The following is a 54,636-nucleotide window of genomic DNA, read 5'->3' on the forward strand; positions in this document are numbered from 1 at the left end:
CCGCGCAACGCCTCCAGGGTTTCCTGGTTTTCCACCCACTCGGCGATGGTCTTGATGCCCATGACGTGGCCGATGTTGTTGATGGCTTCGACCATCGCCGCATCGATGCGGTCATGCGCCATGTCGCGCACGAAAGTGCCGTCGATCTTCAGATAATCGACCGGCAGGCTTTTCAGGTAGCCAAAGGAAGACAGGCCGCTGCCGAAATCGTCCAGCGAGAAGCGGCAGCCCATGCTCTTGAGTTCGACCATCAGGGCATTGGCTTGTTCAAGGTTGGCGATCGCCGCAGTCTCGGTGACCTCGAAACAGATATTGCGCGGATCTATGCCATAGTCGGCGAATTGCATTTTCAGGAATGCGAGCAGCAAGGGATCGCTCAGCGAGTCGCCCGACAGGTTGATCGAAATCATTGGCGCTGGCGTCGCACCCTGGCCGCGCTGGCGGCATTCCTCGAACGCCATGCAGACGACCCGGCGGTCGAGCGCGCGCATCAGGTTGTAGCGCTCGGCGGCGGGGATGAAGCTCATTGGCGGCACCACGTTGCCGTCCTGGTCGAGCATGCGCAGCAAGGCTTCATAGTGCGCGCCGCCTGCATCGTCTTCCTGTATCGGCACGATGCGCTGGTAGTGCAGGCGGAAGCGGTTTTCCTCGAGGGCGCTGTTGATGCGGGCAACCCACAGCATTTCGCCGCGGCGCTGGTTCAGTTCGCGCGTGTTCGGGCTCGCCTGCACCTGGTTGCGGCCCTTGTCCTTGGCCGCATAGCAGGCGGCATCGGCCACGCCCATGATGTCGGCATTGCCTTCGCGCCGGCCGGCGATTGCCACCACGCCAATCGACACGCCGATGGCGAAGGACTTGTCTTGCCAGAGGAAACGAAACTCCGCCACCGTCAGACGCAGGGTCTCGGCAACTTCCATCGCCCGGTCCAGCGGACAGTCGGCCAGCAATACGCCAAATTCGTCGCCGCCCAGGCGCGCCAGCGTATCCGCGCCACGAATGCGGCCATTGAGCAGCGCGCCCAGCTGACGCAGCAACTCGTCGCCGGCGTTGTGGCCGCTGGTGTCGTTGACGACCTTGAACTGGTCCAGGTCCATGTAGAGCAGGGCGTGCTGGCGGCCGAACTCGTCGGCGCTGCCGATCAGGGACTCCAGCCGGCGTTCGAATTCGCGGCGGTTGACCAGCGCGGTCAGGGCGTCATGGCTGGCTTGCCAGGAGAGCTGCCGCGCCAAGTTGCGCGAAGCGCTGACGTCGCGAAACACCAGCACCGCACCGATACTCTGGCCCTCGTGGCTGCAAATCGGCGCCGCCGAGTGCTCGATCGGAAAACGCACACCATGGCGCGACACCAGCACGGCATCGCCGCGCACTTCCGCCTGCAGGTGTTGTTGCAACACCAGGTCAACCGGGTTATCGATTGGCTCGCCGCTGACCTCGTCGATGCCCTGGAAAATTTTGCTCAAGGCATGGCCAAAGGCTTCATCCAAACGCCAGCCGAGCAGCTTTTCCGCGACTGGGTTCAGGTAATCGACGTTGCCGGACGTATCGGTGGTGACCACCGCATCGGCGATCGAGGCCAGGGTCACTTGGGCACGCTCCTTTTCTTTGGCTAACGCCGCTTCGGCGCGCTTTTGCCGGGTGATGTTGCGTGAGATACCGATTTCGCCGATATGGCGGCTATCTTCGTCGTACAAGGGGGATACGCTGGTCAGTACATCGAGCACCAGGCCATTCCGGGCGATGCGCTGCGCTTCGAAGCTGCTCGGCTGCGCGGCTCTGGTGCGCGCCAGGGTTTCCTCGAATTCGCCGGTCGCCCCCGGCAGGTGCAGCACGCTGGATGGCTGGCCAGTCACTTCCTCTGCCGTGTAGCCATACAGGGCCGCCGCTGCCGGGTTCCAGCTGGTAATGTTGCCTTGCAAATCCGTGGTGATGATCGGCACATTCGATTGTTCGACGATCACCGCCAGCAAACGGTTGCGCGCGCCACTGGCGCGCAGCGAGCCGAACAGGTGCTCGATATTGGCAGCCATGTTGTTGAATGCGTGTATGCATGCCTGCATTTCCGGCGGGCCGCTGGGCGTGATGCGTAGCGCGTGGTCGCCCTGGCCGAATTGTTGCGCGGCTTTCTTCAGTGCGTACAGCGGCCGCAGTCCGTTCGAGACCAGCGCGCCGAGCAGGGTAAACAGGGTGGCAATGCTTAGAAGCAGGTTCCCCAGTTTGCTGAGCATTTGCTGCCAGATCTGGTTGACGGCCGTCGTGGCGGCCATTACGACCTGGATGCGGCCATAGGTCTCGCCGCCGACACTGATTTCCTTGGCTCGCGCAAAGCCAGGAAAGTCCAGCCAGCGCGCAAACCAGCTGGGGGCCGCCAGCCTTGTATCGTCGGTGGCGACGGCCGCATTGTGCAGGCGGTGGCCGCCGCTATCGACCCAGACGATGCTCTGTATCGCTGGTTGCCGCACGCGCTGATCCAGCAATTGCTGGATCAGCGCATAATCGCCAGTCAGCGCCGGTTCGGCCAGCGCCGGCGCCAGGAAATCCAGTTCATATTGCAAGCCCTGTTCCAGGTTGCTGCGCTGGAAATCGATTGCATTGTGCAGATCAAGTGAAAAATAGGCGCTGCCGACGATGGCAAGCAAGGCCCCGGACGCCAGCTTGATGCGGACGGACAGGCTGAGATTGCGCCAGGGGCGAACGCGGGTCATGGTCATGGCTTGTCCTGCGGCGCCAGCCGCTGCTGGTAAAAGCGGCGCATTTGATTATATTCACTGTCGCTGGCGGCAGCAAAACCGTAGGGGGGCGGGCGTCCGAACAGTGGCGCGCTGGCAGCCAGAATTTCCCGACCTTGCGGATCGTCGGCCATCTTCAGCAGCGCAGCACGCACTGCGTTTACTTTTTCCGGCGGTACTGCCGGATGCGCGGCAATCGGAATGTCGGGATATTCTTCGGAACTCCATAACACGCGATAAGCAAGATTCCTGCGCAACGCATACTCCTTGGCGATCTCGGAGCTGACCGCCGCCGCCTGTGCCCGTCCTGACAGCACCTGTCCCAGGACGCTTTCCATGGTCCCGGCAAATTGCGGACGCACCGCGATGGCAGCGCGTTGCAGTGCATCCATCGGTACCTGGTAGCCGGCAAAGGCAACTTGCGAGGTGAAGACGACGTCACGGCCGTGTAATGCGTCCAGCGAATGGATCGGTGAATTTGCCGGGACGATGATCTGGCTGCGCATCGTCCCGGTCAGGGGGCGCACCATCACGCGATAGCCGACAGTGTCATTGTCCGGCGCGAATTGATAGTTGGAATAGATGAAATCGAGTTCGCCACGGCGGATCATCGCCGCATGTTCCGGCCCGGATTTGGCAAGCTTGATCCTGAGCGGTACGCCGCTGCGCTGGCTGACATAGCGCAGGATCGGGTTCCAGTGCTGTGCGGTCAAGACTGCGCTGCGCGACCGGATCACGCCAAACGTCAAGGCTGCCTCGGCAGGCGTTGCCAGCGCTGGCGCAGCAACCGGCAAGATCAGGCAGGCAGTAAGGATAAATGCCAGTGAACATGGCAACTTCAATCGTGCTTCCTTTGCAGGTGGGCGCCATGCGAGAATGTTGAACGATTTGCTAATGTAACATTTATCTTTTTCGATTTGGTAACATTGGTGTGGTTTTTTTATTCATGTAATCCCGTATTGGAATGCCGATGACAACCCAAAAACTAGATGGCCTGGCAACGCTGTTTCGCAATAACAGTGAATGGGCAGCGTCGATGGTGAAGACGGATGCCGATTTTTTCAAGAAACTGCTGGGGCAGCAGTCGCCCGAATATCTGTGGATCGGCTGTTCCGACAGCCGCGTGCCCGCCAATGAAATCGTCGGACTGGCGCCAGGGGAACTGTTCGTTCATCGCAATATCGCCAATGTCGTGGCACATACCGACCTGAACTGCCTGTCGGTGCTGCAATTCGCCATCGAGGTGTTAGGCGTCAGGCATGTGATCGTTTGCGGTCACTATGGCTGCTCCGGCGTACATACGGCGCTGGCCAAACGCCGCATCGGCCTGGCCGACAACTGGCTGCGCCATGTGCAGGATGTGCACCAGAAGCACGAACGTTACCTGGGCGAGCTATTGCCCACGCGCGAAAAGCAGAACCGCCTGTGCGAGCTGAACGTGATCGAACAGGTGGCCAACGTCTGCCAGACCACCATCGTGCAGGATGCCTGGGAGCGCGGCCAGATGCTGACGGTGCATAGCTGGATCTACGGTTTGCAGGATGGCCTGTTGCGCGATCTGGGCGTGACCGTCAGCGGCCCCGGCGAACTGGACGAGATGCTGCAGGCCAGTTATGCGCGCTACGAGGATTACTGCGCGGACTGAACCGGCATCAGAAACAATGTTCGGGCGCCGGGAAGGATTTGTCCCTGACCGCGCCGACATAGGCGCGGAAAGCGGCATCGATGCTGGTCTGACCCTGCATGAAATTGCGCACGAAGCGCGCCTTTTTGCCGGGGAAGACATCCAGCATGTCATGCATGACCAGCACCTGGCCCGAGCAATCCGGACCGGCGCCGATGCCGATGGTGGGGATCGTCAGCAGGTCGGTGACTTCCTTGCCCAGTAACGAGGGGATGGCTTCCAGCACGATGAGCGACGCGCCAGCGGCCTGCAAGGCGAGGGCGTCGGCTTTCAGTTTTTCCGCACCGGCAGCAGTCTTGCCCTGTACCTTGTTGCCGCCCAGGACATGCACCGATTGCGGTGTCAGGCCGATGTGGGCACATACAGGGATGCTGCGCTCCGTCAGAAATTGTACTGTGTCTGCCAGCCAGACACCGCCTTCGAGTTTCACCATGTGTGCGCCAGCCTGCATCAGCCTGGCGGCATTGTCGAAGGCCGTTTCCTTGGTCGCGTAGGTGGCAAAGGGCAGGTCCGCTGCCACCAGCGCGGTTTTGTTGCCGCGTGCCACGCAGGCGGTATGGTAAGCCATGTCGGCAATCGTCACCGGCAGGGTCGAGGATTGGCCCTGGCAGACATTGCCGAGCGAATCGCCGATCAGCAGCACATCCACGCCGCAGTGATCCATCAGTGTCGCAAAGCTGGCATCGTAGCAGGTCAGCATGGCGATTTTCTCGCCAGCGGCGCGCATGGCTTGCAGCGCCGGTATGGTGACTGTTTTCCTGCGTGCTTCGGTCTGGTTGTCTTGGGCGTATCCGGCCATGTCGGTTCCTCTGAATTGAAAGATTGCTGTCTGCGGCGTCGTAATGATAAAAGAAACTGCGCCAAGTTTCAGGCAAGGCGCATACGGGTCATGCGCGGAAGATGAAATACACTGCGCCGATCAGGCACAGGCCCGCCCAGACATAGTCGAGTTTGAACGGCTGGTCCATGTACAGCATGGCAAACGGCGCGAACACGGTCAATTAGATTTTCCGGATGGCCTGGCCTGCCACCCCGGCCGCGAACTGGTGCGCCGGACCGGCGCCGGGAATGGCGATGAACGGATCGATCTGCAATAGCGGGATCAGCGCGAAGGCGCGTTCGGTCAGGCGCGGATGAGGGACGCGGAGGCTGGAAGTGGCGATGATCTGCTCGCCGTACAGCAGGATGTCCAGGTCCAGCGTGCGCGGCGCATTGCGAAAAGGGCGTTCGCGCCCGGCCGCCAGTTCCAGCGCCTGCAATTGTTCGAGCAAGTCCTGCGCCGGCAGTGCGGTGTCGAGGCGGGCGACTGCGTTGATGAAATCGTCGCCGCCGGCATCGATCGGGGCGGTCCGGAACAGGCTCGATTGCGCGGCCAGCCGGCACTGCGGCAGCCGCCCCAGTGCAGCCAGCGCCTGTTCAACCTGGGTGCGCGCATCGCCCAGATTGGCGCCGATGCCGATGTAGGCGCTGACCGTGGCGGTCATTATGCGCCGCCGCTAATGTCGCCATTGCCGCCATCGGCGCTGGCGCCGCTGCTGAGGTTCGCGCCGCCTTCGGCCGCCTTGCTGCGTTTGCTGCCGCCGCGCCGCCGGCGTTTTTTTGCCGCCCCGGTTTCGCCTTCGGCACGCGATTTTTGCTGCAGCAGGGTTTCGCGGCCGGAGCCGTCGGCTTCCATGAAGTCGGTCCACCATTGCCCGAGGTCGGCATCGAGCTCGCCCGATTCGCAGCGCAGCAGCAGGAAGTCATAGCCGGCGCGCAGGCGCGGATGCTCCAGCAGCTTGTAGGGCGATTTGCCGATGCGGCGCTCGAAGCGCGGCTGCATCGCCCACAGGTCGCGCATGTCGGAAGTGGTCTTGCGCTGCAGCGCCAGTTTTTCGCCTTGCGATTCCAGCACGTCATCGGCTGCCTGGTGCAGGGCGGGAATGGGATATTCGCCAGCGGCCTGGTAAGCCTGCCACTTTTCCAGCACCTGGTGCCACAGCAGGGCGGCGAACAGGAAGCCGGGCGAGACCGGCTTGCCCTGGCGGACTCGGGTGTCGGTATTGTTGAGCGCCAGGGTGACGAATTTTTTGCCCATGGGTTGCTCCAGCACCACGTCCAGCAGCGGCAGCAAGCCGTGATGCAGGCCTTCCTTGCGCAACTGTTTGAGGCAAGCCAGCGCATGGCCGCTCATCAGCAGCTTGAGCATTTCATCGTACAGGCGCGCCGCCGGCACGTTGTTGATCAGCGGCGCCATCACCGCCATCGGCGCGCTGGTGTCGGGGTCGATGGTGAAACCAAGCTTGGCGGCGAAGCGCACCACGCGCAGCATGCGCACCGGGTCTTCACGGAAGCGTGCTTCCGGCACGCCGATCATGCGCAGTGTCTTGCTGCGGATGTCGACCATGCCCTCGTGGTAATCCAGCACGCTCTGGCTGGCCGGATCGTAGTACATGGCGTTGATGGTGAAGTCGCGCCGTACTGCATCTTCGTGTTGTTCGCCGAAGGTGTTGTCGCGTAATACGCGGCCATGCTCGTCCTTGGACGCCGACTCCATCGTCGTGCCGCGGAAGGTGGTCACTTCGATCAATTCCTGGCCAAACATCACATGCACGATCTGGAAGCGGCGGCCGATGATGAAAGCGCGCCGGAACAGGCGCTTGACCTGGTCCGGGGTGGCATTGGTGGCGACGTCGAAATCCTTGGGCTTGACCCCCAGCAGCAGGTCGCGCACCGCACCGCCCACCAGGAAGGCCTTGAAGCCGGCTTCCTGCAGGGTTTGCGTGACCCTGACGGCGTTCGGCGACACCAGTTTGGGGTCGATGCCGTGTTCCTTGACGTCGAATACGACCGGCTGGGTCGGGTCGATTACCTTGTTCTTGACGCCGAGGATGCGGCGGATGAATTTTTTAATCATGGAACAATTGTAATACGGGCCAGCCATGCGCTTGCGCATGAGCGGCGAGTCGGGCATTCGGATTGGTCGCGACGGGATCGGTGACCAGGGATAGCAGAGGGATATCGTTTTGCGAGTCGCTGTAGAAATGGCTGCGCTCGAAACCCTCCAGGGTGTGGCCCAGCCCGGCCAGCCAGGCTTGCGCATTGACGACCTTGCCGGCGCCGTAAGGCGGGGTGCCGAGCAGGCGGCCGGTCAGGTCGCCGTTGGCCGCCAGCTCCGGTTCGGCGGCGATCAGGTGCTCGACGCCGAATTCGCGGGCGATCGGCCCGGTGATGAAACGGTTGGTGGCGGTGATGATGGCCACCAGGTCGCCGGCATCCTGGTGCTTTTGCACCAGGCCGCGCGCCGCCGGCCGGATTGCCGGCGCGATCACTTCGGCCATGAATTCGCGGTGCCAGGCATCGAGCTGCGTGCGCGGGAATTGCGCCAGCAGGCCGAAGACGAATTCCAGGTACAGCACCGGATCCAGCGTGCCGGCCTGGTATTGCCGGTAAAAGTCGGCGTTGCGCTTTTCCAGTTCGTTGGCGTCTACGGCGCCGGTGCGGGCGAGGAATTGTCCCCACTCGAAATCCGAATCGAGCGGCAGCAGGGTGTGGTCGAGGTCAAACAGGGCCAGGTTCGTCATGGAGCATCAGTTCTTTCAACAACGGCAGCGTGATCGGGCGCTTGGTTTCCAGTGAATAGGAGTCCAGCGCATCGAGCATCGCCATCAGGGAAGGCATGTCGCGCTTGAAATGCGTCATGAGGTAGGGCAGCACGCCGGCCGACAGCACCAGGCCGCGCGCGGCAGCGGCGTGTTCGAGGGCAGCGATCTTTTCGGCATCGCTCAAGCCTTGCACCTGGTAGATCAGGCCCCAGCCGAGGCGGGTGCGCAAATCCTCGCGCACGGCCAGCGCTGCTGGCGGCTGCGGGCCGGCAGCCACCAGCACGCCGCCTTGTTCGCGCACCTGGTTGAACAGGCTGAAGGCAGCGATCTGCGACGCCGGCGACAGGCTGGCGACATCGTCGAGCAGGTACAGGCGCAGTGGCGGCCGGTAGGCCAATGCCGCTTCATCGGCGTTGCCATCGATGTAAGCCGCGCCCTCAACGCTGGCCAGCGCGCGCAGCAGATGGGATTTGCCGGCGCCGGCTTCACCCCAGAGATAAATGAAGCGCTCGCCCAGGCCACTCACCGCGCCTTGCGCCACGCGCGTCAATAAAGCCAGCAATTCCCCGTTCTGCCCGGTTACGAAGGTATCCAGGGCAGGGGAATTGTGGGCATTCAGGTCCAGCAATAACTGTTTCATCAACAAAAGATAGTTTGCAAGCGCCCGCTAGGATAATCGGTCTGCCAAGCTTTTGCCAGCATGGCAAGCTATGCTTCCCCTACGGAAAGAGTAAATGCCATTCACAAGCCGGAAAACGGGGGCAATTTTGTTAAAATAGCGCTTTGCCGCAGGTTTTGTGCGGCTATCACCTGCTATTTTACCGCCTCTGCCGCCAATCACATCATGAGTTTCCCTTCTTCTGTCTCCCTGTCCTACCGCGATGCTGGTGTCGATATCGATGCCGGCGATGCCCTGGTCGAAGCCATCAAGCCATTTGCCAAACGCACCATGCGCGAAGGCGTCATGGGCGGCATTGGCGGATTCGGCGCCTTGTTCGAGGTTAGCAAGAAATTCAAGGAGCCGGTGCTGGTCTCCGGCACCGATGGCGTCGGCACCAAGTTGAAGCTGGCTTTTCATCTGAACAAGCACGACACGGTCGGCATCGACCTGGTCGCCATGAGCGTCAACGATATCCTGGTGCAGGGCGCCGAGCCGCTGTTTTTCCTGGATTATTTCGCCTGCGGAAAACTGGACGTGGCCACCGCCACCGATGTCATCAAGGGCATCGCCCAGGGCTGCGAGCAGGCCGGTTGCGCCCTGATCGGCGGCGAAACCGCCGAGATGCCTTCCATGTATCCGGATGGCGAATACGACCTGGCCGGCTTCGCAGTCGGCGCGGTGGAAAAATCGAAACTCATCGACGGCCGCAAGATCACCCCCGGCGACGTCGTACTCGGCCTGGCTTCGTCCGGCGCGCACTCCAACGGCTATTCGCTGGTGCGCAAGATCATTTCGGTGGCCAAGCCGGACCTGAACGCCGACTTCCATGGCCGCCGCCTGGCCGACGTTTTGCTGGCGCCGACCCGCATCTATGTGAAGCCGCTGCTGGCGCTGATGGAAACCATGGAAGTCCGTGGCATGGTGCACATTACCGGTGGCGGGCTGGTCGAAAACATCCCGCGCGTGTTGCAGGACAACCTGACTGCGGTGCTGCATCGCGATGCCTGGACCATGCCGCCCCTGTTCTCCTGGCTGCAGCAGCATGGCGGTGTGGCCGACGCCGAAATGCATCGCGTGTTCAACTGCGGCATCGGCATGACGGTGATCGTCGCGAAAGAAAACGCCGATGCGGCGCAGGCGCAATTGCAGGCCGCCGGCGAAACCGTGTTCCGTATCGGCGAGATTCGCGAACGGGCCGAAGGCGAGGCACAGACCATCGTGGTCTGATCCTGGCGGGATGTTTCCGGAAAAGGCTGCAAGGCGAAGGTCTTGCAGCCTTTTTTATTAGTGCTGCCGGTTATTGCCGGTCTGTTGCGCCAGTGTCTGCAGCGGCGCGGCATGGCTGCTGGACGTGCGTCCCGCTTGCGCCGGCGGCGCCACCCGTACCGGCTGGCTGAAGGCGTTTGCCGCAGACAGCACATTGGCGGTCATCTCGGGGCTGGCATTCCACACCGGGTCGTCGATCCCCTCGAACACCGATTTCAATTGCCGCCCCCAGGTAGTGCGGATCATCTGGAAATACTGGTTGCGTTCATCGATGGTGACGAAGCGGCTCGCTGCCAGCCTGTCGGCTTCATATACCAGCAAGTCCAGCGGCAGCCCCACCGAGATGTTCGAGCGCAGGGTCGAATCCATTGAAATCAGCGCGCATTTGGCCGCTTCGTCGAGTGACGTTGCCGGCGTGACCACGCGGTCGATGATCGGCTTGCCGTATTTGGCTTCGCCGATCTGGAAATACGGGTTTTCATTATGGGACTCGATGAAATTGCCGGCAGAGTACATCTGGAACAGGCGGCAGCGCTCGCCGCCGATCTGGCCGCCGAAAATCATGCTGACATTGAACTCGATGCCGAATTTTTCCAGTGCGGCGGCGTCGCGCTCGTGGACCATCCGGATGGCGTCGCCGACAATCTGCGCGGCGTCGTGCATGGAGTTCACGGTCCAGATGCTCTCGCCATCGGCATTGACATGATCGGCGATGAGCTGGCGGATCGATTGGGAAATCGACAGGTTCCCTGCCGTCATCAGCACCATCATGCGTTCGCCCGGCTGCTCGAATACGCTCATCTTGCGGAAGGTGCCGACCTGGTCAACGCCGGCATTGGTGCGCGAATCGGACAGGAAGACCAGTCCAGCATCCAGGCGCATGGCAACACAATAAGTCATGATCCGATCGCGGAAGGAAAAAAACTGATTCTACCGCAAGGATTGCGGCAATTTGCTTTTCTTTAATTCGTCATGAAGGCTGCCAGCCAGCGCCATCAGGTGCTGCTCACGTCCACCTGCACTGTCATGGTCTCGGTGCCGCCACCGCGCCGTACCCCGCGCACCGGCGCGGCCGAGTCGTAATCGCGGCCGACCGCAAGCCGGCAATGCATGGCGCTGGTGAATTGTGCATGGGTGACATCGATGCTGATCCAGCCGGAAAAGTCGATGTCGTCGACCCAGACATCGACCCAGGCATGGCTTTCCGCATGGTCGGTGTCGCCGGCGTGGATATATCCCGAGACGTAGCGAGCGGGTATGTCCTGTGTATGGCAGCAGGCCAGGAAAAGATGTGCATGGTCCTGGCACACGCCCTGTTGCAGTTGCAGGGCGTCGGTGGCGGTGGTGGTGACCACGGTCGCACCACTTTGGTACGCGACCGTGCCGCGGATCGCTTCGGCCAGCGCCAGCATGGCATGGCTGCGGGCGCCGGCAGCCAGGTGTTGCGCGGCAAAGCTGCGGATCGCGGCGGTCGGTTCGGTCAGCCGGCTCGGCACCGTAAATACCAGCGGCGACAGGACATCCCTGCCCGGCAGGCGGCCGCGGTAGAGCGGCGCGATATCGACCGCGCCCGCGGCGACGATGCGCACTTCATCGTGGCGATCGCTGATGGTCAGGGTATGGCAGGTATTGCCGAAGGCGTCGACGAAGGCATGGCAGCGCCCGCCGGTGGCGATGTTCCAGGACTTTATCTGCTGGTGCGTGTCGTGGCGCGGCGTCAACCGCAGTTGCTGGATGGTGTATGCCAGCGGCGCGGTGTAGCGGTAGATGGTTTCATGGCGAATGGCAAGCATGCGGATTCCCGTTGCGGTGGTGGCGGATGTGGCCGTCGTCAAGCCGCAAGCGGCATCATGAAATCACGGCTGACCCGGTTGCCCAGTTCGAACACGTCTTCGAGGAAAGCCGTCAGGTAGTCGTGCAAGCCGTCCGCCAGGATATCGTCGAGGCGCGCAAAGCGCAGTTGCGCATGCAGCTTGCCCGCCAGCCTTTCGGTATCGGCGGACATGTCGTTGCTGACTGCCTGCAGGTTTGCCACCACTTCATCCATGCAGGCCAGCAGCGAGCGTGGCATGTCGGCGCGCAGCATCAGCAATGCCGCCACCCGCGCCGGCGTGATGACGTCGCGATAGACCTTGCGGTAGATTTCAAAGCCCGACACCGAACGCAGCAGCGCCGCCCAGTAATAGAAATCGAGCGGCTGTTCGGCGCCGTCGCCGGTCCCGTTCGCCGCCATGCCGTCCTGCGCGCCATGGAACTTTACATCGAGCAGGCGCGCGGTATTGTCGGCGCGTTCGAGGAAGGTGCCCAGGCGTATGAAATAAAAAGCCTCGTCCTTAAGCATGGTACCGATGGTGACGCCGCGCGACAGGTGCGAGCGGTGCTTGACCCATTCGAAGAACTGGCTGGGATCGCGTTCCAGCGCCTGGCCTTGCAATAGCGGCTGCATCTCCAGCCAGCTGGCATTGAGGGTTTCCCAGACTTCGGTGGTGAGGCTGCCGCGCACGGCGCGGGCGTTTTCCCGTGCCTGCGTCAGGCAGGACGCGATTGACGACGGGTTGGCGGGATCGCGCACCATGAAATCCAGCACATCCCGTGGCGTCAGCACGGCGTACTTGTGGTCGAACATGTGTTGCAGCTCCGAGATGCTGAGCGTGGCGCGCCAGCCTTGTTCGGCCGACTGCGCCGATTGCGGCAGCAGCGAGGTTTGCATGTTGACGTCGAGCATACGGGCAGTGTTCTCCGCCCGCTCAGTGTAGCGGGCCATCCAGAACAGGTGGTCGGCGGTGCGGCTCAGCATATTAATTCTCCAGTATCCAGGTATCCTTGGTGCCGCCGCCTTGCGAGGAATTGACCACCAGCGAGCCTTCCGTCAGTGCCACCCGCGTCAGGCCGCCCGGCACCATGGTCATCGACTTGCCGGACAGGACGAACGGACGCAGGTCGATGTGGCGTGGGGCGATGCCGGATTCGACGTAGGTCGGGCAAGCCGACAGCGCCAGGGTCGGCTGGGCGATGTAGCCCTCGGGGTGGGCCAGCACGCGCTGGCGGAAATCCTCGATCTGCTGCTTCGTGGCAGCGGGGCCGACCAGCATGCCGTAGCCGCCGGCGCCATGCACTTCCTTGACCACCAGTTGCGCCAGATTGGCCAGGGTGTATTCCAGCTCTTCCTTCTTGCGGCACTGGTAGGTCGGCACGTTGTTCAGGATCGGTTCTTCCGACAGGTAAAAGCGGATCATGTCCGGCACATACGGGTAGATCGACTTGTCGTCGGCCACGCCGGTGCCGATCGCGTTGGCCAGCGTGACCCGCCCGGCGCGGTACACCGACAACAGGCCCGGCACGCCCAGCGAGGAGCCGGCGCGGAAGGCCAGCGGATCGAGGAAATCGTCATCGATGCGGCGGTAGATCACATCGACCCGCTTAGGCCCCTGGGTGGTGCGCATGAACACCGCATTGTCATTGACGAACAGGTCCTTGCCTTCGACCAGTTCGACGCCCATCTGTTGCGCCAGGAAGGCATGCTCGAAATAGGCCGAGTTGTACATCCCCGGCGTCATCACCACCACGGTCGGGTCGGCGATGCCCAGCGGCGCCACCGAGCGCAGGTTCTCCAGCAGCAGGTCGGGATAGTGATCGATCGGCGCCACCTTGTGGCGGGCGAACAGTTCCGGAAAGAGGCGCATCATCATCTTGCGGTCTTCCAGCATGTACGAGACGCCCGAGGGCACGCGCAGGTTATCTTCGAGCACGTAGAATTCGCCGGCGCCGGCGCGCACGATATCCACCCCGGCGATATGCGCGTAGATATCGGAGGCCACGGTGATACCCTGCATCTCCGGGCGATACTGGGCATTACGGAAAATCTGCTCAGGCGGAATCACCCCGGCCTGCACGATGTGCTGCTCGTGGTAGATGTCGTGGATGAACATGTTCAGCGCCAGCACCCGTTGCTTCAGCCCTTTTTCCAGTTTCGCCCATTCGGCGGCCGGAATGATGCGCGGGATGATGTCGAAGGGGATCAGGCGTTCGGTGCCGGCATCGTTGCCATACACGGCAAAAGTGATGCCGACCCGGCGAAACACCAGGTCGGCTTCGGCGCGCTTCTGGGCGATGGCCTCGCAGGCCTGTTCGGCCAGCCAGGCTTCGAACTCCTGGTAATGCGGGCGCACCGATCCGGCATGGTCGCGGTACATTTCATCGAAAAATTTTGGCATGGTCGTCTTGCGAAGGAGTTTCCTCTTGATTAACAAGAAGCATGCCAAGCAAAAACAGCTGTTTCGCCGGAAATGTGCACCAGAAAAGAGCAAATAAGCGCAAACCGACCTCGGCGTGCCCGGCCAAAGAATTATTTACGCCACCTGCAAATTCCGCTTGCATAAATCACTGTTTGTTTATACAGTACCGACTCAGCAGCAGAAAGCACGAATTCCAAGTTGTTTTTGCATCCGCTGTTTTAGATATCAGCAAGCAAGCCGTCAATTCGCTACATTTTTGACAAACGATTATTGCCAGCCATTTTCGAAAGAGACCTATGGACGACAAAAAGTACGCACCCAATCTGGACAAGAGCAAGGCCTTGGCCGCTGCCCTGGCGCAGATCGAGAAGCAATTCGGCAAGGGTTCCGTGATGCGCATGGAAGACGGCGCGGTGGTCGAGGAAGTGCAAGTGGTGTCGACCGGTTCGCTTGGCCTGGATATCGCGCTGGGCGTCGGCGGCCTGCCGCGCGGCCGCGTGGTCGAAATTTACGGACCTGAATCTTCCGGCAAGACCACATTGACCCTGCAAGTTATTGCTGAGATGCAAAAGCTGGGCGGTACCTGCGCCTTCATCGACGCCGAACATGCGCTCGACGTCACTTATGCCCAAAAGCTGGGCGTCAACCTGCCGGATTTGCTGATATCGCAGCCGGATACCGGTGAGCAAGCCCTGGAAATTACCGATGCGCTGGTGCGTTCAGGCAGCGTTGACCTGATCGTGGTGGACTCGGTGGCGGCGCTGACGCCGCGCGCCGAAATCGAGGGCGAGATGGGCGATTCACTGCCTGGCCTGCAGGCGCGCCTGATGTCGCAAGCCTTGCGCAAGCTGACCGGTTCGATCAATCGCACCAATACCCTGGTTATTTTCATTAATCAGATCCGCATGAAGATTGGTGTCATGTTCGGCAACCCGGAAACTACCACCGGTGGCAATGCCCTGAAATTCTATGCCTCGGTGCGCCTGGATATCCGCCGTACCGGCTCGATCAAGTCGGGCGATGAAGTGATCGGCAACGAAACCAAGGTCAAGGTCGTCAAGAACAAGGTGGCCCCGCCGTTCAAGGAAGCGCATTTCGACATCCTGTATGGCGAAGGCACCTCGCGCGAAGGTGAAGTCATCGACCTTGGCGTGGAAGCCAAGATCGTCGAGAAGTCCGGCGCATGGTATAGCTACAATGGCGAAAAGATTGGCCAGGGCAAGGACAATGCGCGTAATTTCCTGAAAGAGCGTCCCGAAATCTCACGCGAAATCGAAAACAAGGTACGTGCTGCCCTCGGCGTGCCATTGCTGGCGCCGCTGAAGGGTGCTGAACCTGCGTCCAAGAAGGCCGGCGGCAAGGAAAGTAAGGAAAGCAAGGAAGGTAAGGAAAGCAAGGAAGTGGAATAAGGCCGGCGGCCTGTTCCACCGAGGGAGCACCCCAAAGCCATGGCACTGTCCATGGCTTTTCTATTTAGTTCTTATGGCAAAATTGCAACTAAGCCTGAAGGGACGCGCCTTGCGTTACCTTTCCATGCGCGAGCACAGCCGGCTGGAATTAGGCCGCAAGCTGGCGCGCCATGCCCAGGAAGGCGAGGATGTCGAAGCCGTGCTCGATGCGCTGGAAGCGGCAACGCTGCTGTCCGAGGCGCGCTTCGCCGAATCGCTGGTGCACCGCCGTGCGGCCCGCTTCGGCAACCAGCGCATCCTGACGGAATTGCAGAGCCACCGGATCGACGATGAATCAATGGCGGGCATCCGTGAACAGCTGGCCGGCGACGAGGCTGCCCGTGCCCGTGCCGTGTGGGAGCGCAAGTACGGCCAGCCGCCAGCGGACGCCGCCGAACGTGCCAGGCAGATGCGTTTCCTGCAGCAGCGCGGTTTTTCGCATGGCGCCATCAAGGCCGCCATGCGTGGCGCCGACGTCGACGATGATGCCTGACGGGCAGGTCGCCGGCCCGCGCGCCGCGAATCTCTCGCCGACGGTATTACAGTAGTATTACAGGAGTGGCGGCGGGTAAGTCACTGTGCTACACTTTTCCAGCTTTTTTCGGCCGTATGCCGGATGGTCGTCGCAGCGAATGTGGCGCCGTCATGCATGCGGCATTAATTTTGGCCACATTCTGCCGGCGTCGCTGCCTTCGATACCCTTGAGCTCCTATTGCCTCCTGAATGCCGCCCTGTCCCACCAGGACGAGGTGCGCGTCGCGATGGCTGGTGGCTTCCGGCGCACCAAGCGTTTGCCTGCCAAGTCTACGCAAGCATCAAGTCCACTTTTACACCAAGCGTCTGAAGGGAAGTTCGCATGAAAATCCATGAGTATCAGGGCAAAGAAATCCTCCGCAAGTTCGGCGTAACCGTGCCGCGCGGTATTCCCTGCCTGTCCGTCGATGAGGCCGTCAAGGCCGCCGAGCAACTGGGTGGTCCGGTCTGGGTCGTCAAGGCACAGATCCACGCCGGCGGCCGCGGCAAGGGCGGCGGCGTGAAAGTCGCCAAGTCGCTCGAACAAGTCAGGGAATATGCGAACGCCATTCTCGGCATGCAGCTGGTCACCCACCAGACCGGCCCGGAAGGCCAGAAAGTGCGCCGTCTGCTGATCGAAGAGGGTGCCGACATCAAGAAGGAACTGTACATTTCCATGGTGACTGACCGCTTGAGCCAGCGCGTGGTACTGATGGCATCCAGCGAAGGCGGCATGGACATCGAGGAAGTCGCGGAAACTCATCCGGAACTGATTCACAAGGCTGAAATCGACCCCGAACTCGGCCTGACCAATGCCCAGGCCGACGACATCGCCGCCAAGATCGGCGTGCCGGCCGCCTCCATCGCCGACGCCCGCGCCCAATTGCAAGGCCTGTACAAAGCCTACTGGGAAACCGATTCCTCGCTGGCCGAGATCAATCCGCTGATCCTGACCGGCGACGGCAAGGTCATCGCGCTGGACGCTAAGTTCAACTTCGACTCCAATGCCCTGTACCGTCATCCCGAGATCGTCGCCTACCGCGATCTCGACGAGGAAGATCCGGCTGAAGTGGAAGCATCCAAGTTCGATCTCGCTTACATTTCCCTCGACGGCAACATCGGCTGCCTGGTCAACGGCGCCGGCCTGGCGATGGCAACCATGGATACCATCAAGCTGTTCGGCGGCGAACCGGCCAACTTCCTCGACGTCGGCGGTGGCGCCACGGCCGAGAAAGTCACCGAAGCCTTCAAGATCATGCTGAAGAACCCCGGTCTGAAAGCCATCCTGGTCAACATTTTCGGCGGCATCATGCGCTGCGACGTGATCGCCGAAGGTGTCATCACCGCTTCTCGCGCCGTCCAGCTGGGCGTGCCGCTGGTGGTGCGCATGAAGGGTACCAACGAAGAAATCGGCAAGAAAATGCTGGCCGACTCGGGCCTGCCGATCATCGCCGCCGACACCATGGAAGAAGCCGCGCAAAAAGTTGTCGCTGCGGCCAAGTAAAAGGAAAATTACATGTCGATCCTGATCAATAAAGACACCAAAGTCATCACGCAAGGCATTACTGGCAAGACCGGCCAGTTCCACACCCGCGGTTCGCGCGACTATGCCAACGGCAAGAACGCCTTCGTTGCCGGCGTCAACCCGAAAAAAGCCGGCGAAGATTTCGAAGGCATCCCTATCTACGCCAGCGTCCAGGACGCCAAGGCCCAGACCGGCGCCACCGTTTCCGTCATCTACGTGCCGCCCGCCGGCGCCGCTGATGCAATCTGGGAAGCCGTGCAAGCTGAACTCGACCTGGTCATCTGCATCACCGAAGGCATCCCCGTGCGCGACATGCTGATGTTGAAGGACAAGATGAAGAAAGCCGGCAGCAAGACTCTGCTGCTGGGCCCGAACTGCCCTGGCCTCATCACTCCGGATGAACTCAAAATCGGCATCATGCCCGGCCACATCACCAAGAAGGGCCGCATCGGCGTGGTCTCGCGTTCCGGCACCCTGACCTATGAAGCGGTCGGTCAGCTGAGCGCGCTCGGCCTGGGCCAGTCGTCGGCAGTCGGTATCGGCGGCGACCCGATCAACGGCTTGAAGCACATTGACATCATGAAGATGTTTAATGACGACCCGGATACCGACGCCGTCATCATGATCGGCGAAATCGGCGGCCCGGACGAGGCGAATGCTTCGTACTGGATCAAGGACAACATGAAGAAACCGGTGGTTGGCTTCATCGCCGGCGTCACCGCGCCCCCGGGCAAGCGCATGGGTCACGCCGGCGCGCTGATCTCCGGTGGTGCCGATACGGCACAGGCCAAGCTCGAGATCATGGAAGAATGCGGCATCAAGGTCACCCGCAATCCTTCCGAAATGGGCCGTCTGCTGAAATCGGTACTGTAAAAAATCGTGCGGCAAGCCTGTGGGCTTGCCAAGCCGGAAGACGGGGAGCGCGGGCTCCCCGTTGTCGTTTAATTTAATTGAAGTTAATTTTTGCTCAAGACTGACAGCTTCCATGATTTTTAGGTATGATTTTCCATTAGACAATATTGAAAGCATTTTTGTGATCTTCCTCATCCCTTCGCGGGGGCCATTCGCCTGAGCTGCCCATGGCCTACCACGTATCGCTAGAATGTGTTGCCAAGACCGATACCGGCATGGTGCGATCGCACAATGAAGATTTCATTGCGGTCAGCGCGGAGCATGGTTTTGTCATTCTGGCCGACGGCATGGGCGGCTACAGCGCCGGCGAAGTCGCCAGCAGCATCGCCGCCACCGTGGTGCAGGAGACGCTGGAAGAGCGCTTGCCATTGCAATTCAAGGAAGGCGGGCGGCAGAGCGACAGGCAACTGCAGCAACTGGTGCAACAGGCGGTCGCCCGCGCCAATGCATCGATCATCGACGCTGCCGAAAACGAGCCGCAATTCCATGGCATGGGCACCACCGTGGTGGTTGGCCTGTTCCAGCAGGACCGGCTGATCCTGGCGCACGTCGGCGATTCACGCGCCTATCGCCTGCGCGACGGCGAACTGGTGCAAATCACCCGCGATCACTCGCTGCTGCAGGAACAGATCGATGCCGGCCTGATTACTCCCGAAGCGGCGCTGCTTTCGCCGAACCGCAATTTGATCACCCGCGCCGTCGGTGTTGATCATGAAGTCGATATCGAAGTCCACGAACACATTACAAAGCCGGGCGATATTTATCTGCTGTGCTCCGACGGCTTGTCGGACATGCTCTCCCATGAAGAGATCACTGCCACCTTGAAGGACTTTGGTGCCGATCTCGAATCGGCCTGCGGCACACTGATCCAGCGCGCCAATATGCATGGCGGCAAGGATAATATTTCCGTCATCCTGGCAAAGGTTGTGGCGGTGGATGTCAAAAGTGAAAGCTTGCTGGACCGGGTGTTGAAATGGGTGCGGTAGTAATACCAAGCTGGATGACGATTTGACCAATATTGTCATTCATCAAGTTTTTTATACTTCTGGCTGACGAAAATTGTCATTATGTAGTGCGATAACGACAAGTTTTTGCAAGTACTTGGCATTTTTCATGGTTATTTTGGCATCTTTCCTGCTGGCACGGCCATTGCTCATATAAAGCACAACACATTTTGTGTTTGTTCAACCTTTCTCCAGGGAGATGGAAATGAAATCGATGAAAATGATGCAACGCGCGCAAAGCGGCTTTACCCTGATCGAATTGATGATCGTCGTGGCGATCATTGGTATTTTGGCCGCAGTGGCTTTGCCTGCTTATCAGGACTACACCGTTCGGGCCAAGATGTCTGAAGTGGTTTTGGCAGCATCGTCTTGCCGCACCAGCGTGACTGAGACGCGCCAAACTACTACTAATATCGCTTCAATTCCAGCGGCCGGCGCTTGGGGCTGCGAAAGCTCTGTGCCAACAACCAAGTATGTAGCGAGTATTGCCACCAATACTACTGGCGCTATCGAGGTTAGGGTCAATAGCACCGCGCTGACACAGGTAAGCGGCTCGGTTCGGCTGGAACCGGTACTTGATGGCAGTGGACAGGTTACTAGCTGGTTGTGCGGCCCAAGCGTGAGCACGATCGCGAAATATCTGCCGGGTTCTTGCCGCGACACTACCGTGACGAACCTGAACGGTTTCGCAACGAACTAATCTTCTTGTCAAGATATGGAAGGGGGCACGTGTGGCCCCCTTTTTTTTTTTATGCTCATTTATATTTCTGCCGTCGCATTATTTCTTTCTTGGCTATTGCCACTGCATTTCCCGCCATGGGTTAGTTGGCACTTAGAGTTGCTTGCATTTGTGGCAGTTTACTTGCTGGCGTGGTCAGTCATACTCATTCCAAAACTGAAAGCAGGTTTGGGGGCATTTCGCATCCCTGCAGTCGGTTTGCCTTTCATAACGCTTGGGCTTGTGGCAGTGGTGCAATTCTCGACCGGGGTTGTTACGTACGGGGGGGATGCGTTGGTGTTCGTGCTTTACATGGTGTTGTGTGTTATGTGTTTAACGCTCGGATTTGACTGTGGTGCTCAGACCATCAGTTTTGCTGGCACTGACCATGCAAAGAAGATCGATTCAGCGTTGGTATTGCTTGCGGGAGTCGTGCTGGTTGGCGCATTTGCGTCTGCCGTACTTGCATTTGCCCAGGTTCTTGACGTATGGGAAGCTACATGGATTAATCGGACGCATCAACTGCGTCGGCCCGGAGCGAATTTGGGACAGCCCAATCACTTGGCAACCTTGCTCCTTATGGGGGTTGCGAGTCTTTTATTTCTCTATGAATTGGGAAGGCTCAAGGCACTGTCATCGATATTGATTTTTATTGTTCTCGGTATGGCATTGGCTTTTACAGAGTCTCGGACCGGCGTATTGAGCTTTTTGCTGTTAGCGGGGTGGTGGTTTGTCAAGAACAAGCGAGTAGGTTTTAAATCTTCGCATTGGACAATTTCTTTGGCGTTTATCGTCTTTTTAGCAATTTTCTGGACATGGCCATCAATTTTCGCATTCATCCAGAAAATCGGCACCAGTGCAGAAGTTAATGTCAAAGCAGGCAGCCGGTTGATGGTGTGGCCGCAGCTATTTGAAGCGGTGACTCAACGCCCATGGTTAGGCTGGGGGCTGGGCAATGTACCTGAAGCGCATAATGCCGTGGTGCATGCCTACCTCGTAAGCGAGCCTTTCTCATATAGCCACAATATTTTGCTTGATCTGGCATTGGGAATAGGTGTGCCAATCACTGTAATTCTCGTGCTGCTAACGGGGTGGTGGTTATGGACGCGCTTGATGCAGGCAAATCAGTTAAGGTCGTGGTATTGCCTCGCGGTGTCCTTGCCATTGGCAGTCCACTCCTTGTTTGAGTTTCCATTTGCCTATGCTTACTTTCTGGTGCCCGTGATGTTTGCGCTGGGCATTCTGGAAGGAATGTCGAAAGGTAAAGTGGCGTTTCAAATTGGCCTGCGTCTCGCAATAGCAATTTTTTTTGGTGTGAATATCATTGCGGCCTGGTCGGCGATCGAGTATTTCAGAATCGAAGAAGATTTTCGCATTGCACGTTTCGAAGGGCTCAAGCTAGGACAAACGCCGACTGATTATGAAAGACCTAAGGTTGTTATTTTGACGCAATTAGGCGCTTTGCTTGACGGTGCCCGAATCGCTCCGAAGCCAGATATGACGGCGAATGAGCTGGAGCTCGCCAAGAAAGTTGCGATGCGCTACCCTTGGACTGCAACGCAGAACCGTTACGCACTTTCGCTTGCGCTGAACGGAAATCCTGAGGAAGCAATTCGGCAAATGCGTGTAATCCGAGCCCTGTATGGCGAAAAAACGTATAACACAATTAAAAATAATTGGAAGGTACTGGCTGAGGATAAGTTTCCTCAATTGCGTGGATTGGAATTACCTTAAGCTTAGTCGCAATATCATGATTTTTTGAATCATAAGTCAAGAATTCTCCCAATCCCCCGACTTGCCCCCATGCTTTTCCAGTACTTTGATTTCCCCCATCACCATCCCCCGATCCACCGCCTTGCACATATCAAAAATAGTCAACAACCCCACCTGCACCGCCGTCAGCGCCTCCATCTCCACCCCGGTCTTGCCATAAGTCTCCACCCGGGCCGTGCAGGTAACGCTCGACGTTGCTACATCGACCTCGAAATCCACCGCCACCCGCGTCAACGCCAGCGGATGGCACAATGGGATCAAGTCGCTGGTGCGCTTGGCCCCCATGATTGCGGCAATCCTGGCAATCCCCAGCACATCGCCTTTTTTTGCCGTGCCGGACTGGATGATCGCCAGGGTTTCCGGTTTCATCCGGATGCTGCCACTGGCAACCGCGATACGGTGGGTTTCATCCTTGCCCCCGACATCGACCATGTGCGCCTGGCCACCGGCGTCGAAATGGCTCAGACCCTGATTGTCTGGGGTATTGTCTGCGGCTGTTTTTTTGATATTCATTGGTAACAAAATATGAAGTTTCTTGAACGATTCCTGAGTGCAGGTATCATAGCACCGTGAATTCCAAACCGATCCTCTCACGCCAGCCGATCCGGCGCAGTTTGCGCCCGCGGACCGTTGCCGCCGCAATGCTTTCGCTGTCCTGTCTTTTGCCGGCAGCCTTGGCGCCGTCATTATCGGCCGCGCAAAACCTTCCCACCTTGGGCGATTCCGACCGCGAGGAACTCTCGCCCGTCATGGAACGCCGGCTGGGCGAGGAAATCATGCGCGACGTCCGCCGTGACCGCGACTATCTGGATGACGCCCCGGTACAGGAATACCTGAACAATTTCGCCGCGACCCTCTTGTCGGCGCGGCCGGATGCGCGCGGCGAGGCGGGTTACGATTTCCTTTTCTTCGCGGTGCGCGATCCCTCGCTGAATGCCTTCGCCTTGCCCGGCGGTTTCATCGGCGTGCATTCGGCGCTGGTGCTGGCGGCGCAGTCGGAGTCCGAGCTGGCCTCGGTGCTGTCGCATGAAATCGGCCACGTCGCCCAGCGCCATATCGCCCGCATGCTCGGCAGGCAACGCCAGGATGCGCTGCTGCCGCTGGCCGGCCTGATCCTGGCGGCGCTGGCGGCACGCTCCAGTCCGGATGCCTCGGCGGCCCTGCTGCTGGGCGGGCAGGGCATGGCGCTGCAGCGCCAGCTCAATTTCAGTCGCGAGGCCGAGCGCGAGGCGGATCGCATCGGCTTGCAGATCATGAAGGACGCCGGCTTCGATACCACCGGCATGATCGCTTTTTTCGGACGCATGCAGAATTCGACGCGCGCCTATACCGACGGCGTGCCATCCTTCCTGCGCTCGCACCCGCTGACGACCGAGCGTATCGCCGATATCCAGGACCGTACCCGCGGTCTGCGCTATCGGCAGCGCGCCGACAGCCTCGATTTTCATCTGGTGCGCGCACGATTGCGCCTGTTGCAGGATGGCTCGGTGCAGGGCTTGCGCGAGGCCGCCAATGTTTTCGAGGGACAGTTGGCGCAAAAAAATCGCAACCAGACCATCGCCGGCAAGTATGGCCAGGCGCTGCTCGCTTTCCGGCAAGGCGATATCGACCGCGCGCAGGCGCTGCTGACGGAAGCCCGCACCGCGCTGCCGCAAGGGATGAAATCCAGTTCGATGCTGATCAGCCTGGGGATCGAGCTCAGGCTGGCAGCCAAACAACCGCTGGACGCCGTGCGCGAAGCCGAGGCGGCGCGCACGCAGTTCCCCTTGTCGCGCGGGATTGCGCATCTGTATGCCGACGCCCTGCTGGCGGCTGGACGCGGCGATGACGCGGTGCGCTTCCTGCGTGACCAGACCCAGCTGTACCGGCAGGAGCCGCAGTTGCAGGAGCGCCTGGCCAAGGCCTATGCGACGCAGGGCAAGCAGGCGCTGCAGCATCTGGCGCTGGCCGAGTCGTATGCCTTGTCCGGCAGCCTGTCGTCGGCGCTGGACCAGTTGAATATCGCGCGCCGCGCGCCGGACGCCTCGTTCTACGATCAGTCGCTGATCGATGCGCGCGAGCGCGAATGGCAGGTGCGTTTCAAGGAAGAGATGAAGGAAAGCCGCAGCCGGTAGGCGGCGATTGTCCGGATTGCATCTAAGGCCGAAGGGGATTGACGTGGCGTACGTAAATGCGTACTATGAGTGTCTTCTGTAGGAGCACGTCATGGCCACTCTCACCGCAAGCGAAGCACGCGCAAACCTGTATCGCCTCATCGATCAGACTGCTGAGTCGCATGAGCCAATTCACATTGCCGGCAAGCGTACTGGCGCCGTTCTACTGTCGTCCGAAGACTGGCAGGCTATCCAGGAAACGCTCTTTCTCTTGTCGGTGCCAGGCATGCGTGAGTCCATCAAGGAAGGCATGGCTGAGCCTCTGGGTGAAAGCGCCAGGGAACTGGACTGGTGAGTTGGCAGATCGTGTTTTCCAGGCATGCCGAGAAGGATGCAAAGAAACTGGCCGCTGCCGGCCTGAAAGCGAAGGCACAAGAGCTGTTGGCCGTGTTGGTCGCCGACCCGTTTCAGAATCCGCCTTCATACGAGAAGTTGGTCGGGGATCTTGCTGGTGCGTATTCGAGGCGCATCAATATTCAGCACCGCTTGGTCTATGAAGTGTTCGCAAATGAACGCATCGTTCGCGTCTTGCGAATGTGGTCGCACTATGAGTGAGAGCGGGCTGGCAAATCCTCAAGTTCGTGCGGATTTCCCCCTGTTTGAATGCTAATCTCTTAAAAATCCTCATGAACGTGAAGATTTTTGGTGGTTAAATATCCGCTGCTATTTATCGGATATTTGACTGGGATCAGGCTTCGGTACGGACACAAAACCGCATTGCGCGGCCAGTCCGGCGCGCGCAATCCGCTGCACCGGCAGCCGCCGTTCGCCGTCGCGGAAATGCAGCGGACGGGGAGACTCTGCAGTCTCGACCAGCCAGTCCAGCAATTCCTCGTCACTGGCGGCAAGTTCGCCCGTTTCGCCCATGCGCAGCAGGCCCAGGCATTGCGCCATGTCGCGGTCGTCGACTTGCGCGACGATGTCCCCGCTTTGCAATATCAGCGTGCCATCCTCATTCATCCAGGCGGAATCGATTTGCCCAAGCGCCGCGCCCGTCTGCAAGACGAAGCCTTGCTGCGGATCGGTACGGACAACATAGGGTGTCGCTTCGAGGTTGATATATACCCGCTGCGGCCCGTTCTGGAAATACCAGCGGCCTTGCTCATCGTGCGTGTAATTGCGGTTGATGAAGCCAAGCAGCGCCGTATTGACGATGCGCTCACCGGGAAGTTTGTTGGCCTGCGCCCGTTCATCACGCATGCGCCAGGCGCCGCGCGCATCCAGCGCCAGCCAGCCGTAGCAGTGCGGCACATTGGGCCATTTGGCGATTGCCTGTTTGACGATTTCATCCATAAGCGAATGCTACACCACCCCAGAAAAAGAAGCGCAGAAATAGGGCTGCCAATGTGCAGGCGCAGGCGCAGGTGCAGGTGCAGGCGCAGGAGCAGGAGCAGGGGCAGGCATGCTCAGGCGCAAGGAGCCGTGTCACCCTGCAGGAAACGCAGCATGCGCTGCGGCAGCCAGTCGAGCCGTCCCGGGAAAGGGCCGGTGGCAAAGCCGACATGACCGCCATATTTCGGAAAATCCAGGGTGACCGTCGGCGACGCCTTTTGCGGCAGATAGCGCGCCGGCAAGAAAGGATCGTTTTGCGCATTCATGACCAGGGTCGGGATGGTGATGTCCGACAGGACATGGCGGGCGCTGGCACGGTGCCAGTAATCCTCGGTATTGCGGTAGCCATGCAGCGGCGCGGTGACGATATTGTCGAATTCGTAGAGGTTGCGCGAACCCAGCATCACGTCGCGGTCGAACAGGCCGGGGAATTGCTGCAGCTTGGCCAGGCATTTGGGTTTCAGCGTGTTCAGGAACACCTGTGTGTAAATCATGTTGAGGCCGCGCGAGAGGGCGCCGCCGCCGCCGGCCAGGTCGAGCGGCGCCGAGATCGCGCAGGCGGCATCGACAAACCCGGCCTGGTGCTGCGATTCGCCGATCCAGCGCAGCAGGGCATTGGCGCCCAGCGAAACGCCGCAGGCATAGAACTTCGTGCTGCCACGGGCATCGGCAAGGCCCTTCAGGCGCCGCAGTACCCAGTCGATTTCCTCGGCATCGCCGGAATGGTAAAAGCGCGGCGCGCGGTTCAGTTCGCCCGAGCAGCCGCGGAAATGCGGTACCGCGCCAGACCAGCCGAGCGCGGCGATGTGCGCCATCAGCGCGCGGCTGTAATGGCTGGCGGAGGAGCCTTCAAGGCCATGGAACAGCACGATGAAGGGCTTACCGGCCTGGCCGTCGATGAAATCGATATCGACGAAGTCGCCGTCGGGCGCATCCCAGCGCTCGCGCCGGAAGGCCGCCGCCGGCTTGGCGATGGCGGTCGCCGGGTAGATGGTTTGCAGGTGGCCGCCCGGCAGCCAGCAGGGCGCGCTGTAAGTTGCGGAATTCAATGTAGCACCGGCGCGGCGGATTGCGCCTCCGGCATCTTGCCAGGCGCGATGCTGGCATGGTGCATCGTCAGGCGCCAGCCGTGCGGCGTCTTCAGGTAGACATTGGTGGCGAGGATGTGCATGTCGCCGCCTTCGTGCGGGCCTGAGCCGACGTCTTCGATGACGTTGTGCACGGCGCTCATCAGGTTGTGCGCCGCGTGCAGTTGCACCGGGCGGATGTGCACGCCGCCGCGCTCGAAGATCGCTTCCCAGGAGGCGCGGATGGCAGCGTGGCCGACCAGGCGCGGCGCGCCCGGATGGATGCAGACGATTTCGTCGTCCTCGGCCCACAAGGCCATCAGGGCCTCGATGTCGGCGTGGCTGAGGGCGTCATAGTAGGCCGCTTCGACTTGCTCGACGGTACCCAACGGCTTATGTGACTTGGCCATGGCGTTTTGCGGCAATGCTTAGTGGCCGGCGACGCTGGCGCCGGGCTTCAAGCGGTAGAGCGTGCCGCAGTATGGGCATTTCGCTTCGCCATGGGCATCCAGGTTGAGGAACACGCGCGGGTGCGAGGACCAGATCGGCATGTTCGGGTTGGGGCAAAACAGGGCATGTGCGCCGTCGACTTCAACGGCTGTGGTTGCGGTGTTGTCACTCATCGTACTTTTCCTTTACTCGTTTTATCAGATTCAAACTTTGGCCAGCCAGTGCTGGTATTGGGGGGCTTCGCCGGCGACCACCTGGAAGAACAGTTTTTGCAGTTTTTCGGTGATGGGGCCGCGGCTGCCGCTGCCGATCTGGCGGTTGTCGAGTTCGCGGATCGGCGTGATTTCGGCGGCAGTGCCGGTGAAGAAGGCTTCGTCGGCGCAGTACACTTCATCGCGGGTGATGCGTTTCTCGATCACCTCGATGCCGTGGTCGCGCGCCAGCGTCAGCACGGCGTCGCGGGTGATGCCGTCGAGGCAGGAGGCGAGGTCGGGCGTGTACAGCTTGCCGTTCCGGACTATAAAAAAATTCTCGCCCGAGCCTTCGGAGACATAACCTTCGGTGTCCAGCAGCAGTGCTTCGTCATAGCCGTCGGTCAGGGCTTCCTGGTTGGCCAGGATCGAGTTGATGTAATTGCCGGAGGCCTTGGCGCGCACCAGCATGACATTGACGTGGTGGCGCGCGAACGATGACGTCTTGACGCGGATGCCCTTGCTCAGGCCTTCCTCGCCGAGGTAGGCGCCCCATTCCCAGGCGGCGACCGCGACGTGGATGGTGTTGCCCCTGGCCGAGACGCCGAGCTTTTCCGAGCCGATCCACACCAGCGGGCGGATGTAGCAGGATTCAAGTTTATTTTCGCGCACCACCTGGCGCTGCGCTTCCAGGACCGTGTCGAAGTCGAAGGGGATGGTCAGCTGAAAAATCTTGGCCGAATTGAACAGGCGGCGGGTATGTTCTTCCAGGCGGAAAATCGCCGTGCCTTGCGCCGTCTTGTAGGCGCGCACGCCTTCGAAGACCGCCATGCCGTAGTGCAGCGAATGGGTCAGCACATGGACTTTGGCATCGCGCCATTCGATCAGTTTGCCATCTTGCCAGATTTTGCCGTCGCGATCATCCATGGACATGGTGATTCTCCCAGTAATGGTTTATGCAAAACCAAGATTTTACCCCGGATAGGGAGCTGAAAGAATCCACACGGCGACAAGGCTTCCCCGGTAAAATGTGCCACTGGGCAATATAATGACCTGCCAAGTCTGGCGTGGGGCTGCAGTTTTGGATATGAAAAAATTAATATTCCGGCCGCCGGCCTTGGGTGTGCCGGCGTTGGAACGGGAGACATTCGGCGAAGCGGTGGCGCAAAGTACGCCCGCCATGGCCGGCATATTTGCCTGGGGCATGGTGACGGCCATGGCCATGCTCAAGGCTGGCTTGACGGTAGGGCAAACACTGGCCATGACCTTCATTGTCTATGCTGGGTCCGCCCAACTGGCGGCGCTGCCGTTAATTATTGCCAATGCCTCGGTCTGGGTGGTATTCGCCACTGCACTGGTGGTCAACCTGCGCTTCGTCATCTTCGCCGCCGCCATGGGGCCGCACCTGTCGCATTTGCCCTGGTATAAGCGTCTGTGGCACGGCTATTTGAATGGCGACCTCACCATGGCGCTGTTTTCCCAGCGCTTTGCTCCGCATACGCAGCCCGAACCGCTGGGCAAGGAAGGCTATGTCGCCGGCATCAATTACATGAACTGGTGCGCCTGGCAATCCGGCTCGGTGCTCGGCATCCTGCTGGCCAGCCAGATCCCGCAGAGCTGGGGCATCGCCTTTGCCGGCACCCTGGCTTTGCTGGCGGTGCTGATTCCATTGACCATGAATGCCGCCGCGCTGGCGGGGGTGATTGTCGCGGTGGGCTTGGCGGTCGCGACCGTGCAATGGCCCTATCGCCTGGGCCTGTTGTTCGCGGTGCTGGGCGGCATGCTGGCAGCGATGGCGGTCGATTTATTCGCTGCGCGCCGCAAGGCAGGGGGGGCGGGCGCATGATGGAGAGCATCGATATCTGGATTTGCATTGCCCTGATGTTTATTGCCACGGTGCTGACGCGCAGCTCCTTTTTCATGCTGGGGGACGCAGTCAAGCTGCCGGGCTGGGTAAAGCATGCCTTGCGTTATGCGCCGGCGGCGGCGCTGGCGGCAACCATCGCCCCCGATATTTTGATGACGACAGGAAGTTCGGGAAATTTGACTCTGACCCTGATTAATCCGAAGTTGCTGGCGGCGGTGGGGGCAGCGGTGTTCTTTATGGCAACACGGCACATGCTGGGAACGATTGCCGTGGGCATGGCGCTATTTACGGTATCGCGCCTGTGGTTAAGTTGAGTCATCGGGCTGAACCATCGGGCTGAATTGTGCCGGCTTTGCCGGCCAGACGGGGTATGGCTTTTTTGCGGGGTCTCTGTGGGGTAAAATGGTGGTTTTTCCATTTTTCGCGATTCACGGGGATTTATGCAATTCAAACGCCTGGCCGATTTGTGCGCCAACCAGCAACTGCAGGGCAAGCGCGTCTTCATTCGCGCCGATCTCAACGTGCCGCAGGACGATGCCGGCAATATCACCGAAGATACCCGCATCCGCGCCTCGGTGCCGGCGATCCGCATGGCGCTCGACGCCGGCGCCGCCGTCATGGTGACCTCGCACCTGGGCCGTCCGACCGAAGGCGAATTCAAGCCGCAAGACTCGCTGGCGCCGATCGCGTCGCGTTTGACCGACTTGCTGGGCCAGCCGGTGGAGTTGCGGCAGAACTGGGTCGATGGCGTCGAAGTCGCGCCGGGCCAGGTGGTGTTGCTGGAAAACTGCCGCGTCAACAAGGGCGAGAAAAAGAACAGCGATGAACTGGCGCAGAAAATGGCCAGCCTGTGCGACGTGTACGTCAACGATGCCTTCGGTACTGCGCACCGCGCCGAAGCCACCACCCATGGCATGGCAAAATATGCCCCGGTGGCGTGTGCCGGCCCCTTGCTGGCGGCCGAGCTCGATGCCTTGGGCAAGGCCCTGGGCCAGCCGGCGCGTCCGCTGGTGGCGATTGTGGCCGGCTCCAAGGTTTCGACCAAGCTCTCCATTCTGGAGTCGCTGGCCGACAAGGTGGATAATCTGATCGTCGGCGGTGGCATTGCCAATACCTTTCTGCTGGCAGCCGGCCTGAAGATCGGCAAATCGCTGGCCGAAGCCGACCTGGTGGCGGACGCCAAACGCATTATCGACAAGATGGCGGCACGCGGCGCCTCGGTGCCGATTCCGGTGGATGTGGTGTGCGCCAAGGAATTCGCGCCGAACGCCGTGGCCACCATCAAGGCCGTAGCGGATGTGACCGACGACGACATGATTCTCGATATCGGCCCGCAAACCGCGGCGCAACTGGCGCAACAAATCGCGCAAGCCGGCACCATCGTCTGGAACGGCCCGGTCGGCGTGTTCGAATTCGACCAGTTTGCCGGCGGCACCAAGACCCTGGCGCAGGCAATCGCCGCTTCCAAGGCGTTTTCGATCGCCGGCGGCGGCGATACCCTGGCGGCGATCGCCAAGTACGAGATCGCCGACAAGATCGGTTATATCTCGACCGGCGGCGGCGCCTTCCTGGAATTCCTGGAAGGTAAGACCCTGCCGGCAGTGGCGGTGCTGCAGGAACGCGCCGCAGCCTGATCAGCCAGATGAAGCGGGCATGCCTGGCATGCCCGTCCCTTGACTCTTTTAATAGACAACACTATCCGCATGCGCCGCGCCACCAAAATTGTTGCCACCATCGGTCCCGTATCGAGCGACCTGGAAACCCTGACCCGCATGATCCAGGCGGGCGTGGATGTCGTTCGCCTGAATTTTTCGCATGGCAAGGCGCAAGACCATATTGACCGCGCCCGCCTGGTGCGCGAAGCGGCGCAGGCCTGCGGGCGCGAAGTAGCCATCATGGCCGATTTGCAGGGACCGAAGATTCGCGTCGGCAAATTCGAGCATGGCAAGATCATGCTGGAAAAAGGCGCGAAATTCGTGCTGGACGCCACCTGCGAACTCGGCAACCAGGAACAGGTCGGCCTCGATTACAAGGAATTGCCGCGTGACCTGAAGCCACATGACGTGCTGTTGCTGAACGATGGCCTGATCGTGCTGGTAGTCGACAAGGTCATCGGCAGCGCCATCCACACTACCGTGAAAATCGGCGGCGAACTCTCCAACAACAAGGGCATCAACCGCCAGGGCGGCGGCTTGTCGGCGCCGGCGCTGACCGCCAAGGACATGGAAGACGTCAAGACGGCGATGGCCATGCAGGCCGATTACGTCGCCGTGTCCTTCCCCAAGAATGCCGCCGACATGATCATGGCGCGCCAGCTGGCCAATATCGCCGGCGAGGCGCATCGACACAAGCCGATGATGATTGCCAAGATCGAGCGTGCCGAAGCGATCCCTGCCTTGCAGGAAATCCTCGACGCCTCCGACGGCATCATGGTGGCGCGCGGCGACCTCGCGGTGGAAGTCGGCAATGCCGCCGTGCCGGCGTTGCAAAAGCGCATGATCAAAATGGCGCGCGCCTCCAACAAGGTGGCGATTACCGCGACGCAAATGATGGAGTCGATGATCGTCAATGCGATCCCGACCCGCGCCGAAGTCTCGGACGTCGCCAATGCGGTGCTGGACGGCACCGATGCAGTGATGACTTCGGCCGAAACCGCTTCCGGCCGCTATCCCGTGGAAACCGTGGAAGCCATGGCAGCGATTTGCCAGGAAGCCGAAAAGTCGGAAGACTATACGCTCGACGGCGATTTCCTGAACAAGACCTTTACCCGCATCGATCAGTCGATCGCGTATGGCGCCCTGTTCACCGCCCACCATCTGGGTGTCAAAGCCATCGTCGCCCTGACCGAATCCGGTTCCACTGCGCTATGGATGAGCCGTTATGACATCGCCATTCCCATCCTGGCGATGACCCATGTGCTGGGTACCCAGCGCAAGGCGTCCCTGTACCGCAACGTGCAGACCTTCGAAATGAACCATTCGCTTGATAGCGAAGCCGTCATGAAAGCGGCAGAAGATCTGCTGCTGGCCAAAGGCCTGGTGCAAAAAGGTGACATGATCGTGGTGACATGGGGCGAGCCGATGGGCCAGGTCGGCGGCACCAATGCCCTGAAGATCATGCGGGTCGGGGAAAACTGATAACACTGATTTTTTGATTTGATTATTTGGGAGAATTACCATGCCACTCGTATCGATGCGCCAGCTGCTCGACCACGCCGCCGAAAACGGCTACGGTTTGCCTGCATTCAACGTCAACAACCTGGAACAGGTTTCCGCCATCATGGCTGCAGCCGACGAAGTCGGCGCGCCGGTGATCATGCAAGCCTCGGCGGGCGCCCGTAAGTATGCCGGCGAAGCCTTCCTGCGCCACCTGATCTCGGCGGCCGTGGAAGCCTATCCGCATATCCCTGTCGTGATGCATCAGGATCACGGCCAGTCGCCGGCAGTCTGCATGGCGGCGATCAAGTCCGGCTTTACTTCGGTGATGATGGATGGCTCGCTGACGGAAGACGGCAAGACGGTCGCCAGCTATGAATACAACGTCGAAGTCTCGCGCGAAGTGGTGAAGTTCTCGCATTCGATCGGCGTCACCGTCGAAGCCGAACTGGGCGTGCTCGGCTCGCTGGAAACCATGAAGGGCGACAAGGAAGACGGCCACGGCGCCGAAGGCACCATGACCCGCGAGCAGCTGCTGACCGACGTCGCCCAGGCTGCTGACTTCGTCAAACAGACCCAGTGCGACGCCCTGGCGATTGCCATCGGCACCTCGCATGGCGCCTACAAGTTTTCGCGCAAGCCCACCGGCGACATTCTGGCGATCGACCGCATCAAGGAAATCCACGCCCGCATTCCCAACACTCACCTGGTGATGCACGGCTCCTCCTCGGTGCCGCAGGAATTGCTGGCCATCATCCGCGAATTCGGCGGCGACATGAAGGAAACCTACGGCGTGCCGGTCGAGGAAATCCAGGAAGGCATCAAGCACGGCGTACGCAAGATCAATATCGACACCGATATCCGCCTGGCCATGACCGCGGCGATCCGCCGTTACCTGTTCGAGAATCCGTCCAAGTTCGATCCGCGCGATTACCTGAAGCCGGCGCGTGAAGCCGCGATGCAGATCTGCAAGGCGCGTTACCTGCAGTTCGGTTGCGAAGGCCAGGCTGCCAAGATCAAGCCGCTGTCGCTGGACAAGATCGCAGAGAAGTACAAGAAGGGCGAACTTTCGCAAATCGTGCAGTAAGCATTTGCCGGTTCCTCAATTGGCCGGCGGCGCAGGCTGCCGGCCCAGCATCAAGATAATTCCCATGACCAGCCTCTACCAATCCAGCATCACCTCCCTTCAACTCCTTGGCCGCGGCAAGGTGCGCGACAACTACGCCGTCGGTGACGACAAGATCCTGATCGTCACTACCGACCGCCTGTCGGCCTTCGACGTCGTGATGAACGAGCCGATTCCCGCCAAGGGCCGTGTCCTGAACCAGATGTCCGACTTCTGGTTCGCCAAGCTCGCCGGCATCGTCCCCAACCACCTGACCGGCGTTGCCCCGGAGTCCGTGGTGGCGCCCGACGAGGTCGAGCAGGTGCGTGGTCGTGCGGTGGTGGCCAAGCGCCTGCAGCCGATCATGGTCGAAGCGGTGGTGCGTGGCTATATCATCGGTTCCGGCTGGAAGGATTACCAGGCCACCGGTGCGATCTGCGGCATCGCCTTGCCGGCCGGCCTGCGCCAGGCCGACAAGCTGGCCCAGCCGATCTTCACGCCGGCCGCCAAGGCCGAGCTCGGCGAGCATGACGAGAACATCAGCTTTGAAGAGATGGAAAAGCGCATCGGCAAGGAGCTCGCTGCCAAGATGCGCGACATCAGCATCCAGCTGTACCAGACCGCGGCGGATTACGCCGCCACGCGCGGCATCATCATCGCCGACACCAAGTTCGAGTTCGGTCTCGACGAGCATGGCGTGCTGCACCTGATGGATGAAGTGCTGACTGCCGATTCCTCGCGTTTCTGGCCGGCCGATTCCTATGCGCCAGGCATCTCGCCGCCATCGTTCGACAAGCAGTTCGTGCGCGATTACCTGGAAACCCTGAGCGACTGGAACAAGACCTCGCCGGCGCCGGCGCTGCCGCCGGAAGTCATCGAAAAGACCGGCGACAAGTACCGCGAGGCGCTGCAGCGCCTGACTGGCGAAACCCTGAAGGATTGAGAGCAAGCCATGGCTGAACAAGCGAAACAGGCCGCGCCGCTGGTGGGCGTGGTGATGGGTTCTTCCTCGGACTGGGAAGTGATGCAGAACGCGGTGGCAATGCTCAAGGAATTCGGCGTGCCTTACGAGGCGCAGGTGATTTCCGCGCACCGCATGCCGGACCAGATGTTCGCCTATGCGGAATCGGCGCGTTCGCGCGGCTTGCGGGCAATCATCGCCGGCGCCGGCGGCGCTGCCCACCTGCCGGGCATGTTGGCGGCCAAGACCATCGTGCCGGTGCTGGGCGTGCCGGTGCCGTCCAAATACCTGCGCGGCGAGGATTCGCTGCTGTCGATCGTGCAAATGCCCAAGGGTATCCCGGTCGCCACCTTCGCCATCGGTGAAGCCGGCGCCGCCAATGCCGCCCTGACCGCGATCGCCATCCTGGCCGCCACCGACGATGCGCTGGCCGCGCGCCTGCAGGAATTCCGCGCCAAGCAGACCCAGGTGGCGCAGGCGATGAGTTTGCCGGCATGAGCGAGCAGCAGCCTCCTTTTGTACCGTCCGCGACGCCGCCGACCTGGCTGGGCGTGATGGGCGGCGGTCAGCTTGGCCGCATGTTCGTGCACGCAGCGCAAGCCATGGGCTTCAAGGTGGCGGTGCTGGAACCGGCGCGCGACTGCCCGGCCGGCCACGCCGCCGATTACCTGCTCAGCGCCGATTATCACGATCCGGTGGCGTTGAACCAGCTTGCCGGCCTGTGCGCGGCGGTGACTACCGAATTTGAAAACGTCCCGGCGCAAAGCCTTGCGATGCTGGCGGCGCACAGCTTCGTCGCGCCGGCCGCCGCCAGCGTGTCGGTCGCCCAGGACCGCGTTGTCGAAAAGCGCTTCTTCACCGAATGCGCCGCGACCTCGCATGTGCTGCCAGCGCCGCACAAGGTGATCGCCAGCGCAGCCGACGTCGATGCCATCACCGATGACCTGTTGCCGGGCATCCTGAAAACCGCGCGCCTCGGTTACGACGGCAAGGGCCAGGTGCGGGTACGCACGCGCGAGGAAGCGCGTGCGGCGTTCAAGGAAATGCAGGGCGTGACCTGCGTGCTGGAAAAGATGCTGCCGCTGGCCTATGAAGTCTCGGTGCTGGCCGCGCGCGGCGACGACGGCGAATCGGCGGTCTATCCGATCGCCGAAAATGTCCACCGCGACGGCATCCTGTTCTCCACCACGGTGCCGGGACCGCACGTCTCGGACGAAACCGCGCGCCGCGCCCAGCATGCCGCGCTGGCCATCATCGGCAAGCTCGAATACGTGGGTGTCTTGTGCATTGAATTCTTCGTGCTGCAGGATGGCGCTCTGGTGGTCAATGAAATGGCCCCGCGCCCGCACAACAGCGGCCACTACACCATCGACGCCTGCATCACCAGCCAGTTCGCGCAACAGGCGCGCGCCATGGCGCGGCTGCCGCTGGGCGACGTGCGCCAGCATTCGCCGGCGGTGATGCTCAACATCCTGGGCGACGTCTGGTTCGAGGGGGACAGCGACAGCGCGCGCGAACCCGCCTGGGACAAGGTACTGGCGCTGCCGGGCGCCAATCTGCACCTGTACGGCAAGGACGACCCGCGCCGTGGCCGCAAGATGGGACACATCACTTTCGTCGCGCCGACCCTGGCAGAAGCGCAGGAAAGCTTTGCCGCCGCTTGCCGGATCCTCGGCATTCCTGCCTGAGCGGAAGAGGCGCGATGTCAGAGCTGATTCCGGACCCGGCGGCAATTGCCGCCGCCGCGCACCTGCTGGAACAGGGCGAACTGGTGGCATTCCCGACCGAGACTGTCTATGGCCTGGGGGCTGACGCCGAAAATCCGCAGGCAGTGGCAAAAATTTACGCCGCCAAGGGCCGCCCGGCCAACCATCCGCTGATCGTGCACCTGGCGCCGGCGGCCGATATCGGCTACTGGGCAGAACAGATTCCTGCGCAAGCGCAGCAGCTGATCGCGGCATTCTGGCCAGGCCCGCTGACCCTGATCCTGAAGCGCGCCGCGCACATTCCGGACACGGTCTCCGGCGGCCAGGACAGCATCGGCCTGCGCTGCCCCTCGCACCCGGTGGCGCAAGCTTTGCTGCGCGAATTCAAGGGCGGCCGTGGCGGCGTGGCTGCGCCCTCGGCCAACAAGTTCGGCCATGTCAGCCCGACCACCGCGCGCCATGTGCGCGATGAATTCGGCGCGCCGCCGCAGAGCCCGCTGGCCGCCATCCTCGATGGTGGCCAGAGCGAAGTCGGCATCGAATCGACCATCCTCGACCTCTCGCGCATGGCAAGCCACGGTCCAGTGTTGCTGCGCCCGGGCCATATCTCGCCGCAACAGATCGCCGCCGTCATCGGCGTTGTGCCAGCCCTGCCGGATGGCGCCGCGCCGCGCGCCTCGGGTACGCTGGAAGCGCACTATGCGCCGGTCACGCCGGTGGCGCTGGTGGCGCCGCAGCATGTGGCGGAAGTGGTGCGCAGGCTGGCTGCCGGCGGACACCGCGCCGCGCTGATGCGACGCGCAAGCGGATCGCTGGAGGAAACCTGCGCCCAATTGGTGCTGCCGGACACGCCGGCCGGTTACGCACATGCGCTATATGCCGCCTTGCGCGAAATGGATGCGGCCGGCGCCGACATCATCCTGGTCGAAGCGCCGCCGACAGGGCCCGAATGGCAAGGCGTCAATGACCGCCTGCGCCGCGCCGCACACGATTCGACCGCGGTGCTGGCGGCCTTGCTAAAACCCGCGCTTTAGCGCGGCTCCTCAGGGATGGAACGCCTGGATGCCGGTTTGCGCCCGGCCTAGGATCAGTGCATGGATGTCGTGCGTGCCTTCATAGGTATTGACGACTTCGAGGTTGAGCATGTGGCGGATCACGCCGAATTCATCCGAGATGCCGTTGCCGCCCAACATGTCGCGGGCGACGCGGGCGATGTCGAGCGCCTTGCCGCAGGAATTGCGCTTGAGCATGGAAGTAATTTCCACCGAAGCCGTGCCTTCATCCTTCATGCGGCCGAACTGCAGGCACGCCTGCAAGCCGAGCGTGATTTCGGTCTGCATGTCGGCCAACTTCTTTTGCACCAGCTGGTTTGCCGCCAGGGGACGGCCGAATTGCTTGCGGTCCAGCACATACTGGCGCGCGATATGCCAGCAGGATTCCGCGGCGCCCAACGCGCCCCAGGCGATGCCGTAACGCGCCGAATCAAGGCAGGTGAAAGGGCCTTTCAGGCCGCGCACATCGGGGAAAATATTTTCTTCCGGGCAGAATACGCCATCCATGACGATTTCGCCGGTAATCGAGGCGCGCAAGCCGAACTTGCCCTCGATCGCCGGCGCACTGAGACCCGCCATGCCTTTTTCCAGGACAAAGCCGCGAATCGCGCCTTCCTCATCCTTGGCCCAGACCACGAAGACATCGGCGATCGGCGCATTGGTGATCCACATCTTGCTGCCGCTGAGGGCATAGCCGCCCGCCACTTTTTTTGCGTGCGTCGCCATCGACTGCGGATCGGAGCCATGGTCGGGCTCGGTCAGGCCGAAGCAGCCGATGAATTCGCCGCTGGCCAGTTTCGGCAGATACTTTTGCCGCTGCGCCTCGGTGCCGAAGGTGTAAATCGGCAGCATCACCAGCGAGGATTGCACGCTCAACATCGAGCGGTAACCGGAATCGACCCGTTCGACTTCGCGCGCGATCAGGCCGTAGCTGACGTAATTCAGGCCGGCGCCGCCATACTGTTCCGGGATGGTCGCGCCGAGCAAGCCGAGCGCGCCCATCTCGCGGAAAATCGAGGCATCCATGCGCTCGTGGCGGAAGGCTTCCAGCACGCGCGGGGCCAGCTTGTCCTGGCAATAGGCGCGGGTGGCATCGCGCACCATGCGTTCGCTGTCGCTTAATTGCTGTTCCAGCAGCAACGGATCGTCCCAGCGGAATTGCGCTTTGCCATTCGGTGTGGTGCGGGCTACGGTCATAAATTTACTCAATGTTAGTGGCAACAAATTTGCCGCTATGAAAAACCAGCGCCGGCTGCGGCTGCACGTCACAATGCTCGACTTCGCCGACCATGATGACATGGTCGCCTTCCGGGTAGCGGCTCTTGTTGCGGCATTCGAACCAGGCGGCGGCACCCTTCAGGATCGGCAAGCCGGTGGCCGATAGCGCGAATTCGACACCTTCAAAGCGGTTCTCGATGCGGCGCGCAAAGCGGTCGGCGAGGTTTGCCTGGTGCGCCGCCAGCACATTGATCACGTAATGCGAACAGGACTGGAACACCGGCAGGCTGCGCGCACTATTGCCCAGGCTCCACAGCACCAGAGGTGGCGCCAGCGACACCGAATTGAAGGAGGTCGCGGTCATGCCGACAAACTCGCCGGAGTCGAGGCGCGTGGTAATGACGGTGACGCCAGTGGCGAACTGTGCCAGGGCATTGCGGAAATGGCGGGTGTCGAGCGGATCGGAGACATTGCGTGGAATACTGGTGTGCATCAAAGGCCTGCTATCGAAAAGTAATAAAAATGATACACCAAGGCGCAATGAAGGGGAAATCCAAGGGAAACCGCGGCAGGAATGGCGTTTTGCGTTGCTCCCGATTTTCAACGCTTATAATGGAATAATTAACTGGAGATATACTGAACGGAGTGCAGCATGACAACCGAAATTGCAACGCTGGGAGGCGGTTGCTTCTGGTGCCTGGAAGCCGTCTATCAGGAATTGAAAGGCGTGCAGCAAGTGGAATCCGGCTATGCTGGTGGCCTCCTGGTCAATCCGACCTATGAAGACGTGTGCAGCGGCAAGACCGGCCACGCCGAAGTGGTGCGCATCACCTTCGATCCCGCCGTTGTCAGCTATCGTGGAATCCTGGAGATTTTTTTCACGATCCACGATCCGACCACCTTGAACCGCCAGGGCAATGACAGCGGCACCCAGTACCGTTCCGTGATTTTCTACCATTCACCCGAACAGCAGGATATCGCCCGGCATGTGATTGCCGAGATGGCCAATGTGTGGGATGCGCCGCTCGTCACCGAATTGAGCCCGCTGCCGGCCTATTACAAGGCCGAAGCCTACCACCAGAATTACTTCCGCCAGAATCCGCTGCAAGGCTATTGCGCCTTCGTGGTGGCGCCCAAGGTGGCGAAGTTCCGCAAGGTATTCTCCGAAAAGGCAAAAGAGTCATAACCATCACCCCGGGCAAGCCAGCGCCGGTCGATCAGGCATACATGTAGCGGCGCGACCAGGGCAGGGCCTCCGCCGAACGGCCAGCCTTGGTGCACAATACCTGATAGATCGATACCCAGTCATTGGCGAAGGCGTAGGCACAGCCGGCCAGGTAGACGCGCCAGATGCGGAACTGGCGCTCATCCACCGTGGCATGGATGCGCTCGGCCTGTGCCTCGAAACTGGCGGCCCATATGCTACAGGTCTTCGCATAATGGCGGCGCAGGTTTTCCACATCGAGCGCTTCCAGGCCGCTTTCCTGCATGCTCCGCAATACCAGGCTGATGTGCGGTAATTCGCCATGCGGGAATACATATTTTTCAATGAATTCGCCACCGCCATAGGCAGTCTCGCCGCTGGCGGCATCGGTGCTGGTAATGCCATGGTTCATCGCCAGGCCATCGTCGGCCAGCAGCTTGCGCATCTGGGCAAAATAATCGGGCAGGTGGCGCAAGCCGACGTGCTCGAACATGCCAACGCTGGTGATGCGGTCGAAGCTGCCGGAGAGGTCGCGGTAATCCTGCAGACGGATTTCGACGCGGTCGGACAGCCCCGCCTGCCTGACCCGTTCGTTCGCCAGCGCATGCTGGTTTTCCGACAGGGTGACGCCGACGCAGCGGGCGCCAAATTTTTCCGCCGCGCGCAATACCAGCGCACCCCAGCCGCAGCCGATGTCGAGCAGGGTTTGGCCGGGCTGCAACTGGATCTTGGTGAGGATGTGGTCGATTTTTTTCAGCTGCGCATGCGCCAGTGTTTCGTCGCCGTTCTCGAAATAGGCGCAGGAATACACCATGTTTTCATCCAGCCAGAGCCGGTAGAAATCATTGGAAACATCGTAGTGGTAGCGGATCGCCTCGGCGTCAATCTTGCGGTTATGCTGGAAGTGGCGGACGATGCGGCCCAGCTTGCCGGTCGGCTGCAGCGTCTGCCGCGCCAGCGCGCTGCCGACATCGATGATTTCGCTGGCGCGCCCCTCGATGTCGAGCTTGCCTTCGACATAGGCGGTGCCGAGGTTGGCAAGTGATGGCCGCAGCAGATACGGCAGGGAAGAGGCGCGCGGCACCCTGACGGTGACTTGCGGCGCTTGCGAGAAATCGAAGCGCTTGCCGTTCCATAATTCCAGTCGCAGCGGCAGCGCGGCCTGGTGGCGCACCTGGTTGATCCAGTGGTCAAGCCTGTTTTCCCAGAACATGTCGCCTCCAATGCTAGAGAAAACGGCCGCCGCCTGCGCAGTGCGCTTTACGGCTGCAGCCGCTGTATCCGCCAGGCGCCGCCTTCTGTCCGGGTATACAGCACCCGGTCATGCAAGCGCGAGCTGCGGCCCTGCCAGAATTCGATCGCCTCCGGCACCAGCCGGTAGCCGCCCCAGTGCGCCGGGCGTGCCGGATGTTCGCCGTATTGTTCCTGCACTTCCGCGAAGCGCTTTTCCAGTGTTACGCGGCTGTCCACCGGCCGGCTTTGCTCGGAAGCGATCGCCCCCAGTCGGCTCAACAGCGGCCGGCTGTCATAATAGGCGTCGCTTTCCTCCGCCGAAATCCTTTCCACCCGCCCTTCGATGCGCACCTGGCGCTCCAGTTCAATCCAGTGGAACAGCAGCGCCGCATGCGGATTGACCGCCAGTTCCTGTCCCTTGCGGCTGGCATAGTTGGTAAACCAGACAAAGCCGCGCGAGTCGAATTCCTTGATCAGCAGGATGCGCGAGGAAGGCTTGCCATCAGGCCCCACCGTGGCCACGCTCATGGCATTGGCTTCCGGTACATGCGCCTTGAGCGCTTCATCGAACCACTTGCCGAACTGTTTGATCGGATCGTGGTCCACATCGGATTCCGACAGGCTGGCGTGGCTGTAATCCTTGCGAAGACCTGCAATCGACATCTTGCTTCTTTCTTAAAAATTGGAAATTCCGCGGCGCGCGCGCATGGCGTCACCCAACTGGTGCATTTGCGCTTCACTGAAGAGTCGCTTTGCCATCGGGGCAATCACGCTTTCTTCCAGTTGCATATGCGCTTCATACAAGCTTGCAAAGCGCGCCACATCCGTCTCGGATAATTGCGCCGATTGCCCACTTGCAATTGTAACCAGTTCACGGTCGAGCGCCAGCCACAAGGCTGCCATTTCCTGATGCTCCTTGAGTAATCTCGGCAGCAGGGCTTGCAATTGACCGGCATCTTCGCCGCTGGCAGTCGTTTCCAATTGCGGCAACAAATCCTCTTCCTCGTCCTCATGATGAAGCGTTGCCGCATCGTTAAAATAACGCAGCACCGCATGCGCAGCTTGTTGCGCCTCAAGATCTGCGCCATGATGGGGCAGATGCGCCACCAATTTATTCAAGGTCGCCAACTGCTTGCGGATGCGCGTGTGGCAATGCCGCAGTACCGCAATCGGCTCATCGAAGCCGGGCGCGGTGTCGAATAGCGAATTTCCCATCATTTCATCCTTGTCATTTTCAGGTTGGCATCTAGCAGCAAAAATTCATTGTAGGATAAAAATTCGCCTTTCCGTCCGGTAAAATGACGGCATGCACGCTTTACTCCAATCATCTCCCTCTGCCGTTGCCGATACTGGCCACGATATCGATCATGCACGTCGCTTCGGCGGCATTTCTCGCCTGTATGGCGCAGCGGGGCTCGAGCGTTTTCGCCATGCCCATGTCTGCGTAATTGGCGTCGGCGGGGTCGGTTCCTGGGTGGTCGAGGCGCTGGCGCGTTCGGCGATCGGCCGCATCACCATGATCGATCTGGACAACCTCGCCGAATCCAATATCAACCGCCAGATCCATGCCTTGACGGACACGCTCGGCAAAGCCAAGGTCACGGCGCTGGCCGAGCGTATCGCGCAAATCAACCCGTATTGCCGTGTCACCGAGATCGAGGATTTCATCACGGCCGACAATCTCGAGCAAATGATCGGTGCCGGCAATTACGATTATGTGGTCGATGCGATTGACAATGTGCGCGCCAAGACCGCGCTGATTGCCTATTGCCGCGAGCATGGCATCAAGCTGCTTACCATCGGCGGCGCCGGCGGCCAGATTGATCCGACCAAAATCGAGATACGCGATTTGTGCCGCACCGAGCAGGAACCGCTGCTGTCGAAGGTGCGCAAACGCTTGCGCCAGTTGCATGGCTTTCCGCGCGGGACCAAGAACAAATTCGGTATCGATGCGGTGTTTTCCACCGAGCCGCTGCGCTTTCCTGATAGTGCGGAAGCCTGTGATATTGGCGGGCAAAGCGATGATGGTGATGCAGGCTTGGCAGCAGGCGATAATGCGGGCGCGGGAGTAACCGGTCTGAATTGCGCCGGCTTCGGTTCTGCCATGGTGGTGACTGCGTCCTTCGGTTTGGTGGCGGCCTCGCATGTGCTGAAGAATCTGGCGAAGGCGGCGCCTGCCGCAGATTAATCCGCTTCCTCCAGATGCCGCGAAACCAGCACCTGATAAGCCAGCCGTCCCCCTTCCTGCGTCGACTGCACCAGAGCGATTTGTTTCACTTCCCAGGTGAACGGATCGAACGGCCGGTCCAGCGGCGGCTCGGCATCGCGCGCCAGCGTGATATGCGGCGTGAAATCGTTCTTGCGGTCAAATGCGATCCCGTGCCGCATGAGTGCTTGCGCCAAAGATTCTTGCAGCGTGACCAGTGCCTTCGGCGTGGCATGACTACCTGCCCAGGCAATGTGCTTTCTTTTGAAATACCCTAGGCGGTCAATTTGCAGCGTGAAACCGATTCGTGGCAAGTCCGCGAGTATGGTCTTCAGCACAGGTAGGTGGACAGCGGGCTGATTACCGAGGAAGGTGAGGGTGGCATGCAGGTTTTCCACGCGCGTGCGGCGGCCATGTACATGCATCTGCAGGATTTGCAGCGCTTCTCGGGTGGCATCGTCCGGCCACAAGGCGAAGAACAGCCGCAGCGGCTTGTCGCTGGCGTCAGCGCGGGCGTCATCGGTGGCACTCATGTCGAGCCAGACAGCTTAATCCTTGATATGCGTGAAAAACAGATAGCAGGCCAGCAGGATGGCGATGACCACGCAGGCGAAGGAAAACACGATGCCGGTGCTGACGCAAAACAGCGCGGCGTAAAAATAGGCGGGGGTGCCTTCCATCGCCTGCGTCAGCATGCCGGAATAAATCTGCAGCAACATCAGCATGGAGGCCGCGATCGCCAGCCACTTCAGGGTATAGGAAGGCAGGATGGCGCGTTGCGCGCGGTTATGACGGTAGTTGGCGCTGCGCTGCTCAAGCGTACCCTGGTTGGCGTCGCGGAATCGCCAGAAGGGCGTAGCCCAGTGCCAGAAAATGATGCCGAGCAGGCGCAGCAATTGCAACGATTGGATAAATCGGGATGGGTGATCTACTTGCATTGGCGACGCCTCCTACGCGAATAGGTTGTTAGGCATCATCTCGCGCTGCGCGTTCCACCGATAGCTTGTCAGGTTTGCGCCTAGCGAAAGCTTTCTTCTTCGGTGCGGTAATCCTGCGCGCAGTCCTTGTTGCAAAAGCGCCGGATGTTATCCAGCGGCGCATTGCAATACCAGCAAGCACCCTTGGGCTTCAGCGCACCCTGACCTGATTCCGGCGCAGTGACAAGCGCTTGCAGGGATGTCTGCGTTTCGTTCGCGCTACTGTCGGCGTCATTCATGTTGCACCTACCTGTCTGGAATCAAAACCGGGTCGAGACTGCGTGTGCAGTGAATCACGCTGTCACAACACGCTTCTACATTACCGCCATGCTCGACGCAGATCAAGCCCCCGTATTGCGTTTTTCCGTAGCAATTGGTCTTTGGCGCAATTTTCGTCTTTTTGTTGTGTAAGAAATAACTTCATTGATCCCATGTCCATCCAGTGTGGTTTCCCTAGTTAAATATTGTTTCAAGGCACTATCCGAACGGAGAGTGGATTGCTTGATGGAAACGCTCTACAGTACAGTCGTACATACGCAGTTCATAAAACTAGAAACAAGAGGAGACACCATGAAATCTGCTTTTTCGCTTTCCCGTTTACTCGCCGCCGTCGCCCTGACGCTGACAGCCTTTGGCGCCCAGGCCGCCTGTCTCGACAATGTCGTGCTGGTGCATGGCAATACGGCTTACCCATCGAGCTGGAACAATACCGTCGCCGAACTGAAGAGCCGCGGCTATGTCGATTCCCAACTGTACCGTCCGAGCTGGGGTTCGAAAACCAATGCCGGCAGCAACAGCCATGACAGCACCAATACCGGCGTCGTCAAATCCGCCCTGCAATCGGCGCTGGCAGCATCCTGCACCGGCAAGATCGATGTCATCGGCCATTCCATGGGCGTGACCCTGGCGATGAAGGCGATCAATGAATTGGCTTACTCAGGCAAGGTGAATTCCTTCATTGGCGTGGCCGGTGCCCAGCACGGCTTGAATTCCTGCGGTGTCTATCCGTACAACGTCTGGTCGGCCACCTGCGGCTCGGCCGGCCTGTCGATCGACAGCCCGCTGATCGTCTCGGTCAAGAACAAGCGTTACGGCACCAAGATGTATTCGATCAAGAGCTGGATGGATGAAATCGTCTGCATGGGCAGCTGCTATGTCTGGGGTTCGCATACCAGCAACATCGACATGCAAAACGCCAGCTACGACTATGCGCTGGGCCACTTCGGCTTACAAAGCTATACCACCATCAAGCAAGCCGACCTGATCCTGAACTGAGTCTGTCCCGGCAGCGCGGCGGCTGCCGCGCCGATGCAAAAAAAGCCCTGCGAAAAATGCAGGGCTTTTTGTCGTGGGCTTTGAATCATGCCTCGGGGGAAGAAGCAGTATTCAAGTGATATTCCAGTGCCGGCACGGCACCGGCTTGCCGATCCCGTAGCCTTGCGCGAAATCCACCTTCAAGGCTTCCAGGCGCGCGCGGATGGCATCGTTTTCAACGAATTCGGCAATGGTGCGCAAGCCCATGGTGTGGCCGATATGGTTGATCGCTTCCACCATGGCGGCGTCGGCCGCATCGCTCAGCATGTCCTTGACGAAGCCGCCGTCGATCTTCAGGTAATCCACCGGCAGATGCTTCAGATAGGCGAAGGAAGACATGCCGCTGCCGAAGTCGTCCAGGGAAAACTTGCAGCCGACCGCGCGCAATTCATTGATCAGGGCGGCGGCCTGGGTCAGGTTGGCGATCGCCACCGTTTCGGTAATTTCGAAGCACACCTTGCTGGTCGGGATATCGTACAACGCCAGCTCGCGCAGGATGAATGACAGGAATTCCGGATCCGACACCGACGCGCCTGACAGGTTGATGGCGCACATTTCCAGCTGCTCTGTCGGGTCGGGGGTCAATTGTCCGAAATTGGCGAAGGCACTGGAAATCACCCAGCGGTCGATGGTCGGCATCAGGCCGAAGCGCTCGGCCGCCGGCAGGAAGGCGCCGGGCGGCACCAGCCGGCCTTCTTCATCGCGCAGCCGCAAGAGCAGTTCAAAATGCGCGCCCGCATCGACTGCCTCGCTGTTGAGCGGCACGATCTTCTGGCAATACAGCTGCAGGCGGTTTTCCTGCAGCGCCTGCCGCAGCCGGCTGACCCAGTGCATTTCGCTCTGGCGGATGGTGATGTCCTGGTCTTCGCGGTGGCCCACGTGCACCCGGTTGCGGCCGTTTTCCTTGGCGAGGTAGCAGGCAGTGTCGGCGGCCGACAGGATATCCGATACGCTCATCTCGCTGCCGCCGAAATTGACCACGCCGATCGACAGGCTGACGGTGAAGTTGTTGCCTTGCCAGACGAAGCGGAAATCACCGACAGTTTCTCGCAGGCTTTCGGCGATCGTCGTTGCCGGCCCGGCCGGGCAATTTTCCAGCAGGATGCCGAATTCGTCGCCGCCCAGGCGCGCCAGGGTGTCGCTTGCGCGCAATTTGTTTTGCAGCAGGCTGGCCAGGGTGCGCAGCAACTCATCGCCGGCGCAGTGGCCGGAAGTGTCATTGACGATCTTGAACTGGTCCAGGTCGATGTAGATGAAGGCATGCTGCCGGTCTTCGGCGGCCGCGCTTTGCACTGCCTGCTTCAGGCGGTGTTCGAATTCGCGGCGGTTGACCAGGCCGGTCAGGTCGTCATGGCTGGCCTGGTAAGACAATTGCGCGGCGATCTGGCGCGAACGGCTGACGTCATGGAAGGCCAGCACGACGCCGCTGACCTGGCCGGCGGCGTCGCGGATTGGCGCTGCCGTTTCTTCGATGGCGAATTCCTGGCCGTGCTTGCCGAGCAAGACGGCATTGCCCTGCAGGCTGACGGCGGCGCCGCTGGCGAGTACCCGCTGTACCGGATCGGCCAGCGCCAGGCGGCTGGTGTCGTCGACGATACAAAACACTTCGGACAGCGCCAGGCCGCGTGCGGCGGCGCTGCGCCAGCCGGTCAGCTGTTCGGCCACCGGATTGAGATACTCGACCAGGCCGTCCACATCGGTGGTGATGACGCCATCGGCAATCGATTGCAGGGTGACGGTGGCGCGCTCTTTTTCCGCCAGCAGCGCGGCGGTACGCTCGCCGATGCGCTGTTCCAGGATATGGTTGGCGCGTTCGAGCAAGGCCTGCGCTTCATCGCGTTCGCGGCGCATGCGAATCACCGAGATGCCATGCGAAAGATCGCTGGCGACTTCACTCAGCAAGGCGACTTCCTGCGGGTCGAAACGGTCGGATTCCGAGGAATAAAAGCCGATCGCGCCGATGATCCGCCCTTCGACCACCAGCGGCAGGCCGAGCACGGAATTGTAGTTGTAGATGCGGGTGGCTTCGCGCCAGGCCGCCATGAACGTGGGCGATTCCCGCGCGTTGCGGATGATGGCGGGCTGGCCGCTGCGAATCGCCTGGCCGAACACGCCCTGGCCTTGCGGCCGGTCGGCCGACCAGGATACATCGTCGATGCCGAGATTGTTTGCGAGGAAGCCGACTTTCGCCATCGGTTTGACTGTCCGGAATTCGTCGTCGAGCGCATAGCCCACCCAGGAATGGGTATAGCCGCCCGCCGTCACCATCGTGCGGCAGATTTCGTCGAGCAAAGCTTGCTCGGCGGTCGCGCGAATGACGACGCGGCTGCAGGCGCTCAAGGTGCGCACTACGCGCACGTATCGGATGCTGATCTCCAGCCCGGTGTCTCCGCCGATTTGATTGATTAGACTGTTGTCCATTGTTTATTGTTTTATGCGGCGAATTTGAGAGTAGTATAAAAATGCCGGATTGGGAAGAGGCTGGCGGCGTTGCGTGCGCGGATGCCACAACGTGCGCGGGGACGGTAAAGCGGTTGTTCCCCCCATGGGATAATGTCAGTCAATGTTCTTCATCCGATTGCATTTTTTTCGAGCGTATGGGCTACCCTGACAGGATCGGCGGCTGGTTCGTCTTGTGCATGGCGCTGCTCGCCATGCCGCTGGCCGCCGCCCAGCAATTGCCGGCGCCGGTCAGGCAGGCACTGGAGCACGCCGGCATTCCCATGCAGGCGGTCGGCGTCCAGGTGCAGGAAGCCGGCGCCGACCGGGTGCTGGCGGCGGCCAACCCGAACACGCCTTTCAATCCGGCTTCCACCATGAAGCTTGTGACCACCGGCGCGGCGCTGGACTTGCTGGGCCCGGCCTTTACCTGGAAAACCGCAGCCTACGCCAACGGTGTATTGCGTGACGAGGTCTTGCAAGGCGACCTGGTGATCAAGGGCGGCGGCGACCCCGGGCTGGTGGTCGAAGACCTCTGGCTGTTCCTGCGCGAGATACGCGCGCGCGGCATCCGCGAAATCCGCGGCAACCTGGTGCTCGACCGTAGCCTGTTTGCGCCCGATGGCCACGATCCGGCACAATTCGACGGCAATCCGGCGCGGCCCTACAACGCCGGGCCGGATGCGCTGCTGCTCAACTACAAATCCTTCACCCTGCGCTTTTTACCCAACCCTGCGGCAGGGCGGGTGGCGCTCGCCATCGAGCCGCCGCTGGCGACATTCCAGGTCGGCGCGCCGAAACTGGGCGACGGTGAATGCGGCGATTGGCGCAAGAACCTCTTGATGGCGCAGGACGCGCGCGCGCTTGAATTCGGCGGCGCCTATCCGGCGGCCTGCGGCGAACAGACCCTGCAGGTGCTGGCCTGGAACATGAGCGCGAACCGGTATTTCGAGATCGTGTTCCGGCGCCTGTGGGCCGATCTCGGCGGCGTGCTGGCCGGCGAGGTGACGGAGGGCGCAACGCCGCCGGATGCCTGGCTGGTGGCGCAGCGCGAATCGCGCAGCCTGGCGGAGGCGGTGCGCGGCATTAACAAATTCAGCAACAATGTGATGGCGCGTCAGCTCTTGCTGACTTTGGCCGCGCGTTTTACCGGACAGGCCGGCACCGCCACCAACGGCGCTGAAGTGATCAAGACCTGGCTGGCGGCGCGCCACATCGAGATGCCGGAGCTGGTAATCGACAACGGCTCCGGCCTGTCGCGCGATGGTCGCATCTCGGCCGGCAGCCTGGCGCGCCTGTTGCAGACGGCGTTCCGCGGCGCGACCATGCCCGAATTCATGGCATCGCTGCCGCTGGCCGGTCAGGACGGCACCATGCGCAAGCGCCTCAATGGTCATGGGGTCGGCGGCAATGCCCATGTCAAGACCGGCTACCTGAGCGCGGCGCGGGCGATCGCCGGCTATGTGCGGGCCGCCTCCGGCAAGCGCTATGCGGTGGTATTCCTGATCAATCACCCGAACGCCGGGCGCGGCGCCGAGGCGCAAGACCTGCTGCTGAAATGGGTGTATGAAAATGGCTGAGGCGGCAGCGGGCGGCGGCTGAAGCGGCCGCGCACCGATGTGCCGTTACAACATCTCGACACGGCAATTGCCGTTGGCAATAAAAACATTGATAATCCGGCAAGCGCACTTCCGGAGAAAGCATGACTGAAACGAGCACGCTGAGACTCGAAGCAACACCGGCAGCGCCCCTTGCCGGCAGCGGCGACGCAGTCCACGGGCCTGCGCACGCCGCCAGCGCCAGGCGGGAAGCCGCGGCAACCGCTGCGCCGGCTGCCAAGCTTGAACCCCGGCGTTTTGAATTCACCGGCAGCGGCAGCGAGTATTTCCGCATCTGGGTGGTCAACCTGCTGCTGACCATTGTCACCGTCGGCGTTTATTCAGCCTGGGCCAAGGTGCGCCGGCTGCAATACTTCTATCGCAATACCTGCGTCGCCGGCGATATTTTTGACTACCACGGCAATCCGAAGGCGATCCTCAAGGGACGCATCCTGGCGCTGGGCCTGCTGGTGGCGTACAAGATCGCCGCCGAGCTGTCGACGTTTGCCGCGCTGACGGTCGGCCTGGTCCTGGTCGCCATCATGCCCTGGCTGCTGGCGCGCGCGTTCCGCTTCAAGCTGGCCAATTCCAGTTACCGTGGCCTGCGCTTCCGTTTCCACGGCACGGTCGCCCAGGCCTACCGCATGCTGATCCTGTTCCCGGTGATCCTGGCCTTCACCGGCCTGTTCGCCTGGAGCGTATTCGCCTCGTTCGATTCGCGGCCGCGCATCGGCTTGCTGGTGATGGCGGTTGTGGCGTTGTTGGTGGTGTTGATGGCCACGGTGCCGCTGGCGCACTACCTGCTCAAGCGCTATCAGCACGACAATGCCTATTTCGGCCAGTCGCCGTTTTTCTTCCATGCCGGGCCGGGGTCCTTTTTCAAGGTCTATGCCAAGTCGATGGCGGTGGCCTCGCTGGGCGGCATTCCCGTCGCCATCTTCGGTTTCCTGACCGGCGACCTGTTCCGCTATCTGTCGACCACCCCCTTCGGCTGGCTGTTCAAGATTTTGTACGGCATGGCCAGCGCCTATGCGTCTTACCTGGTGCTGCGCGCCTACCTGGAAAGCCGCATCCAGAACCTGGTCTGGAACCACACGGAACTGGCCGACCTGCATTTTGAAAGCAGCGTCAGCGCGCGCAAGCTGTTCTGGATCCATGCTTCCAACCTGGCGCTGATCATGCTCACGCTCGGCCTGTACAAGCCATTTGCGACCGTGCGCCTGGTGCGCTATCGTCTGGCGAGCCTGGCGCTGGTGCCGCAGGGTGACCTGGATGAATTTTTTTCCGACCAGACGGTTGACGACGCCGGCGCCGCCGGCCAGGAAGCCGGCGAATTTTTCGATATCGACATCGCGCTATGATCGACGCCATCTACTTCGACGGCCAGAGCACCCGGCGCCAGCCGGTGACCGTGGTGATGCACAAGCGCGTGGTGGCCATGCGCGGCGAGGGCGTCAAGCAGAGTCACCGCCTTTCCAGGCTGCGCGTGTCGGAACGGCTCGAACACGCGCCGCGCATCCTGTACCTGCCGGACGGCGGCAGAATCCACATCAGCGATCCGCAACTGGACAAACTGCTGGCTGCCAATGGCTACCGCGAACCGCGCGTGGTGCGCTGGCAGCGCAACTGGCTGTTGTCGCTGCTGGCGCTGGCAAGCGTGCTGACTTTGCTGTTGTCCGCTTACCAGTGGGGCTTGCCGTGGGCCGCCGACCAGGCCGCCCTGCACCTGCCGGCATCGCTGGAACAGAAGGTCGGCGACGGCCAGCTGGAGCTGATCGACGCAAGCTTCATGTCGCCCAGCGAACTCGATCCCGTCGTCCAGGCGCGCCTGACCCGCCTGTTCAGCCAGCTCAAGCAGCCGCGCGGCGAGCAGACCGCCTATCGCCTGGAGTTCCGGCGCAGCCATATCGGGCCGAATGCCCTTGCCCTGCCCAATGGCGTGATCGTGATGACCGACGAGCTGGTCAAGCTGGCCGATAGCGACGAGGCTGTGCTGGGCGTGCTCGGCCACGAGCTGGGGCACGTGCAGCGCCGCCATGCGCTGCGGCGGCTGTTGCAGGCGCTCGGTGTCGGCGTGGTGGTCAACCTGTGGATCGGCGATGTGTCGAGTGCGCTGGCGGCGGTGCCGGCGCTGCTGCTTGACCAAAAATATTCACGCGATTTCGAGCGCGAATCGGACCAGTATGCGATCGACATGATGCAGGCCAACGGTTTGCCGCTGACGCCGATGGCCGAATTGTTCGAAAAGATGGGCAAGGCCGGCGCACAGCGCGGCGGCGCGGCGTCGCACCGGCATGACGACGGCACGGCTGACAGGCGTCGCCATGCCGAGGCGGATGACGAAGACGATGCGGCCACAGAGGACGAAAAGGGTGGCAAGGGCGAAGCCGAGCCGCTGGAATACTTCAGCTCGCATCCGAGCGATGCCGAGCGCATCGCCAGACTGCGTGCGGCAGATGCCGGCCGGAAATTCGACAGTAAATTCGACAGTAGACAGTAAATAAGGCGCGGGCGGCGCCGGCCCGGCTCAGACGATCAGTGGCCGGTCCGACAATTCATTGGCGCTGCCGCCCTGTCCGGGAAAGTGCTGGTGCAGCAAGCCGTTGAGCATTTCCAGCGCCGCCAGCACGCTCGGCTCGTACAAGCCCCGGGCAAAGCCGTCGGTCATGGTCTTGCACACGGCCTTCCAGTCTGCCGGCAGCAGTGCGCGGCCGCTGGCGCGGTCGGCAATGATTTCAACCTTGTGGTCGGCCAGGTTGATATACACCAGCACGCCGCAGTTTTCTTCGGTATCCCACACGCGGTAGAGCGAAAAAAGTTCACGCGCACGGGCACGTGAATGCGTGCCCTGCAGCAGGTCGCCAAAGGGCAAGGCCGGCTCGATGATCAGCCGTACTTCTGCCCGGTGCAGCTTTTCTCCGGCGGCCACGGCAGCCTGGATGGTTTGCAGCGCCTGCGCGGGGAAGGCCTTGCGGGCAGCAGCGCTGGTCATGAACAGGTGATGGCAAAAACGCGAAATTTTATTCATTACCAGTCTCCCGAGGCGCCGCCGCCGTCGAAGCCGCCGCCAAATCCACCGCCGCCACCGCCGCCAAATCCACCGCCGCCACCGCCGCCAAATCCACCACCGCCGCCACCAAAGCCGCCGCGGCCGATATGGCTGCCAAGGATGACCCCGGCCGCCTCGCCCCAGCCATTGCGGCTGAACCTGCGGCGCGCGGAACGCGCGCGCGACATCATCACGAAGACCATGAACACGAAAAACAGCAGCGGCAGCCAGCCGCCCAGGCCGTCTTCCTCCGCCGCCTGGCCTTGCGCGCCTTGCGGCGCAGGAAATTTTTCCTGCTCCAGCAGGCTGGTGATGGCCGACACGCCCGCCGCCAGCCCGCCGTAAAAATCGTTCTGGCGGAAATGCGGCGCGATCACGTCCTGCAGGATGCGCTTGGACTGGGCATCGGTCAGCACGCCCTGCACGCCGCGCCCGGCTTCGATGCGCAGGCGGCGCAGGGCTGAGGGATTGTCCTTCGCCACCAGCAGGATCACGCCGTCGTCGACGCCCTTGCGGCCGAGCTTCCAGGCGTCGGCCACGCGGATGCCATATTGTTCGATGGCTTCCGGTTCGGTCTTGCTGACCAGGACGATGGCGATCTGGCTTCCGGTGCGGGTCTCATATTCCGTCAGGACGTTTTCCAGCGCCTGCCGTTGTGCGGCCGTCAGCATGCCGATGCTGTCGGTGACATGCGCGGTCAGCGGCGGCACCGCCACGAAATTTTGCGCGCACACCGCCTGCCCCAGACACAACAGCAGCAGCGCTGCCAGGTAACGCAGTTGCGGCATGCCCGTAATCCCTCGCACCTGCCGCTTACTTGCCGAAATTGACGGCTGGTGCGGTCGAGATGGCTTTTTCGTTTTCGACCGTAAACGACGGCTTGACCTGGTACTTGAAGACCATCGCCGTCAGGTTGGTCGGGAAGCTGCGTGCCAGGATGTTGTATTCCTGGACTGCCACGATATAGCGCTGGCGCGCCACGGTGATGCGGTTTTCGGTGCCCTCGAGTTGCGATTGCAGGTCGCGGAACAGGCCGTCGGCCTTGAGTTGCGGATAATTTTCCGCCACCGCCATCAGGCGCGACAGCGCCGACGACAGTTCGCCCTGCACCTGCTGGAATTTATTGAAGGCTTCCGGGTTGTTCAGCACTTCCGGGGTGATCTGGAAGCTGGTGGCCTTGGCGCGCGCCTGCGTCACCGCTTCCAGGGTTTCTCTTTCGTGCGACGCATAGCCCTTGACGGTATTGACCAGGTTGGGGATCAGGTCGGCACGGCGCTGGTACTGGTTGACCACTTCGCCCCAGGCCGACTTGACCGCCTCGTCCTTGGCCTGGAAGTCGTTGTAGCCGCAGGCTGACAGGAGCGAGACCAGCAGGGCGATCGTCAGGTATTTCGTCCAGTTTTTCATATGATTTTCCCTTGAGAAAAATTTTTAGCAAAGTAATACAGCATGGAATAAATTAACACGCTTTGCCGGGCCTGGGGTCGATGAATCGCCAGCGTCAGACCTTACACGCGTTACAATGCATATCTCAGCCTAATCTCAGCCAAATTCCCGAATTTCCCGATTGCCGCCGTGACTGCCTTCATCGACAAACTCTCCGCCGCCTGGACGGCCAACGATTCCCTGCTATGCGTCGGGCTCGATCCCGACATGGAAAAGCTGCCCGAGCAGCTGCAATGGGAACCGAATGCCGTCTACACCTTTTGCAAGGAAATCATCGACGCCACCGCCGACCTGGCCTGCGCCTTCAAGCCGCAGATTGCCTATTTTGCGGCGCTGCGCGCCGAAGAGCAGCTGGAAGCGATCTGTACTTACCTGCACGAGAATTACCCGCACATCCCCATCGTGCTCGATGCCAAGCGCGGCGACATTGGTAATACCGCCGAGCAATATGCGCGCGAAGCCTTCGAGCGTTACCGTGCCGACGCCGTGACGGTCAATCCCTACATGGGCTTCGATTCGGTCGCGCCTTATTTGGAATGGAAGGAACGCAGCGCCATCATCCTGTGCCGCACCTCCAACCCGGGCGGCTCCGACCTGCAGTTCCTGAAGGTCGACGGCCAGCCGCTCTACCAGCATGTGGCCCGGCTGGTGGCGGATAAATGGAATACCAATGGCCAGTGCGGCCTGGTGGTGGGCGCCACTTTCCCGCATGAGCTGGAACAGGTGCGCCAGATCGTCGGCGACATGCCGCTGCTGGTGCCGGGCATCGGCGCCCAGGGCGGCGACATTCCGGCCACGGTCGCGGCCGGCCGGACTGCGGCTGGCAGCGGCATGATGATCAATTCTTCGCGCGCGATCCTGTAC

Annotated in this window: 58 protein-coding genes and 1 pseudogene (2 of these 59 running past the window's edge); 28 read left to right on the top strand and 31 right to left on the bottom strand. The window is 61.0% G+C overall.

Annotation, left to right across the window (positions count from 1 at the left end; all coding sequences use genetic code 11):
* Window positions 1-2,708, bottom strand: partial view of an EAL domain-containing protein gene (locus D3878_RS21310; protein WP_119787297.1) — the 5' portion only. Its footprint begins 157 nt before the window's first position; only the first 2,708 of its 2,865 coding nucleotides appear in the window; it begins with the start codon at window positions 2,706-2,708; its stop codon lies off the left edge, out of view.
* Window positions 2,705-3,568, bottom strand: a complete 864-nt coding sequence (locus D3878_RS21315; RefSeq protein WP_158592345.1) for a phosphate/phosphite/phosphonate ABC transporter substrate-binding protein — start codon at window positions 3,566-3,568, stop codon at window positions 2,705-2,707. The genes D3878_RS21310 and D3878_RS21315 overlap by 4 nt, the downstream gene beginning before the upstream one ends.
* 128 nt (window positions 3,569-3,696) lie before the next feature.
* Here D3878_RS21315 and can point away from each other — a divergent pair, with 128 nt between their 5' ends.
* Window positions 3,697-4,371 carry a carbonate dehydratase gene (gene can / locus D3878_RS21320; protein ID WP_119787299.1) on the top strand — a complete coding sequence of 225 codons (675 nt, stop codon included), beginning with the start codon at window positions 3,697-3,699 and terminating at the stop codon, window positions 4,369-4,371.
* Window positions 4,372-4,378: 7 nt separating this feature from the next.
* Here can and panB read toward each other — a convergent pair whose 3' ends face one another.
* From panB to hda, 6 genes and pseudogenes are all read right to left on the bottom strand, one after another.
* A complete protein-coding gene (gene panB / locus D3878_RS21325; RefSeq protein WP_119787300.1) occupies window positions 4,379-5,209 on the bottom strand; it encodes a 3-methyl-2-oxobutanoate hydroxymethyltransferase in 831 nt (276 codons plus the stop codon).
* Between the two features lie 88 nt (window positions 5,210-5,297).
* Window positions 5,298-5,411, bottom strand: a pseudogene (locus D3878_RS21330) (DMT family protein); the annotation flags it as partial.
* Window positions 5,412-5,894 carry a 2-amino-4-hydroxy-6-hydroxymethyldihydropteridine diphosphokinase gene (folK, locus tag D3878_RS21335; RefSeq protein ID WP_119787302.1) on the bottom strand — a complete coding sequence of 161 codons (483 nt, stop codon included), beginning with the start codon at window positions 5,892-5,894 and terminating at the stop codon, window positions 5,412-5,414.
* Entirely contained in the window at window positions 5,894-7,306 is a 1,413-nt protein-coding gene (gene pcnB, locus D3878_RS21340; protein ID WP_119787303.1) for a polynucleotide adenylyltransferase PcnB, read from the bottom strand. Before pcnB ends, folK begins: the two co-directional genes overlap by 1 nt.
* Window positions 7,299-7,973, bottom strand: a complete 675-nt coding sequence (locus tag D3878_RS21345) for a histidinol-phosphatase (protein ID WP_119787304.1) — start codon at window positions 7,971-7,973, stop codon at window positions 7,299-7,301. The genes pcnB and D3878_RS21345 overlap by 8 nt, the downstream gene beginning before the upstream one ends.
* Window positions 7,951-8,634, bottom strand: coding sequence for a DnaA regulatory inactivator Hda (gene hda / locus D3878_RS21350; protein WP_119787305.1), 684 nt, complete (start codon window positions 8,632-8,634; stop codon window positions 7,951-7,953). The genes D3878_RS21345 and hda overlap by 23 nt, the downstream gene beginning before the upstream one ends.
* A gap of 204 nt (window positions 8,635-8,838) precedes the next feature.
* Here hda and purM point away from each other — a divergent pair, with 204 nt between their 5' ends.
* The gene (gene purM / locus D3878_RS21355; RefSeq protein WP_119787306.1) at window positions 8,839-9,882 is read left to right on the top strand and encodes a phosphoribosylformylglycinamidine cyclo-ligase; all 1,044 of its coding nucleotides are present in this window, start codon (window positions 8,839-8,841) and stop codon (window positions 9,880-9,882) included.
* A 57-nt stretch (window positions 9,883-9,939) separates the two neighbouring features.
* Here purM and D3878_RS21360 read toward each other — a convergent pair whose 3' ends face one another.
* The 5 genes from D3878_RS21360 to D3878_RS23585 all read right to left on the bottom strand — a co-directional run bounded on the left by D3878_RS21360 (window position 9,940) and on the right by D3878_RS23585 (window position 14,298).
* Window positions 9,940-10,821 (bottom strand): proteasome-type protease, encoded by an 882-nt coding sequence (locus tag D3878_RS21360; protein ID WP_119787307.1) that lies wholly within the window; start codon window positions 10,819-10,821, stop codon window positions 9,940-9,942.
* Between the two features lie 95 nt (window positions 10,822-10,916).
* Window positions 10,917-11,714, bottom strand: a complete 798-nt coding sequence (locus tag D3878_RS21365) for a transglutaminase family protein (protein WP_119787308.1) — start codon at window positions 11,712-11,714, stop codon at window positions 10,917-10,919.
* A gap of 38 nt (window positions 11,715-11,752) precedes the next feature.
* Entirely contained in the window at window positions 11,753-12,718 is a 966-nt protein-coding gene (locus D3878_RS21370; protein WP_119787309.1) for an alpha-E domain-containing protein, read from the bottom strand.
* A gap of 1 nt (window position 12,719) precedes the next feature.
* Window positions 12,720-14,135: a circularly permuted type 2 ATP-grasp protein gene (locus D3878_RS21375; protein WP_119787310.1), complete on the bottom strand. Its 1,416-nt coding sequence runs from the start codon at window positions 14,133-14,135 to the stop codon at window positions 12,720-12,722.
* A complete protein-coding gene (locus D3878_RS23585; protein WP_147384052.1) occupies window positions 14,116-14,298 on the bottom strand; it encodes a hypothetical protein in 183 nt (60 codons plus the stop codon). Before D3878_RS23585 ends, D3878_RS21375 begins: the two co-directional genes overlap by 20 nt.
* Window positions 14,299-14,452: 154 nt before the next feature.
* Between D3878_RS23585 and recA the strand changes: the two genes are divergently transcribed.
* From recA to D3878_RS21410, 7 genes are all read left to right on the top strand, one after another.
* Window positions 14,453-15,565: a recombinase RecA gene (gene recA / locus D3878_RS21380; protein WP_119787311.1), complete on the top strand. Its 1,113-nt coding sequence runs from the start codon at window positions 14,453-14,455 to the stop codon at window positions 15,563-15,565.
* Between the two features lie 73 nt (window positions 15,566-15,638).
* Window positions 15,639-16,097, top strand: a complete 459-nt coding sequence (gene recX, locus D3878_RS21385; protein ID WP_119787312.1) for a recombination regulator RecX — start codon at window positions 15,639-15,641, stop codon at window positions 16,095-16,097.
* Window positions 16,098-16,460: 363 nt separating this feature from the next.
* Window positions 16,461-17,621, top strand: coding sequence for an ADP-forming succinate--CoA ligase subunit beta (gene sucC / locus D3878_RS21390; RefSeq protein ID WP_119787313.1), 1,161 nt, complete (start codon window positions 16,461-16,463; stop codon window positions 17,619-17,621).
* Between the two features lie 12 nt (window positions 17,622-17,633).
* Entirely contained in the window at window positions 17,634-18,515 is an 882-nt protein-coding gene (gene sucD, locus D3878_RS21395) for a succinate--CoA ligase subunit alpha (protein ID WP_119787314.1), read from the top strand.
* 206 nt (window positions 18,516-18,721) lie between these two features.
* On the top strand, window positions 18,722-19,540 hold the full coding sequence (locus tag D3878_RS21400; protein ID WP_119787315.1) for a Stp1/IreP family PP2C-type Ser/Thr phosphatase: 819 nt from the start codon (window positions 18,722-18,724) through the stop codon (window positions 19,538-19,540).
* 232 nt (window positions 19,541-19,772) lie between these two features.
* Complete coding sequence (locus tag D3878_RS21405) at window positions 19,773-20,258, top strand: pilin (protein ID WP_274381949.1); 486 nt, start codon at window positions 19,773-19,775, stop codon at window positions 20,256-20,258.
* A gap of 51 nt (window positions 20,259-20,309) precedes the next feature.
* On the top strand, window positions 20,310-22,010 hold the full coding sequence (locus D3878_RS21410; protein WP_158592346.1) for a PglL family O-oligosaccharyltransferase: 1,701 nt from the start codon (window positions 20,310-20,312) through the stop codon (window positions 22,008-22,010).
* Window positions 22,011-22,046: 36 nt separating this feature from the next.
* On the opposite strand, the gene moaC is transcribed toward D3878_RS21410, so the two are convergent.
* A complete protein-coding gene (moaC, locus tag D3878_RS21415) occupies window positions 22,047-22,562 on the bottom strand; it encodes a cyclic pyranopterin monophosphate synthase MoaC (RefSeq protein ID WP_119787317.1) in 516 nt (171 codons plus the stop codon).
* Between the two features lie 128 nt (window positions 22,563-22,690).
* On the opposite strand from moaC, the gene D3878_RS21420 reads away from it, so the two are divergent.
* The 3 genes from D3878_RS21420 (at window position 22,691) to D3878_RS21430 (ending at window position 24,757) form a co-directional block, all read left to right on the top strand.
* A complete protein-coding gene (locus D3878_RS21420; RefSeq protein WP_119788069.1) occupies window positions 22,691-24,163 on the top strand; it encodes a M48 family metalloprotease in 1,473 nt (490 codons plus the stop codon).
* A 91-nt stretch (window positions 24,164-24,254) separates the two neighbouring features.
* Window positions 24,255-24,497 carry a type II toxin-antitoxin system Phd/YefM family antitoxin gene (locus D3878_RS21425; protein ID WP_119787318.1) on the top strand — a complete coding sequence of 81 codons (243 nt, stop codon included), beginning with the start codon at window positions 24,255-24,257 and terminating at the stop codon, window positions 24,495-24,497.
* Window positions 24,494-24,757, top strand: a complete 264-nt coding sequence (locus D3878_RS21430) for a Txe/YoeB family addiction module toxin (RefSeq protein ID WP_119787319.1) — start codon at window positions 24,494-24,496, stop codon at window positions 24,755-24,757. Before D3878_RS21425 ends, D3878_RS21430 begins: the two co-directional genes overlap by 4 nt.
* Window positions 24,758-24,865: 108 nt before the next feature.
* On the opposite strand, the gene D3878_RS21435 is transcribed toward D3878_RS21430, so the two are convergent.
* The 5 genes from D3878_RS21435 to D3878_RS21455 all read right to left on the bottom strand — a co-directional run bounded on the left by D3878_RS21435 (window position 24,866) and on the right by D3878_RS21455 (window position 28,175).
* Window positions 24,866-25,495, bottom strand: a complete 630-nt coding sequence (locus D3878_RS21435) for a DUF2946 family protein (protein WP_119787320.1) — start codon at window positions 25,493-25,495, stop codon at window positions 24,866-24,868.
* Window positions 25,496-25,608: 113 nt separating this feature from the next.
* Window positions 25,609-26,583, bottom strand: a complete 975-nt coding sequence (locus tag D3878_RS21440; protein WP_119787321.1) for a YheT family hydrolase — start codon at window positions 26,581-26,583, stop codon at window positions 25,609-25,611.
* Window positions 26,580-27,011, bottom strand: a complete 432-nt coding sequence (locus tag D3878_RS21445) for a YybH family protein (RefSeq protein ID WP_119787322.1) — start codon at window positions 27,009-27,011, stop codon at window positions 26,580-26,582. The genes D3878_RS21440 and D3878_RS21445 overlap by 4 nt, the downstream gene beginning before the upstream one ends.
* 18 nt (window positions 27,012-27,029) lie before the next feature.
* On the bottom strand, window positions 27,030-27,224 hold the full coding sequence (locus D3878_RS21450; protein WP_119787323.1) for a zinc-finger domain-containing protein: 195 nt from the start codon (window positions 27,222-27,224) through the stop codon (window positions 27,030-27,032).
* 30 nt (window positions 27,225-27,254) lie between these two features.
* Window positions 27,255-28,175: a branched-chain amino acid transaminase gene (locus tag D3878_RS21455; protein ID WP_119787324.1), complete on the bottom strand. Its 921-nt coding sequence runs from the start codon at window positions 28,173-28,175 to the stop codon at window positions 27,255-27,257.
* Between the two features lie 154 nt (window positions 28,176-28,329).
* Here D3878_RS21455 and D3878_RS21460 point away from each other — a divergent pair, with 154 nt between their 5' ends.
* The 9 genes from D3878_RS21460 (at window position 28,330) to D3878_RS21500 (ending at window position 37,070) form a co-directional block, all read left to right on the top strand.
* Window positions 28,330-29,088: an AzlC family ABC transporter permease gene (locus tag D3878_RS21460; protein ID WP_119787325.1), complete on the top strand. Its 759-nt coding sequence runs from the start codon at window positions 28,330-28,332 to the stop codon at window positions 29,086-29,088.
* Complete coding sequence (locus D3878_RS21465) at window positions 29,088-29,423, top strand: AzlD domain-containing protein (protein ID WP_119788070.1); 336 nt, start codon at window positions 29,088-29,090, stop codon at window positions 29,421-29,423. The genes D3878_RS21460 and D3878_RS21465 overlap by 1 nt, the downstream gene beginning before the upstream one ends.
* 126 nt (window positions 29,424-29,549) lie before the next feature.
* Window positions 29,550-30,743, top strand: coding sequence for a phosphoglycerate kinase (locus tag D3878_RS21470; protein ID WP_119787326.1), 1,194 nt, complete (start codon window positions 29,550-29,552; stop codon window positions 30,741-30,743).
* A 69-nt stretch (window positions 30,744-30,812) separates the two neighbouring features.
* The gene (pyk, locus tag D3878_RS21475; protein WP_119787327.1) at window positions 30,813-32,246 is read left to right on the top strand and encodes a pyruvate kinase; all 1,434 of its coding nucleotides are present in this window, start codon (window positions 30,813-30,815) and stop codon (window positions 32,244-32,246) included.
* Between the two features lie 40 nt (window positions 32,247-32,286).
* On the top strand, window positions 32,287-33,351 hold the full coding sequence (gene fba / locus D3878_RS21480; protein WP_119787328.1) for a class II fructose-bisphosphate aldolase: 1,065 nt from the start codon (window positions 32,287-32,289) through the stop codon (window positions 33,349-33,351).
* 64 nt (window positions 33,352-33,415) lie between these two features.
* On the top strand, window positions 33,416-34,312 hold the full coding sequence (locus D3878_RS21485) for a phosphoribosylaminoimidazolesuccinocarboxamide synthase (protein WP_119788071.1): 897 nt from the start codon (window positions 33,416-33,418) through the stop codon (window positions 34,310-34,312).
* 9 nt (window positions 34,313-34,321) lie between these two features.
* On the top strand, window positions 34,322-34,828 hold the full coding sequence (purE, locus tag D3878_RS21490; RefSeq protein WP_119787329.1) for a 5-(carboxyamino)imidazole ribonucleotide mutase: 507 nt from the start codon (window positions 34,322-34,324) through the stop codon (window positions 34,826-34,828).
* Complete coding sequence (locus tag D3878_RS21495; protein WP_119787330.1) at window positions 34,825-36,018, top strand: 5-(carboxyamino)imidazole ribonucleotide synthase; 1,194 nt, start codon at window positions 34,825-34,827, stop codon at window positions 36,016-36,018. Before purE ends, D3878_RS21495 begins: the two co-directional genes overlap by 4 nt.
* 14 nt (window positions 36,019-36,032) lie before the next feature.
* Window positions 36,033-37,070, top strand: coding sequence for an L-threonylcarbamoyladenylate synthase (locus D3878_RS21500; RefSeq protein ID WP_119787331.1), 1,038 nt, complete (start codon window positions 36,033-36,035; stop codon window positions 37,068-37,070).
* 9 nt (window positions 37,071-37,079) lie between these two features.
* On the opposite strand, the gene D3878_RS21505 is transcribed toward D3878_RS21500, so the two are convergent.
* Window positions 37,080-38,285, bottom strand: a complete 1,206-nt coding sequence (locus D3878_RS21505; protein WP_119787332.1) for an acyl-CoA dehydrogenase — start codon at window positions 38,283-38,285, stop codon at window positions 37,080-37,082.
* A gap of 4 nt (window positions 38,286-38,289) precedes the next feature.
* On the bottom strand, window positions 38,290-38,799 hold the full coding sequence (locus D3878_RS21510) for a flavin reductase family protein (RefSeq protein ID WP_119787333.1): 510 nt from the start codon (window positions 38,797-38,799) through the stop codon (window positions 38,290-38,292).
* 159 nt (window positions 38,800-38,958) lie between these two features.
* On the opposite strand from D3878_RS21510, the gene msrA reads away from it, so the two are divergent.
* On the top strand, window positions 38,959-39,492 hold the full coding sequence (msrA, locus tag D3878_RS21515) for a peptide-methionine (S)-S-oxide reductase MsrA (protein WP_119787334.1): 534 nt from the start codon (window positions 38,959-38,961) through the stop codon (window positions 39,490-39,492).
* Between the two features lie 31 nt (window positions 39,493-39,523).
* Here the strand turns inward: msrA and D3878_RS21520 are convergent, their stop codons facing one another.
* The 3 genes from D3878_RS21520 to D3878_RS24490 are packed head-to-tail and all read right to left on the bottom strand — an operon-like array spanning window position 39,524 to window position 41,961.
* Window positions 39,524-40,723: an SAM-dependent methyltransferase gene (locus tag D3878_RS21520; RefSeq protein WP_119787335.1), complete on the bottom strand. Its 1,200-nt coding sequence runs from the start codon at window positions 40,721-40,723 to the stop codon at window positions 39,524-39,526.
* Window positions 40,724-40,770: 47 nt separating this feature from the next.
* Entirely contained in the window at window positions 40,771-41,406 is a 636-nt protein-coding gene (gene pdxH / locus D3878_RS24485; RefSeq protein WP_233556416.1) for a pyridoxamine 5'-phosphate oxidase, read from the bottom strand.
* A gap of 12 nt (window positions 41,407-41,418) precedes the next feature.
* On the bottom strand, window positions 41,419-41,961 hold the full coding sequence (locus D3878_RS24490) for a hemerythrin domain-containing protein (protein ID WP_233556417.1): 543 nt from the start codon (window positions 41,959-41,961) through the stop codon (window positions 41,419-41,421).
* Window positions 41,962-42,049: 88 nt separating this feature from the next.
* Here D3878_RS24490 and tcdA point away from each other — a divergent pair, with 88 nt between their 5' ends.
* On the top strand, window positions 42,050-42,931 hold the full coding sequence (tcdA, locus tag D3878_RS21530) for a tRNA cyclic N6-threonylcarbamoyladenosine(37) synthase TcdA (RefSeq protein WP_119787336.1): 882 nt from the start codon (window positions 42,050-42,052) through the stop codon (window positions 42,929-42,931).
* Here tcdA and thpR read toward each other — a convergent pair.
* The 3 genes from thpR to D3878_RS21545 all read right to left on the bottom strand — a co-directional run bounded on the left by thpR (window position 42,928) and on the right by D3878_RS21545 (window position 44,165).
* A complete protein-coding gene (gene thpR, locus D3878_RS21535; protein WP_119787337.1) occupies window positions 42,928-43,482 on the bottom strand; it encodes an RNA 2',3'-cyclic phosphodiesterase in 555 nt (184 codons plus the stop codon). The two genes, tcdA and thpR, sit on opposite strands and share 4 nt — an antisense overlap.
* Before the next feature lie 15 nt (window positions 43,483-43,497).
* A complete protein-coding gene (locus D3878_RS21540) occupies window positions 43,498-43,887 on the bottom strand; it encodes a hypothetical protein (protein ID WP_147384054.1) in 390 nt (129 codons plus the stop codon).
* Between the two features lie 80 nt (window positions 43,888-43,967).
* Window positions 43,968-44,165: a hypothetical protein gene (locus D3878_RS21545; protein WP_119787339.1), complete on the bottom strand. Its 198-nt coding sequence runs from the start codon at window positions 44,163-44,165 to the stop codon at window positions 43,968-43,970.
* 331 nt (window positions 44,166-44,496) lie between these two features.
* Here D3878_RS21545 and D3878_RS21550 point away from each other — a divergent pair, with 331 nt between their 5' ends.
* The gene (locus D3878_RS21550; RefSeq protein WP_119787340.1) at window positions 44,497-45,201 is read left to right on the top strand and encodes an alpha/beta fold hydrolase; all 705 of its coding nucleotides are present in this window, start codon (window positions 44,497-44,499) and stop codon (window positions 45,199-45,201) included.
* Between the two features lie 111 nt (window positions 45,202-45,312).
* Here D3878_RS21550 and D3878_RS21555 read toward each other — a convergent pair whose 3' ends face one another.
* Entirely contained in the window at window positions 45,313-47,661 is a 2,349-nt protein-coding gene (locus tag D3878_RS21555; protein WP_119787341.1) for an EAL domain-containing protein, read from the bottom strand.
* A 176-nt stretch (window positions 47,662-47,837) separates the two neighbouring features.
* On the opposite strand from D3878_RS21555, the gene dacB reads away from it, so the two are divergent.
* From dacB to D3878_RS21570, 3 genes are all read left to right on the top strand, one after another.
* Window positions 47,838-49,259, top strand: coding sequence for a D-alanyl-D-alanine carboxypeptidase/D-alanyl-D-alanine endopeptidase (gene dacB / locus D3878_RS21560; protein WP_119787342.1), 1,422 nt, complete (start codon window positions 47,838-47,840; stop codon window positions 49,257-49,259).
* 122 nt (window positions 49,260-49,381) lie between these two features.
* Window positions 49,382-50,638: a YjgN family protein gene (locus tag D3878_RS21565; RefSeq protein ID WP_119787343.1), complete on the top strand. Its 1,257-nt coding sequence runs from the start codon at window positions 49,382-49,384 to the stop codon at window positions 50,636-50,638.
* Window positions 50,635-51,777: a M48 family metallopeptidase gene (locus tag D3878_RS21570; RefSeq protein WP_119787344.1), complete on the top strand. Its 1,143-nt coding sequence runs from the start codon at window positions 50,635-50,637 to the stop codon at window positions 51,775-51,777. Before D3878_RS21565 ends, D3878_RS21570 begins: the two co-directional genes overlap by 4 nt.
* A gap of 27 nt (window positions 51,778-51,804) precedes the next feature.
* Here the strand turns inward: D3878_RS21570 and D3878_RS21575 are convergent, their stop codons facing one another.
* Genes D3878_RS21575 through D3878_RS21585 form a run of 3 tightly spaced genes read right to left on the bottom strand, consistent with a single transcriptional unit; the run spans window position 51,805 to window position 53,733 of the window.
* Window positions 51,805-52,305 (bottom strand): TPM domain-containing protein, encoded by a 501-nt coding sequence (locus D3878_RS21575; protein WP_119787345.1) that lies wholly within the window; start codon window positions 52,303-52,305, stop codon window positions 51,805-51,807.
* Window positions 52,305-53,114 (bottom strand): TPM domain-containing protein, encoded by an 810-nt coding sequence (locus D3878_RS21580; RefSeq protein ID WP_119787346.1) that lies wholly within the window; start codon window positions 53,112-53,114, stop codon window positions 52,305-52,307. The genes D3878_RS21575 and D3878_RS21580 overlap by 1 nt, the downstream gene beginning before the upstream one ends.
* Before the next feature lie 25 nt (window positions 53,115-53,139).
* Window positions 53,140-53,733 carry a LemA family protein gene (locus D3878_RS21585; protein WP_119787347.1) on the bottom strand — a complete coding sequence of 198 codons (594 nt, stop codon included), beginning with the start codon at window positions 53,731-53,733 and terminating at the stop codon, window positions 53,140-53,142.
* 168 nt (window positions 53,734-53,901) lie between these two features.
* Here D3878_RS21585 and pyrF point away from each other — a divergent pair, with 168 nt between their 5' ends.
* Window positions 53,902-54,636 carry the 5' portion of an orotidine-5'-phosphate decarboxylase gene (pyrF, locus tag D3878_RS21590; protein WP_119787348.1) on the top strand. The gene runs 93 nt beyond the window's last position, so 735 of the gene's 828 nt are visible here — the first part of the coding sequence; the start codon lies at window positions 53,902-53,904; its stop codon lies beyond the right edge, outside the window.

Source organism: Noviherbaspirillum sedimenti, assembly GCF_003590835.1.
Lineage (GTDB): Bacteria > Pseudomonadota > Gammaproteobacteria > Burkholderiales > Burkholderiaceae_D > Paucimonas > Paucimonas sedimenti.

Coding starts and splice junctions, on each gene's coding strand:
- can (WP_119787299.1), top strand. CDS start 3,697: ATGACAACCCAAAAACTAGATGGCCTGGCAACGCTGTTTCGCAATAAC.
- panB (WP_119787300.1), bottom strand. CDS start 5,209: ATGGCCGGATACGCCCAAGACAACCAGACCGAAGCACGCAGGAAAACA.
- folK (WP_119787302.1), bottom strand. CDS start 5,894: ATGACCGCCACGGTCAGCGCCTACATCGGCATCGGCGCCAATCTGGGC.
- pcnB (WP_119787303.1), bottom strand. CDS start 7,306: ATGATTAAAAAATTCATCCGCCGCATCCTCGGCGTCAAGAACAAGGTA.
- D3878_RS21345 (WP_119787304.1), bottom strand. CDS start 7,973: ATGACGAACCTGGCCCTGTTTGACCTCGACCACACCCTGCTGCCGCTC.
- hda (WP_119787305.1), bottom strand. CDS start 8,634: ATGAAACAGTTATTGCTGGACCTGAATGCCCACAATTCCCCTGCCCTG.
- purM (WP_119787306.1), top strand. CDS start 8,839: ATGAGTTTCCCTTCTTCTGTCTCCCTGTCCTACCGCGATGCTGGTGTC.
- D3878_RS21360 (WP_119787307.1), bottom strand. CDS start 10,821: ATGACTTATTGTGTTGCCATGCGCCTGGATGCTGGACTGGTCTTCCTG.
- D3878_RS21365 (WP_119787308.1), bottom strand. CDS start 11,714: ATGCTTGCCATTCGCCATGAAACCATCTACCGCTACACCGCGCCGCTG.
- D3878_RS21370 (WP_119787309.1), bottom strand. CDS start 12,718: ATGCTGAGCCGCACCGCCGACCACCTGTTCTGGATGGCCCGCTACACT.
- D3878_RS21375 (WP_119787310.1), bottom strand. CDS start 14,135: ATGCCAAAATTTTTCGATGAAATGTACCGCGACCATGCCGGATCGGTG.
- D3878_RS23585 (WP_147384052.1), bottom strand. CDS start 14,298: ATGCAAGCGGAATTTGCAGGTGGCGTAAATAATTCTTTGGCCGGGCAC.
- recA (WP_119787311.1), top strand. CDS start 14,453: ATGGACGACAAAAAGTACGCACCCAATCTGGACAAGAGCAAGGCCTTG.
- recX (WP_119787312.1), top strand. CDS start 15,639: ATGGCAAAATTGCAACTAAGCCTGAAGGGACGCGCCTTGCGTTACCTT.
- sucC (WP_119787313.1), top strand. CDS start 16,461: ATGAAAATCCATGAGTATCAGGGCAAAGAAATCCTCCGCAAGTTCGGC.
- sucD (WP_119787314.1), top strand. CDS start 17,634: ATGTCGATCCTGATCAATAAAGACACCAAAGTCATCACGCAAGGCATT.
- D3878_RS21400 (WP_119787315.1), top strand. CDS start 18,722: ATGGCCTACCACGTATCGCTAGAATGTGTTGCCAAGACCGATACCGGC.
- D3878_RS21405 (WP_274381949.1), top strand. CDS start 19,773: ATGAAAATGATGCAACGCGCGCAAAGCGGCTTTACCCTGATCGAATTG.
- D3878_RS21410 (WP_158592346.1), top strand. CDS start 20,310: ATGCTCATTTATATTTCTGCCGTCGCATTATTTCTTTCTTGGCTATTG.
- moaC (WP_119787317.1), bottom strand. CDS start 22,562: ATGAATATCAAAAAAACAGCCGCAGACAATACCCCAGACAATCAGGGT.
- D3878_RS21420 (WP_119788069.1), top strand. CDS start 22,691: ATGCTTTCGCTGTCCTGTCTTTTGCCGGCAGCCTTGGCGCCGTCATTA.
- D3878_RS21425 (WP_119787318.1), top strand. CDS start 24,255: ATGGCCACTCTCACCGCAAGCGAAGCACGCGCAAACCTGTATCGCCTC.
- D3878_RS21435 (WP_119787320.1), bottom strand. CDS start 25,495: ATGGATGAAATCGTCAAACAGGCAATCGCCAAATGGCCCAATGTGCCG.
- D3878_RS21445 (WP_119787322.1), bottom strand. CDS start 27,011: ATGGCCAAGTCACATAAGCCGTTGGGTACCGTCGAGCAAGTCGAAGCG.
- D3878_RS21450 (WP_119787323.1), bottom strand. CDS start 27,224: ATGAGTGACAACACCGCAACCACAGCCGTTGAAGTCGACGGCGCACAT.
- D3878_RS21455 (WP_119787324.1), bottom strand. CDS start 28,175: ATGTCCATGGATGATCGCGACGGCAAAATCTGGCAAGATGGCAAACTG.
- D3878_RS21460 (WP_119787325.1), top strand. CDS start 28,330: ATGAAAAAATTAATATTCCGGCCGCCGGCCTTGGGTGTGCCGGCGTTG.
- D3878_RS21465 (WP_119788070.1), top strand. CDS start 29,088: ATGGAGAGCATCGATATCTGGATTTGCATTGCCCTGATGTTTATTGCC.
- D3878_RS21470 (WP_119787326.1), top strand. CDS start 29,550: ATGCAATTCAAACGCCTGGCCGATTTGTGCGCCAACCAGCAACTGCAG.
- pyk (WP_119787327.1), top strand. CDS start 30,813: ATGCGCCGCGCCACCAAAATTGTTGCCACCATCGGTCCCGTATCGAGC.
- fba (WP_119787328.1), top strand. CDS start 32,287: ATGCCACTCGTATCGATGCGCCAGCTGCTCGACCACGCCGCCGAAAAC.
- D3878_RS21485 (WP_119788071.1), top strand. CDS start 33,416: ATGACCAGCCTCTACCAATCCAGCATCACCTCCCTTCAACTCCTTGGC.
- purE (WP_119787329.1), top strand. CDS start 34,322: ATGGCTGAACAAGCGAAACAGGCCGCGCCGCTGGTGGGCGTGGTGATG.
- D3878_RS21495 (WP_119787330.1), top strand. CDS start 34,825: ATGAGCGAGCAGCAGCCTCCTTTTGTACCGTCCGCGACGCCGCCGACC.
- D3878_RS21500 (WP_119787331.1), top strand. CDS start 36,033: ATGTCAGAGCTGATTCCGGACCCGGCGGCAATTGCCGCCGCCGCGCAC.
- D3878_RS21505 (WP_119787332.1), bottom strand. CDS start 38,285: ATGACCGTAGCCCGCACCACACCGAATGGCAAAGCGCAATTCCGCTGG.
- D3878_RS21510 (WP_119787333.1), bottom strand. CDS start 38,799: ATGCACACCAGTATTCCACGCAATGTCTCCGATCCGCTCGACACCCGC.
- msrA (WP_119787334.1), top strand. CDS start 38,959: ATGACAACCGAAATTGCAACGCTGGGAGGCGGTTGCTTCTGGTGCCTG.
- D3878_RS21520 (WP_119787335.1), bottom strand. CDS start 40,723: ATGTTCTGGGAAAACAGGCTTGACCACTGGATCAACCAGGTGCGCCAC.
- pdxH (WP_233556416.1), bottom strand. CDS start 41,406: ATGTCGATTGCAGGTCTTCGCAAGGATTACAGCCACGCCAGCCTGTCG.
- D3878_RS24490 (WP_233556417.1), bottom strand. CDS start 41,961: ATGATGGGAAATTCGCTATTCGACACCGCGCCCGGCTTCGATGAGCCG.
- tcdA (WP_119787336.1), top strand. CDS start 42,050: ATGCACGCTTTACTCCAATCATCTCCCTCTGCCGTTGCCGATACTGGC.
- thpR (WP_119787337.1), bottom strand. CDS start 43,482: ATGAGTGCCACCGATGACGCCCGCGCTGACGCCAGCGACAAGCCGCTG.
- D3878_RS21540 (WP_147384054.1), bottom strand. CDS start 43,887: ATGCAAGTAGATCACCCATCCCGATTTATCCAATCGTTGCAATTGCTG.
- D3878_RS21545 (WP_119787339.1), bottom strand. CDS start 44,165: ATGAATGACGCCGACAGTAGCGCGAACGAAACGCAGACATCCCTGCAA.
- D3878_RS21550 (WP_119787340.1), top strand. CDS start 44,497: ATGAAATCTGCTTTTTCGCTTTCCCGTTTACTCGCCGCCGTCGCCCTG.
- D3878_RS21555 (WP_119787341.1), bottom strand. CDS start 47,661: ATGGACAACAGTCTAATCAATCAAATCGGCGGAGACACCGGGCTGGAG.
- dacB (WP_119787342.1), top strand. CDS start 47,838: ATGGGCTACCCTGACAGGATCGGCGGCTGGTTCGTCTTGTGCATGGCG.
- D3878_RS21565 (WP_119787343.1), top strand. CDS start 49,382: ATGACTGAAACGAGCACGCTGAGACTCGAAGCAACACCGGCAGCGCCC.
- D3878_RS21570 (WP_119787344.1), top strand. CDS start 50,635: ATGATCGACGCCATCTACTTCGACGGCCAGAGCACCCGGCGCCAGCCG.
- D3878_RS21575 (WP_119787345.1), bottom strand. CDS start 52,305: ATGAATAAAATTTCGCGTTTTTGCCATCACCTGTTCATGACCAGCGCT.
- D3878_RS21580 (WP_119787346.1), bottom strand. CDS start 53,114: ATGCCGCAACTGCGTTACCTGGCAGCGCTGCTGCTGTTGTGTCTGGGG.
- D3878_RS21585 (WP_119787347.1), bottom strand. CDS start 53,733: ATGAAAAACTGGACGAAATACCTGACGATCGCCCTGCTGGTCTCGCTC.